Source organism: Streptomyces cyslabdanicus, from assembly GCF_052663305.1.
Map to the genome: position 1 here is coordinate 1 of NZ_JBQRUW010000007.1, position 55,397 is coordinate 55,397.

Below are 55,397 nucleotides of genomic sequence, written 5' to 3' on the forward strand. Positions count from 1 at the left end.
ACGGTGACGCCGCTGCGGGGGGAAGCACCTGAGCGATCTGTTACGACGGGGGAATCGCGTCAGGCACTGCGGGGGGTGGCAGTGATGGTTCTGAGGACCGAGGGTTCCGCGACCACCTGCCGGTGGTCCCTCTGGTCCAGGTTCACGAAGATCATTCCGTAGCGGACGGCACACCGTACGGGCTGCGGCGCCCCCCGAGGCCGCCGCAGACACCGGTACGCCCGTACGTCACCGTCCTCGTCCCGCGTGACGACGACCGGCTCACCGAAGACGGTCACCATCAGCGAGTCACCGCTGTGGGGGAGGGCGGTGACCAGGTCGATGAAGTGCCAACCGGAGCGGTAGGCGGTGGCCATCTCGCGGCGGAAGGAACGGTCGTCGGGTGGAGTGGTCACATCAGCTCCCAGAGCCTTGTGACGGTCCAGCGAGCCCCTTGGACACGACCACTGCCGGCCAAGCGCTGTCCGCTTGAGCATTACCCTTCACACCCGTCAGGCCACTCAGCGCACCGAGTGCCACAACGGTGGAGAAGGCTGCCACAAGCACCGAGCGAAGCATTTTCTTACTCATAGTCGGCTTCGTCCTCACTTGAAGGTCCCCTCTTCCCCCGTCGGATACGACGATGGCTCATTCAGGCACGTCATGGCCACACAATCGATGCATCATGTTCCTGCATGTTCAGGACCCTGGGGGGTGGAGATTTGACAACGAATCGGGCAGAGGTGGCGCATTCCCACCCGATGACCGAGATGTGCGAGGAAGGCGGCCGTCTCTATGCGCATGCTCTGCGCGTGGGACGCCTCACCCGTGCCGATGCCGAATCCGCCCCTTGCCTGATGGAATTCAGTCTCCTGCGCCCCGATCCGGACGACGCCGACTGGCTGCGCCCCGTGTCGCCGGCCGTCGCCCTGGCCCAGCGACTCAACCCCATAGAGCAGGAGATCGCGGACCGCCGACGGTTGTCGGTCCGTCTCTCGGACGCGTTCGAGCCGTTCATGGCCCTCAGTACCCAGACATCGGTGAGCACCGACGCCATCACGGTCCTGGAGGGCGGAGAGCGGATCAACGCGGCGCTCAACCTGGCCGCGACCCAGTGCCAGTCCGAGATGCTCACAATCCAGCCGAGCGGCAACCGCCCGGAACACAGTCTCCTGCAGGGGCTGGACCGCGACCGACTGCTGATCGAACGCGGTGTACGGATCCGCACCCTCTATCAGCACACCGCGCGCTACAGCCCTGAAAAACTGGCCTATGTCGCACAGTTGCCCGTAAGTAAGGCCGAGTACCGCACCATCGACGAGCTGGTCGAGCGTTTGATCATCTGCGACGAGACCGTGGCGTTCATCCCGTCCCGGGACGACCAGCAGGTCGCGCTGGAGCTACGTCATCCCGGCCTCGTGCGCTACCTCACCAAGCTCTTCGAGTTCTTGTGGGACCGCTCGGTCCCTCTGCGCACCGGCGCCCCCTACGAAACCGCCTCTGACGGCATCACGGAGATCCAGCACTCCATCGCCAAGCTTCTCGTCGAAGGCCACGTCGACGAGGCCATCGCGCGTCGCCTGGGCATGAACGTGCGCACCTGCCGTGCCCACATAGCCAAGCTGGCCACGGCCCTGGGCAGTGGCAGCCGAGCCCAACTCGGGTATCTCATAGCCCAGTCGGGAATTCTGGACCAGGACCACTGACGGCAAGGGGACGAACGGCGTGACGTCGGCACCGCATCCGGACCACCAGCCGGAGGACCTGTGCTCACCGGGCACGGCGCTGTACGAACGAGCCCTGCGCCAGGGGCAGGTGGCCGCCCAGGAGGCCGCCGTCGCACCCTGCTTGGTCGACTTCGGACTGCTGTACCCCTCGGTCGCCGACGCGAGCCGGCTCGAACCCGTGCCACCCGCCGCCGCCCTGCACCGGCTCCTCCGGGGCTCCGCCGAGCGCATCGCCGAGGAGCGACGGCGCGAGGAGCGGCTGACCGAGACGTTCGAGACGCTGATGCGCGTCGAGGGACCGCGTACCGTGGGGCCGCGCTCGTCGGCTCTCAGACTCCTCAGCGGTACTCGCCGGATCAACCAGGCCATCACCGAGACCATGGCCGAGGCGAGCCAGGAGATCCTGTGCGTGCAACCGCACTCGGGCCTCCTCGGACGACGCGTCGAAGAGGCCCGGGCCGTGGCGCTGGTGCGCGACCAGGAGCTGCTGGACCGAGGTGGCCGCATCCGCACCCTGTATCAGCACACTCTGCGTCATGTGCCCTCGGTGGCCGGCTATCACGAGAAGCTGACCGGCGACGTCGAGGTCCGCACCCTCGACGAGGTCACCGACCGCCTCATCATCGTCGACCTCCGGGTTGCCTTCATCCCCGCCAATGGCGACGGCACCCTCGCGCTCGAAGTGCGCCACCCGGCGCTCGTGGGGTACTTCGCCACCACCTTCGACCGGCTGTGGCGGCTTGCCACCCCCATGTATCCACTGGCCGTCCCACAGCCGTCCGCAGGCCGCGTCACCCCCCGCCAGCGCGCCATCGCCGGACTCCTCGTCGAAGGCCACACCGACGCCGTCATCGCCGAACGCCTCGGCATGAACGTGCGCACCGCCCGCGAGCACATCGCCAAGCTCGCCGCCACCCTCGGCAGCGGCAGCCGGGCCCAGTTGGGCTACCTCATCGGGCAGTCGGGAATTCTTGACCCGGAACCGTGAACGGCCCCACGCCCACGGTGCTCGGCGGTCCGTCCAGCCCTGCCTGGGCGATCCGCACACCCAGCTGCGTGCGGCTGGCCGCGCCCAGCGTCTCCGACAGCCGGGCGATGTGCGCCCTGCAGGTGCGGACGCTGATGCCCAGCCGCTCGGCGATCACCGCGTCCTGGTGGCCCTCGGCCAGCAGCGCCGCGATGGACCGCTCACGGTGGGAGATGCCCTCGATGCCCGTGTCGGGCAGCGGCGCGGTCAGCGGGATCGCCAGCCGCCACAGCCGCTCGAAGACCGTCCCCAGGTACTCCACCAGCGCGGGATGACGCAGCTCCAGCGCCATCGTGCAGTCGGCGTTGGCGGGTACGAAGGCGACCGTGCGGTCGAAGAGGATCAGCCGGTCGATCACCTCGTCCAGTGTGCGCGCCTCGACCGCGTCGCCCATCAGCTCCAGGTAGTTGAGCAGCCCCTGGCCGTGCCGGGCCACATGCGTGTACAGGTCCCGCATCCGCACCCCGCGCCCGCGCAGCGCCAGCGCCCGGTGCAGCCCCTCGGACAACTCGTGCTCGCGGCGGATGCCGCCCGGCTGGACGGTCAGCACCTCGGCGGTGCACGCCTCGGTCGCCTCGTCCATCGCCGCCTGGATGCGGGACAGTCCGTCCAGCACCCGGATCGCCGTGCCCTCCACGGCCGCCGAGGGCACCCGCACCTGCCGGCCGAGCCCGGCGTACCGCTCGACGGCGGACACCACCGAGCCCACCCGCCGGTGGCTCTCACTCACCTCGGCGTACATCCCGCGCAGCAGCCGGGTCATGACCTCCTGCGGCGCGGTCGGCACCAGGAAGTCCATGTCGTCGGGGTCCGGGTGCAGCAGGGCGAGTTCAAGCAGGCAGGGCACCGGCTCGGCGAGCCGGCGCGGCACCCGGCCCTGCCGTACGGCCCGGGAATACACGTGCTCCCCGGCCTCGCACAGTCGGTCGGCACCGTGTGGATGCTCCTCCGTCCCGTGCCCGGTCATGCCCCATCACACCCCCGGTTTCCGCGTCTTCCGCAGCGCAACTATGCGCGGAGCGGACCGGCTGTGCAACACGGCTCCTTCCGGCGCGACCCCCGAGAACCAGCGGTTTCGACCGGTGTGCACCAGCCTCCACCGGACGGATCGCAGCGCGGCGAAGTCGGCTGCGAAGTCCGCTGTCGAACCCGACCGCGCCCCGCCTGTAAGGACGTTACTTCAGGCCGATCGAGTCACAGGCCGCCTTGTACGTCGCGGTGCAGATGTCGGACACCTTGTAGATGCCGTCGTCGATGACCGTGTCCTGGATGTTCTTCTTCGTCAGGGCGACCACGGAGACCAACTGCGCGGGAATGTTCTTGTGGGTGGGGCTGCTGATCCGGTCCCGGGTGAGGGAGTCGAACTGGATGTCCTTGCCCTGGACCTTGGCGACCGCCATCTGGGCGGCGGTCTCGGCCTCCGTCGGGTAGGACTTGTACACGCTCATGTACTGCTCGCCGGTGACGATCCGCTGCACGGCGTCGAGTTCGGCGTCCTGGCCGGTGATGGCCGGCAGGTGGGTGAAGCCCGCAGCCTTGAAGGCCTTGATGACGCCGCCCGCCATGCCGTCGTTGGCGGAGTAGACGGCAGCGATGTCGTCCTTGCCGAGCGCGGCGAGCGCCTCGGCCATGTTCGCCTGGGCGTTCTCCGGCTTCCAGTCCTTGGTGTCGTAGGACTTGGCGATCGTGACCTTCCCGCTGAGCTGGGAGAGCGCGCCCTCCTTGAACTGCTTGGCGTTCGGGTCGGTGGGCGATCCGTTGATCATGACGATCTGGTCGGAGGTGGTCACGTCGGAACCCAGCGCGTCGATCAGGGAGCGGCCCTGTACCTCGCCCACCAGCTCGTTGTCGAAGGAGATGTACGCGTCGATCGGGCCCTCGGAGAGCCGGTCGTAGGCGATGACCGGGATGCCCGCGTCCTTGGCCTTCTGCACCACGTCGGCGATGGCGTGCGAGTCGACGGCGTCGAGCAGGATGACGTCGACCTTGTCGTCGATCATCCGCTGCATCTGGCCGGCCTGCCGGCCCGCGTCCGCGTCCGCGTTGGAGTACTCGACCTTGCCCTTGTTCCGGGTCAGCTCGGCGACCTTCTCCTTGATGATGGGGTAGTCGAACTTCTCGTACCGGGTGTTGGCCGTCTCCGGCAGCAGCAGGCCCACCGTCAGGTCGTCGCCCTTGGTGGGGCTCGCGTCGGCGCCGCTCCCCGACCCGCCGAGCGCCCCGCAGGCGGCGAGCGAGAAGGTCAGCGTGGACGCGGCCACGGCTATGGCGATACGACGCATCGAGGTGCTCACTTCTGGTGCCTTCCGGACGAGGGCGCAGCATTGCAACCCAGGTGACTGAAAAGCCAACGCGGAGGCGACCACCGGCGTCAAGCGGAACCACTTAACGAGATGGCAACACCACGCTCCGCTGCGGCTGTGAAGACCCTGCGAACCCTTGCGGAATCACCCTCAAACGCCCTTTGCGGACCCTTCACCAGAGGGAAGTTCAGCGGTCGTACGAAGAGGCAGGCGACCTGACGGACCCACACCTGCCGACCCGAACAGGAGTCGGCGCCGACAAAGGCGCCAGCCATGGAGAGGCTCGAGGGCGTGGAGACGATCCGGATGAGCCGACTCGGGTACCACACAGACCGGCACTTGCCATGATGGAAAGTCGAGCTAGACTTTCCATCATGGCAAGTATCTCGGACGATCCTGCCGCCGCACGCGCGGCCCTCGACAGCGCGGCCTCCGCACGCGCCACCCTCGCCGACCGCGCCACCGCGCCCTGGTGGTACCACGCCGGGCTGGGCCTCGGCGTGGGCATCGTCTTCGCCTCGATCGACATGGGCGGCAGCATGGTGCCCTCGGGCGTCATCGTCGGGGGGATCGTCCTCCCGACGATGCTCACCCTGAGCGTCGCCCGCTCCCGCGGCGTCTCCGTCAACCGCTCGGTGTCCGCTCCGGGCACGCGCGGGCTCAACGGCCTGTACCTGCTGGCGCTCATCGCCCTCGGCGGCCTCGGCCTGAGCCTGAAGCTGGCCGCGGGGCTGCCGGGCGCCATGTCGGTGGCCGGTCTGCTGGCCCTGGCCCTCACCGTGTACGTCACCCGGCGCAACGACGACGCGCTGCGCCGCGATCTGCTGCGGCGGATGTGACCATGTCCGGACTCGACGAGGTGATCCATCCGGCACACCGGCTGCGGATCTGCGCCATGCTCGCGGCGGTCGACTCCCTGGAGTTCTCGGTGGTCCGCGATGCCCTCGGAGTGAGCGACTCCGTCCTGAGCAAGCAGGTCAAGGTGTTGCAGGCGGCCGGCTACGCGACCGTGCGCAAGGTCCCGATGAACTCCCGCACCCACACCTGGCTCGCCCTGACCGACGCGGGCCAGGAGGCACTGGCCGGGCACCTTGCGGAACTCCGGCGCATCGCGTCCCTCGCGGACGGGGCCAAGCCGTAGGGCCGTCCGGCAGGCCCCGGGGCCCCTTGCCCTGCTCCTCGGGGTCCTGCTCCCCGCACAACTTCCCCGACTCGCCATCGGCCTGCAGAAAGCCCCCGCCCGGCCTCCCAGGAGGCCCCGCGACGACGATTCCCCTGTCAACGCCCGCTTCCGCCATGCCCACTGCTCACTGTCGTGGTCCAGCCCCGCCGCGCAGCGCGCCTTCAAGTCGCGAGAGGCAAGGGAGCCGAGCAGAGCGCCGATCCGGCGCAGGACCTCTCGTCCCGCCCGGTCGGACCCTTGAGACCGGAGCGGATCGCCACCCCGGACGGGCCGGGAAGACGCGAAGGGGCCCGGAGGCTTGCGGCCTCCGGGCCCCTCGAGTGCGGGACGGTGCTACTCCGGTTGCTGGCGCTTGGGCCGCCACACCACCAGCGCGCTGGTCTGCTGGACCTCCTGGTAGGGGACCAGATCCCGGCGGTAGGAGGCGTGCACCGCGGCCTCGCGCTGCCGCATCGCCGCCGCCGCGCCGTCCAGCGCCGCCTGGAGTTCCGCGACCCGGGACTGGAGCGCCGTGACCTGGTTCTCCAGTTCGATGATGCGCTTGATGCCGGCCAGGTTGATGCCCTCGTCCTGCGACAACTGCTGCACCTGGCGGAGCAGTTCGATGTCGCGGGCCGAGTAGCGGCGCCCACGGCCGGCGGTGCGGTCGGGGGACACCAGACCCAGCCGGTCGTACTGACGGAGGGTCTGCGGGTGCAGTCCGGACAGCTGGGCGGCCACCGAGATGACGTACACCGGTGTGTCTTCCGTCAGTTCGTACGGGTTGCGGCGGCGGCCGTCCATCTCCCTCATGCTCCCTTCGCGGCCTCGAACAGCTCGGCCCGCGGATCCTCGCCCGCGGTGGCCTCGCGATACGCCTGAAGCGCGTCACGAGCCTTCCCCGACAGGTCCTTGGGGACACTCACCTCCACGGTGACCAGCAGGTCGCCGCGGCTGCCGTCCTTGCGGACCGCGCCCTTGCCGCGCGCCCGCATCGTACGGCCGTTCGGCGTGCCCGGGGGCAGCTTCAGCGTCACCGAGGGACCGCCCAGGGTGGGCACGCGGATCTCGCCGCCGAGGGCCGCCTCGGTGAACGTGACCGGCACGGTGACGGTGAGGTTGTCGCCCCGGCGGCCGAAGACCGGGTGCTCCCCGACGTGCACCACCACGTACAGGTCGCCCGCGGGTCCGCCGCGCTCGCCCGGGGCCCCCTTGCCACGCAGCCGGATGCGCTGGCCGTCGCTGACCCCGGCCGGGATGCGGACCTGCATCGTCCGGGACGACTTGGCCCGTCCGGAGCCCGTGCACACCTCGCAGGGGTTCTCCGCGATGAGCCCGCGGCCCTTGCAGTCCGGGCACGGGTCCGTCAGCGAGAACCCGCCGCCCGAGCCGCGTGCCACCTGGCCGGTGCCGACGCAGGTCGGGCACACCCGCGGTGTGCCGTTCTTGTCGCCGGTGCCGGAACAGGCCTTGCACGGCTGCTGGCTCGACATGCGCAGCGGCACCGTCGCGCCCTCGATGGCCTCCGTGAAGCTCAGCGTGACCTCGGACTCGATGTCCTGGCCGCGCCGGGGCTGGGCACGCGTGGTGCCCGTGCCGCCCCGGTTGAACAGGCCCCCGAAGACGTCACCGATGCCGCCGCCGAAGCCGCCGCTCCCCCCGCCGCCCTGGGCGCCCCCTCCGAAGAGGTCGCCCAGGTCGAAGTTGAAGTTGCCGCCGCCGGCGCCCGGTCCGGGGCGGAAGCCGCCGTTGCCGAACAGGGCGCGGGCCTCGTCGTACTCCTTGCGCTTCTTGGCGTCGCCGAGCACGTCGTTCGCCTCGGAGATCTCCTTGAAGCGCTCCTCGGCCTTGGCATTGCCCTTGTTGGCGTCCGGGTGGAACTCGCGGGCGAGCTTCCGGTACGCCTTCTTGATCTCGGCCTCGGTGGCGTCCTTGGGGACGCCGAGGACCTTGTAGAAGTCCTTCTCGATGAAGTCCTTGGTGCTCATCCCCGACGTCCCTCCTCTCGTGCGTCGTCCGTTATTACGTCAGCCCTCCTCCGGGCCACCGTTCTCCTTGTCCTCGCCCTGCTCGGCTGCCGGGGCCGTGCCGGACTCCTCGGCCGGCTTGACCGTCTGCGCGCCGGGCTGGGGCTCGGCCACCGCCACCCGCGCGGGGCGGATGGTGCGCTCGCCGATCCGATACCCGGGCTGAAGAATCGCCACGCACGTCGTCTCGGTGACGTCCGGTGCGTAGGAGTGCATCAGGGCCTCGTGGATCGTCGGGTCGAAGGACTCGCCCTCCTTCCCGAACTGCTGGAGTCCGAGCTTGGACACCACGGTCTCCAGCGACTCGGCGACGGACTTGAAACCGCCCACCAGTTCGCTGTGGTCCCGCGCGCGGCCGATGTCGTCGAGCACGGGCAGGAGCTCGGACAGGATGTTCGCCACGGCGACCTCCCGTACCGCGATCCGGTCCCGCTCGACCCGGCGCCGGTAGTTCTGGTACTCGGCCTGGAGCCGTTGCAGGTCCGCCGTGCGCTCGCCGAGCGCCGTGCGCACCTGGTCCAGCTGGGCCGTCAGCGCGGCCGACTGGTCCGGCTCACCGGCCGGGGCCCCGCCCTTGTCCTGGGCGGCGGCCTCCGCGGCGTCGTCGGGGGTGGTGCCGGAGGCGGCGTCGGACTGCGGCGGAGGCTGCGGCTGGTGCTCCTCGAAGCCGGGGGTCTCCTCCGTCACGCCGCACCGTCCTTGCGCTCGTCGTCGACGATCTCGGCGTCCACGACGTCGTCGTCGGCCTTGGCCTGGCCCGCACCGGCGTCACCGGCACCGCCCGCGGCCTGCGCGGCCTGGGCGTCGGCGTACATGGCCTGGCCGAGCTTCTGGGAGACGGCGGCGACCTTCTCCGTGGCGGTGCGGATCTCGGTGGTGTCCTCGCCCTTGAGCGTCTCCTTCAGCTCGGCGACGGCGGACTCCACCTCGGTCTTGATCTCGCCGGGGACCTTGTCCTCGTTGTCCTTGAGGAACTTCTCGGTCTGGTAGACGAGCTGCTCGCCCTGGTTGCGGGTCTCGGCGGCCTCGCGACGCTTGTGGTCCTCCTCCGCGTAGCGCTCGGCCTCCTCGCGCATGCGGTCGACCTCGTCCTTCGGGAGCGAGGAGCCGCCGGTGACGGTCATCTTCTGCTCCTTGCCGGTGCCGAGGTCCTTCGCCGTGACGTGCATGATGCCGTTGGCGTCGATGTCGAAGGACACCTCGATCTGCGGGACGCCGCGCGGCGCCGGCGGCAGACCGGTCAGCTCGAACATGCCGAGCTTCTTGTTGTACGCGGCGATCTCGCGCTCGCCCTGGTAGACCTGGATCTGCACCGACGGCTGGTTGTCCTCGGCCGTGGTGAAGATCTCGGAGCGCTTGGTCGGGATCGTGGTGTTGCGCTCGATCAGCTTGGTCATGATGCCGCCCTTGGTCTCGATGCCGAGGGACAGCGGGGTGACGTCGAGCAGCAGGACGTCCTTGACCTCGCCCTTGAGGACACCGGCCTGGAGCGAGGCGCCGATGGCGACGACCTCGTCCGGGTTCACGCCCTTGTTGGCCTCCTTGCCGCCGGTCAGCTCCTTGACGAGCTCGGCGACCGCGGGCATACGGGTGGAACCACCGACGAGCACGACGTGGTCGATGTCGCTGACGGAGACGCCGGCGTCCTTGATGACGTTGTGGAACGGCGTCTTGCAGCGCTCCAGCAGGTCGGCCGTCAGCTGCTGGAACTGGGCGCGGGTGAGCTTCTCGTCCAGGTGCAGCGGGCCCTCGGCGGACGCGGTGATGTAGGGCAGGTTGATCGAGGTCTCGGTGGACGAGGACAGCTCGATCTTGGCCTTCTCCGCCGCCTCACGCAGACGCTGGAGGGCCATCTTGTCCTTGGACAGGTCCACGCCGTGACCGGAGTGGAACTGCTTGACCAGGTAGTCGACGACACGCTGGTCCCAGTCGTCGCCACCGAGGTGGTTGTCGCCGTTGGTGGCCTTCACCTCGACCACGCCGTCGCCGATCTCCAGCAGCGAGACGTCGAACGTACCGCCACCGAGGTCGAAGACGAGGATCATCTGCTCGTCCTTGTCGAGGCCGTACGCCAGGGCGGCGGCCGTCGGCTCGTTGACGATGCGCAGCACGTTCAGACCGGCGATCTCGCCGGCTTCCTTGGTGGCCTGGCGCTCGGCGTCGTTGAAGTACGCCGGGACGGTGATGACCGCGTCCGTGACCTTCTCGCCGAGGTAGGCCTCCGCGTCCCGCTTCAGCTTCTGCAGCACGAAGGCGCTGATCTGCTGCGGGTTGAAGTCCTTGCCGTCGAGGTTGATCCTCCAGTCGGTGCCCATGTGGCGCTTGACCGACCGGATGGTCCTGTCGACGTTGGTGACGGCCTGACGCTTGGCCACCTCACCGACCAGCACCTCGCCGTTCTTGGCGAAGGCGACGACGGACGGCGTGGTCCTGGCGCCCTCGGCGTTGGTGATGACGGTGGGCTCGCCGCCTTCGAGAACGCTGACGACGGAGTTAGTCGTGCCCAGGTCGATGCCGACCGCACGTGCCATGGTGAATCCTCCAGCTGACTTGAGTGGAACGGACTCAAGTGTGCCCGAGGCTCTCCGTCGGGTCAACAGACCTGAGCCACTCCGACTCAAGTCTTATCCATCTCTTATACGCAAGGGCGCTCTGACCTGCGGTGACGTGGATTGCCTGGGCGGAGGAGGCGGATATTCGAGGTGACGGCGAGGGGCCTGGAGGCCGGATTCGCCGGTTCCGCCGCCGGATTCCGCGTCGTACGGGACCCTGCCGCGCGGGGCTCCGGGGGCCGTGCCGGACTGCCTCGGGGCGCGGAGGACCCGGAAGGGCTCGGTGCGCGACCGGGCACCGGACGCGTCGCCGCGCGCGCGTGGCGGTGCCCCGGTGCCGAACGCCTCAGCACGCGCACGCGTGGCGCCACCGGCGGCGGAAGGACCCCGGGCGGTGCGCTCCTCGGGCCGCCCGCGGGTGCCGGGCACTCGGGTCTGCCCCCGGGTGCCGGGAAGCCGGGCCTGCGTGCGGACACCGTTGGGTTCGGTCGGGCGCCGCGGAGCGTACGCCGGCACCCGCAACAGCCCGAGGACGATCACCAGGGCCGCCCCGGCCACCCACAGCACGGCCGTCGGCCGGGCCAGGCCCGTGTGCACCAGCACCCCGACCAGGACCGCGGCGAAGGTGCCGGCGCCGAGCAGGACGGTCGCGCCCGGCTGCGTCGGCCCGAGCCGACGCAGCCGGTGCGCGAGGTGGTCGGGACCGCGGCGCAGCAGGGGGCGTCCGGCCAGCCTGCGCGACACCAGGACCAGCACGGCGTCGGCGCTCGCGGTGGCGGTGAGCGCGAACAGCACCGCCACGGTGGAGACCGTGTCGTACCCGGTGCGGGTGAGGAGGGCCGCGCAGGCCAGCACGAAGCCGGTGAACAGCGCGCCTCCGGACCCGAACGCGATCCGCGCCGGGTGCCAGTTGTGCATCAGGAAACCGGTGAGGGCGGCGGCCAGCACGCTCAGCAGCACGGCGAGGTCGTCCATCACCTCGGCCGCCGCACACACGCCCACCCCGAACGCGGTGAGCACGCCCACCGTGCCCGCGAGGCCGTCCGCGTGGTCGAGCCCCCGGAAGGCGGCGGCCACACAGGTGATCCAGGCGACGGCGGCCACCCCGGCCACCGGCCCGGTCTCGTCGTACGGCACCACGCAGGCCGCCGCGAGAGCCGTACCGACGAGCAGGAACGGTGTCTTCAGCCGCCACACGTCCGCGGCGGTCCCGAGCACGGCGACCGCGGCGCCCGCGACGAGCAGTCTGCCCACTCCGTCGCCCAGCGGGGCGGTACCCGTCCAGCCGCCGGCCGCGGCGACCAGGCAGGTGCTGAGCACCACGGCCAGGCCGCCGAGCAGGGGCAAGGGGCGTGCCCGCCTCCTGCGGTCGACGAGGCCCAGCCGAAGCGCGAGCACCCGGAGCAGCGCCGAGAGCAGGGCGGCGAGGAGGAGAGCGGTGATGGCGGTGGCGATCCCGTAGAGCACGGTTCTTAAATTAGGGGTATATGGGGCGATCAGGTGCGAATAACACGATCGGCGCGCGACTGGATCCCCGGGCGGCCCTCCGGCACCCCCCGGACGGCCCTCAAGCGGACCCGCAGCGACCCAGATCACCCCGCACCCGACTGCATTGCGGCCGAGGATGGAGGTAGTCTCAGACGGACTACATAAGTTACCGCTCAGTAATCTCGAGGCCGCCTCAGGAGCCCCCATGCAACTCGCCGCGATCATCGTGTCGCTGGTCCTGACCGTGGTCGGCGTCGCGCTGCTCGCCCGTGCCATCGGTCAGTTCGTCCGGTACTTCAAGCTGGGCCAGCCCGTACCCGCCGGCACCCGTACCGACAACCCCTACCGGCGCAGCGTGACCCTGGTCCGGGAGTTCCTCGGCCACACCCGGATGAACCGATGGGGCATCGTGGGCGTCGCCCACTGGTTCGTGGCCATCGGCTTCCTGACGCTGCCGCCCACCCTCGCGCAGGCGTTCGGCCAGTTGTTCCGGGCCGACTGGACGCTGCCGGTCATCGGGGACTTCCTGCCGTTCGAGATGTACATCGAGTTCATCGGCGTGATGACCGTCCTCGGCATCGCCGTGCTCATCGCGATCCGGCTGCTGAGCCTGCCGTCCCGGCCCGGCCGCAAGTCCCGCTTCGCCGGCTCCAAGGCCGGCCAGGCGTACTTCGTCGAGTACGTCATCCTCATCATCGGCCTCGCGATCTACGTCCTGCGCGGACTGGAGGGCGCGCTGCACCACGTGGAGCACTACGAGGCCGGGTACTTCGCCTCGTACCCACTGGTGCTCGCCTTCAAGGGCCTGTCGGCCGGCACCCTGCAGAACCTGGTCTACCTGACCGCGATGATCAAGATCGGCACGTCCTTCGTGTGGATGATCGTGGTCTCCCTGAACACCAACATGGGTGTGGCCTGGCACCGTTTCCTGGCCTTCCCGAACATCTGGTTCAAGCGCGAGGCGGACGGTGGCACGGCCCTGGGTGCCCTGCAGCCGATGACCTCCGGCGGGAAGGCGATCGACTTCACCGATCCCGGTGAGGACGACGTGTTCGGTGTTTCGCAGGTCGAGCAGTTTTCCTGGAAGGGCCTGCTGGACTTCTCCACCTGCACCGAGTGCGGCCGCTGCCAGTCCCAGTGCCCGGCCTGGAACACCGGCAAGCCGCTCTCCCCGAAGCTGCTGATCATGTCGCTGCGCGACCACGCGCACGCCAAGGCCCCCTATCTGCTGGCCGGCGGCGGCAAGACGACGGAGGGCGAGGAGAAGGCCTCCGCCGAGCAGCTCGCCGGCGTCCCGGCGGCGGCGCTGGCGGAGGCCGAGCGTCCACTGATCGGCACGCTGGAGGCCGCGTCCGACGGCGGCTTCGCCGCGGGCGTCGTCATCGACCCGGACGTGCTGTGGTCCTGCACCACCTGCGGGGCCTGCGTCGAGCAGTGCCCGGTCGACATCGAGCACGTCGACCACATCGTCGACATGCGCCGCTACCAGGTCATGATCGAGTCCTCGTTCCCGTCCGAGGCGGGCACGATGCTCAAGAACCTGGAGAAGAAGGGCAACCCCTGGGGCCTGGCCAAGAAGCAGCGCCTTCAGTGGACCAAGGAGGTCGACTTCGAGGTCCCGGTCGTCGGCAAGGACATCGAGGACCTCTCCGAGGTCGACTACCTCTACTGGGTCGGCTGCGCCGGCGCCCTGGAGGACCGCGCCAAGAAGACCACCAAGGCCTTCGCGGAACTGCTGCACATCGCGGGCGTCAAGTTCGCGATCATGGGCGGCGACGAGAAGTGCACCGGCGACTCCGCCCGCCGCCTGGGCAACGAGCCCCTGTTCCAGGAGCTCGGCATGGAGAACGTCGCCGCGCTGAACATGGCCTTCGGTGAGGAGTCGGACGACGAGGGCAACGTCACCCCCGAGTCCCGCAAGCCGAAGTCGGCGAAGAAGATCGTCGCCACCTGCCCGCACTGCCTCAACACCCTCGGCAACGAATACCCGCAACTCGGCGGCGACTACGAGGTCATCCACCACACCCAGCTGCTCCAGCACCTGGTCGACGAGGGCAAGCTCGTCCCCGTCACCCCGGTCGAGGGCATCATCACCTACCACGACCCCTGCTACCTGGGCCGCCACAACAAGATCTACACGCCGCCACGGGAGATCATCGGCAAGGTCCCGGGCCTCAGGAACGAGGAGATGCACCGCCACAAGGAACGCGGCTTCTGCTGCGGCGCCGGCGGCGCCCGCATGTGGATGGAGGAAAGGATCGGCAAGCGCATCAACGACGAACGCGTCGACGAGGCTCTTTCGCTGAACCCGGACATCGTCTCCACGGCCTGCCCGTTCTGCCTGGTCATGCTCACCGACTCCGTCAACGGCAAGAAGAACGACGGCAAGGCCAAGGAATCCGTCCAGGTCGTCGACGTCGCCCAACTGCTGCTCGACTCCGTCAGGACGCCGGTCGACCCGGCGGGCGAGGCGACCGACGAGAGCGAACCGGAGCCCGAGCCGGTGAAGTAGGCGGCCCGGCCGTCCCACGTCCGACGCCCCCGTGTCCGTACGGCACGGGGGCGTCGCCGTGTTCCCGGGAGCGGGCCGCGGGAGTGCTACGCGCTCCTGGGCGCGGCCTGCTGCACGACCTCGAAGGACCACAGGGTGGAGCCGGTGGCCGCGGGCTTCGGCCGCTCCCCGCCCTCACCCCCGCCCTCACCCGCGCCGGCACCCTGGTGCGCGGCCTTCATCGGCCCCTCCAGCCAGGCCTGGAACGACTCCTCGTCACGCCAGCGCGTGTAGACGAGGTAGGTGTCGGTGCCCTCGACAGGGCGCAGGAGCTCGAACCACTCGAACCCGTCGGAGTTCTCGACCGCGTGCGCCCGGGAGGCGAACCGCTTCTCCAACGTCTCGCGTTGCTCGGCGGGCACGGTCAGTACGTTGATCTTGACTACGCTCATGGTCCCATCCTGCCCGGTGGCCCCCGAGCCGCCACTCAGCGCCCCGGAGCCCCCGTGGGCTCCCCTGAGAAGCACCCGGAAAACCCTGGGAACACCCTTGGGAACGCCCCTTAAGGGATGTCACAGCTCGGACCCAAAGCCCAGCGGGGACACCCGGCCCGGCCCGTGACTTCACGGGCTCGGGTACGTTCAATGACGTGGCTGGATTCAGGAGCGGACGCGGCGGCCGGAACGATCGTGCCCCGCAAGCGCGGACCCAACAACCTCCGTACGGGCAGCAGGCGCCCCAGGCCCCCTCGTACGGCTATCCCCCTGCGCAGCAGCAGCCGTACCCGCGGCAGCGGCAGCGGCCGCCGTACGGAGGCGGGGGCGGGGCCGTCCAGTGGCCCCGGGCCGACGACGGGGGCTACGGCGGCGGGGGCTACGGCAACCAGGGTGAGCCGGAGTACTTCGGCGGCGGCCACCCGCAGGGCGGCCCCGACCCGTACGCGGCCGACAACCCCGGCCACACCCAGGCGTTCGCGGTCGGCGAGGACCCCTACGACCAGGGCGGGACCTACCGCGCCGGCTCGGCGCCGGCCGGCCCGATCGGCCCTCGCCTGCACTGGTCCGACCTGCTGCGGGGCATAGTCCTGTCCCCCCAGCAGACCTTCCTCCGGATGCGCGACTACACGATGTGGGGCCCCGCCCTCATCGTGACGTTCCTCTACGGACTGCTCGCGGTCTTCGGCTTCGACGGCGCCCGCCAGGACGCCATCAACGCCACCCTCTCCAACGCGGTCCCGATCGTCCTGATCACCGCCGTGGCCCTGGTGATCAGCTCCTTCGTCCTCGGTGTGGTCACCCACACCCTGGCCCGCCAACTCGGCGGCGACGGGGCCTGGCAGCCCACGGTCGGCCTGTCCATGCTGATCATGTCGATCACGGACGCGCCGCGTCTGCTCGTGGCCATGTTCCTCGGCGGCGACGCGGGCTTCGTCCAGTTGCTCGGCTGGGCCACCTGGGTCGCGTGCGGCGTCCTGCTGACCCTCATGGTCCGCAGCTCCCACGACCTGCCCTGGCCCAAGGCCCTGGGTGCCTCGGCGATCCAGCTGATCGCCCTGCTGTCGATCGTGAAGCTCGGCACGTTCTAGGGCCTGTTGCGGCCTTCCCGCAGCCCACCAGCACACGAGGGGCCCGGCGCACCGCCGGGCCCCTCGCTGGTCCTCAGTTCCGTCGTGCGCCCGCTCCAGCGCGGTCGGCGCCCGAGTCCGGGCCCGTCAGAGCGTGCCGCCGATCTCGCACGCCCGGCAGGGCGGCTGCCCGCAGGTGCACTGCATGACGGCCTCGACGACCCCGCGGTCGTGGTAGAGGCACTCGTCCTTGCAGGTGTGGCGCGGGACGAACCCCGCCGGGATCTCGCCGGGCCACGGCTCGTAACCGTCCCGGCAGCGGACGAACCGCTCGGGGTCGGTGGAGTGCAGGTCGTGCATGCTCGACCGCGCCCTGTCCTCCAGCTCCCGCACCCGCTCCACCAGGTTCTTCAGCTCGGCGGCGATGCCGGCGTACTGGTCGGTGCCGGTCCTCACGTGTGCGGCCCGCAGCGCCATCGCCGCGTTGCCCAGGAACCTGCCGGCGTCCTGAAGGTCGGTCACGTGATGCAACTGAATGCCGTTCACGCCTCGCACCCACACGGCGTCCATGTTGCTCACCGATCCGCCCTCCTTGGATTTCTTGCGGGACAGTATGCGCGGCGCCGATGCCTTCGCATAAGAAAAATCAATCTATTTACCGAAACTAAAGGTCTCGGCCGCGACCGTCCAGCGATATTCAGGGTGAGTCGGCTCACAGCAACCCTGAGACTGCGGGCACGGCCGTACCGGAAGACCCATTGCCCCACACGCAATGGATCTTCTCAATGGATCTCCTCAGTGGATCTCCTCTTGGCTCCGGTCCTGCGCAACGCTTGATCAACGCGGACACTCGTTCACGGGGCCGCGAACGAGCCTCGGCGCACACCACGGGCCACCCGAGCAGGAAAAGGACCGAGCACCCCGCCCCCGATTTGACACACCCATTGACGGGACGTCTCCTTGAAGGGAGGAAACAGCTGCGGCACACGCTTTTCCAGGTGCGCCGCGCACTCGGGTTCGCGAGCGTCCAGCAGTTTCCGGAGCGACAATGGCTACTTATGAATACCTGTGCAGCCACTGCGGCCCTTTCGACGTGAAACTGACGATCGGAACGGCGCCCACGACGTACGGCTGCCCCGTGTGCACCAACACTGCGAGGCGCGTGTACTCCGCGCCTGGCCTGTCGTCGGCCTCAAGCGCGTCCGTCGCCCTCCACGAACGGGAGGAGCAGGCCCGTGAGGCCCCGACCGTGGTTTCCGAAGTGCCGCCGCGCACAAGTCCGGAGCGGCGACCGCATCCCGCGCTCTCACGGCTGCCACGACCCTGACCGCCTCCGCCCCACGCGGAGTCAGGAGGTGCGTCCCCGTGGACAATGTGGGACTGCTCTTCGTCGGTGCGGTGCTCTTCATGAACGGGTTGCTGCTTCTCGGCAAGGTCGATGACCGGGCGGGAGCAGTGTTCAACCTGTTCGTCGGGGCACTGCAAGTACTGACGCCGACCTACCTCATCTTCACCGCCGGCGGCGACTCCAAGAAAATCCTCGCGGCATCCGGAATCTACCTGTTCGCCTTCACCTACCTCTATGTGGGCATAACCCTGCTCGCCGACCTCGACAGCACTGGGGTCGGCTATTACTCATTGTTTGTGGCAATCGCCGCCCTTGGATATTCGTACGCCAATTTCCGGCTCTTGAAGGACTACCCGTTCGGGGTCATCTGGCTCTACTGGGCCCTGCTGTGGTTCCTGTTCTTCCTGCTGCTCGGCCTCAAGAGGGAGCACCTCAGAACCTATACGGGATGGATCTCCGCGATCGAAGGCTGGGTCACCGGTGCCATTCCCGCGGGTCTGCTGCTCTCCGGCTACTGGAAGCACCCCACCGAGACCGCCATCGCCCTGGGGGTCTTCGGCGTGCTGATGTTCGTCGGGTTGTGGCCGCGCACCCGGAGACCGCCTCAGCCGACCCAAGCCGCTCCGCCGACCAGTGGGGCGGGCGCTCCAACCTCACCGGATCAGAAATGAGGAGCTGTCATGCCCGAAACTCTCTTCAGTGTGGACCAGAGCAAGTCGATGCGTGAGCAGGACGTTCCCGGGCACAACAGGTGGCACCCGGACGTCCCCAACGCCACCATGGTGAAGCCGGGAGCGGAGTTCCGGATCGAGTGCCGTGACTGGACCGACTGCCAGATCGGCGACAACGACTCCGCCAACGACGTACGCGACATCGACCTGACCATCCCCCACATGCTCAGCGGCCCGATAGGCGTGGAGGGCGCCGAACCGGGCGACCTGCTCGTCGTCGACATCCTCGACCTCGGTCCCGTGCCGCAGCAGCGCGGGGACGCGGCGGGCCAGGGCTGGGGCTACACCGGCATCTTCGCCAAGGCCAACGGCGGAGGCTTCCTGACCGACTACTTCCCCGACTCCTACAAGGCCATCTGGAACTTCCACGGCCAGCAGGCGGTCTCCCGCCACCTGCCCGGCATCCGCTACACCGGGATCACCCACCCCGGTCTGTTCGGAACGGCTCCCTCCGAGGAGATGCTCGCCCGCTGGAACGCCCGCGAGAAGGCGCTGATCGACACCGACCCGAACCGGGTACCGCCGCTCGCCATCCCCCCGGACGCCCAGAACGCGCTCGCCGGCACGGCCACCGGGGACCTCGCCAGTCGCATCGCCGCGGAAGGCGCCCGCACGGTGCCGGCCCGCGAGAACGGCGGCAACCAGGACATCAAGAACATGACCCGCGGCTCGCGGGCCTTCTTCCCCGTGTACGTCAAGGACGCCAAGCTCTCCGCGGGCGACCTGCACTTCAGCCAGGGCGACGGAGAGATCACCTTCTGCGGCGCCATCGAGATGGGCGGCTTCATCGACTTCCATGTCGACCTGATCAAGGGCGGCATGGAGAAGTACGGCATCACCACCAACCCGGTGTTCATGCCCGGTAACGTCGAGCCGCGCTACACGGAGTTCATGAGTTTCATCGGGGTCTCCGTCGACCACGACACGGACACGAACTTCTACATGGACGCGACGCTGGCCTACCGGCGGGCCTGCCTCAACGCGGTCGAGTACTTCAAGAGGTTCGGCTACAGCGGAGAGCAGGCCTACCTGCTGCTCGGCTCCGCCCCCATAGAGGGTCGCATCAGCGGCATCGTCGACATCCCGAACGCCTGCTGCTCGCTGTACGTACCCACCGCCATGTTCGACTTCGACGTCCGGCCCTCGGCGGCCGGCCCGATGAAGGCCGACCGCGGCACGTGCGCGATGACCACCGCCTGACCGGACCGCGACGGCCCCGTGGCGCGTGCTGCGGGGCCGTACGGGGTCAGGCCGCGGTCCTACGGGCCGTGCGCTGCGACGATCCGCCGCTTACGGCGGTTGCGGCGCCTACGACGTGTCGCGGCGCCTACAGAGCGTCCTTCGAGGGCGTGATCGGCGTACCGGCCTTGCGGCACGGGGGCAGCACGGGCCAGGCGCCGTCGCCTGGATGAGGGTAGTTCCGCAGGACCCATATTCGCAGGTCAGCGCAGTAACTGAGGCAAACACACGAGAACGCGATGCCGGCGGATGCTCAGCCTCGCGTTCTCGGTTGGTGATGGGCCGCTCAGGTTGCAGTCAGCGCCACACGGGCTCGATCAAGCTCGGGTCCAACCGGCGCGCTCCCCTCCCGGCGGGACGTCACTGTCACCAGACCCAGGATCACCAACACGACTCCCAGAACCCCGCACAGCAGTCTGAACCGTCCAAGGGGCCAGAACTCCCCCCATCGCCGTCGGCCCGGCCCGGGCGAAAACATCACGTCCGCCCAGTCCCATGCCCACATGTCCACGCCACGGTAGCCGCAGGCCACCACGATGAAAGCGCTGCCCGCGATCAACGCGAGCACCCCACGAAGAACCACGCTGTTCCCTTCCCCTGCCCCACGACCAGCGTCGTCATCGCGGCATTGTCGCAGGGGGCGACGAAGGTACCCGGCTGCAGGATGCGGGCCAGCGCGTACGGGCGAAGCATTCAGCTGACGTCCAGGGCGAGCTGACCGAAGGCATATCGGTCGACACTGACAACCCGGGGATTCACTTGGGACACTCCGCGGGACATCTGGCGCGGCACCGAACGGGGACGGATCTATAGCGCCTCCGTCGAGGGCGTGATCGGCTCACCCGACTTACGTACTGGAGGCAAAACACTCCACGGGAAGTTGATCCAATCGTCGGTGCGCTTCCAGACGTACTCGCACTTCACGAGCGAGTGGGACTTCTCGTAGATGACGGCGCTGCGCACCTCGGCGACGGTGTCCAGGCAGAAGTCGCGGACCAGCTTGAGCGTCTTGCCGGTGTCGGCGACGTCGTCGGTGATCAGCACCTTCTTGTCGGAGAAGTCGATGACGTTGGGCACGGGCGCGAGCATGACGGGCATCTCGAGCGTGGTGCCGACGCCGGTGTAGAACTCGACGTTGACCAAGTGGATGTTCTTGCAGTCGAGGGCGTAGGCGAGCCCGCCGGCGACGAAGACACCGCCGCGCGCGATGCTGAGCACGATGTCCGGCTCGTACCCGTCGTCGGCGATGGTCTGCGCGAGCTCGCGCACGGCGACGCCGAAGTCCTCGTAGCTGAGGTTCTCCCGTGTCTCACTCATGTCGTGGGTGCCCTCACACCTGCGTGCGGTGGAAGTTGACGTAGGAGCGGGAGGCGGTGGGTCCGCGCTGCCCCTGGTACCGGGAGCCGTAGCGCTCGCTGCCGTACGGGGCCTCGGCGGGCGAGCTGAGCCGGAACATGCACAGCTGCCCGATCTTCATCCCGGGCCACAGCTTGATCGGCAGGGTGGCGAGGTTCGACAGCTCCAGGGTCACGTGCCCGGAGAACCCGGGGTCGATGAACCCGGCGGTGGAGTGGGTGACCAGCCCCAGCCGCCCGAGCGAGCTCTTGCCCTCCAGCCGGGAGGCGAGGTCGTCGGGAAGTGTGATGACCTCGTACGTCGACGCGAGGACGAACTCCCCCGGGTGCAGGATGAACGGCTCGTCGCCCTCCGGCTCGACGAGCCGGGTGAGGTCGGGCTGCTCGACCGAGGGGTCGATGTGGGGGTAGCGGTGGTTCTCGAACACCCGGAAGTAGCGGTCCAGCCGCACATCGATGCTCGACGGTTGCACCATGGATTCGTCGAAGGGATCGATCCGCACCCGCCCGGCGTCGATCTCGGCCCGGATGTCCTTGTCTGAGAGAAGCACGTAGCGAGGATACGCAAGGCGCGCGGAGCCCCCACCATCAGGACGGCTCCACGCGCCGGTACCGCACTGCTCCCGCTACCGCTTCTGAAGTGCCACGGGCACCGCACTGCGGAGCCTGGCACACCGTGGACACCTCATGAGCCGGCCGGGGCCGAGCCGCTCGGCCTGCTGCATCGGGAACGAAGCGGTGCTGAACACGTGCCCCTCGGCACAACGGACGACGGTGCGCTCCATCAAGTCCCTTAAGTCCCTTCCCCAGAACCGCGTCTGGCCTCTCGCCACCTGACGACAAAAGCCACATTACGGGATCAAAGAGACGTGCCACCAGACGGCACTCCGGCCCCACAGGACCCCTCACCCACATCCCCACCGTACGCCCCAACTCCGGTGCCCCGCAGGGCCACCACCCCCTTCGAACGCACACAGCCCCACGGCTCGAGCACCGGGCGCCGGGGATGGGGTACAGTGAGCGCCGGACCCGAACTTCGGTCGGCGTCTTACGCGGGTGTAGTTTAATGGTAGAACATCAGCTTCCCAAGCTGAGAGCGCGAGTTCGATTCTCGTCACCCGCTCTGTGAAGAAGGCCCAGGTCACCGACCTGGGCCTCAGTCGTTTCCGGGCCGCGCCATGCCAGGCCGCTCAGCAGGCGCCCTGCAATCTCCCTCGCTCCGGCTCCGGTGTCATAGGTGTGGCGCAGGCTGATCCAGGCAGACACCGGCCCCTCGTCCGCAGGGGCCGGCAGGAACCTTCCGAAGGAGGCGCGGCATGCCGAAGGTCTCAAAGGGGCGGCGTGTGGGTCAGGCTGCCGTGAACGCGTTGCGCACCCTGCTTGAAAACCACGACCACATCGTTCAAGAGATATCCGGGCAGAACGACTTCGGAGAGGATTTCTATGTCACCTTCGTCGACGACGGACATCTCACGAGCGACACGATCAAGGTCCAGGTCAAGGGTGGGACTAGCTGGCGCCAAGGCAACGGCTACGCGGTGCCTGTCGACCAGCACGGTGATACCTGGGCGGACGGGAACATTCCTGTCTACTGCGTGGTGTACGACCCCGACACCAGACAACTGCACTGGGCGAACGCCACCCAACAGCTCCGCCGGTCCGGTCCGCTGAACTCCCCGCGTTTCATCGGCGTCAGCCCCAACGCTGTGCTGAACGACAGCACTGTGCCGTTCTTCGTCGCCCAGGCCCGCCGCTACGCCGGACGCTATCGGGGCCGTCAGGCGGTCCTGACCCACCTGAGCGAGATGTCCGGAGTGGAGTTCGATTCGACGGACCACGTCCTGCACTTCGTCAACGGCTTCGACGAAGACCTCATCTTCTGGAAGCGCCCGGGGGACGCGCTGGCGACGCTACTGATGAGCGCGCACGGCTGGGAACCGTACCTCGTCAGTCTGGAGTCCCTGCTGCGCTCCGAGATGACGCCGCCGGGGGATGGAGACGGAGATGGCAGTGATCCCGCTAGTCAATGGGGCGACCCCGACCTGTCGACCGCCGGGGAACTGGAGCTGAACCGTGCCGAGATCATGTGGGTGGTCTCGTGCTTCGTCTCCAGTCAGGAAGCTGACGAACCCACTGAGTGCGAGGGGTGCCCGAGTTGCACGGGCGAAGAACCGGTGGAACACGGCAACATCGAGGCGGATGTGCTCCATGACTACGTCATCGCTCGAATCGTCGACCGGGTCGAAGCGGAGCCCGACCTGCTGAGTCGGTCGATCCAGGCCATGCGCGAGGAAGCCGAACTCGATCCGGAGATCCTCAGCGAGCTCGGTCCGCTCGAAGCCGATTCAAGCGTCGTGCGCCAAGTGAACAAGCTGAGCCGGGCCACGGTGACGAAGTCGACCGACATCGAACCGGAGACATTCAGACTGGCCGTTCTCTACTTCATCCACCGCATCTACATCGGTGGCCCCTCGCTTCCTCTCGACGAGCAAGTCCGCATCGTCTGGCGCGTGCCGGAGCCCGAGTCCATGCCCTTCCAGAGGGTTCGCAACAGTGGGGGCGCCGCTACTCGGACGTGACACGCCCCTGCCCGATGCCGACCACGCTATCGTTCAGCCCGATCCGAGGCAGGTCGCGAGGGTGTCCCCCCAGCAGCCGGCCGGCCGCCTAGGCAGGAGACCGCTGAGCCAGAGCCGCGTCCGCACGGCGAGCACCGCTTCTACAAGGCGTCGCGGCTCAGACCTTCTCGGCACTCAGGCGCGGATGCTCCGCGGTGAGCAGCCCGATGTCTTCCACGTCCGAAGTCAGAATCGTCACCCGGCCGGGATGCTGCAAGGCGGTCGCGCACAGCATGGCGTCGATGGCGTACTTGTGGCCGTGCAGCCCCGCCGCTCGCAGCAAGGCGGCAGCGGATTGCGCGACGGCTTGGGTCACGGGCTCGACGCTCAGGCGGGACAGAGTCCACTTCAGTGCGGCGTCGTTGATCTTCGGATGGATCACCTCGACCAACACGGCCGCCGAGGTGATCACGGGCAAGTCCGCGTCGCGAGCCGCCGTCAGCCACTCGTGGATCTCCCGATCCCGCTGTACGGCCTTTGCCAGGCCCTCGCTGTCCAGAACCAGGACACCGCTCACGCGGCCGCCCCGGCGTTCATGGCGCCTCCAGTCAGCCGGGCACGCTTGGCCGCCACGGCCTCGGGGTCGGCCGGACCGTGCACCTTGTCGAAGTCCGCGATCAGCTCGTCCAGATTGTCGCGCTCGATCTGCCGCTGGGCCGCCTTCTCCAGGTAAGCCGAGACACCTCGCTTGCCGACCCGCTCACGGATGGCCTGCAGAGTTCCGGCGGTCAAGGTGACGGAGATACCACTGGTGGGGCCGTCGCCGGGCGGGAAGTCAACGTAGTTGTCAGTCACACTCCGAGTATGCCATTCGAAATGGCACAGTGGAGAGTGAGTGCACCGCGCGGCTCTGATCGAATGACAGAGGCGACGCTAGGCGCTCGTGGATGCAGTGCGGCCGCGAGCACCCCGTTCAACAGCTGATCCCCGCGCCGGGCGGACCGCGTGCCCTCCGCATGCCCGTAAGGACGGAAACCTACGGTCAATGACGGTGCGATCCGACACGCACGATCACCTCGGGGATCAGGTATTCATGCTGGTCAGAGCCATGCAGCCTGTGCGAGCGCCGTCGCTTCCCAAGCTGAGAGCGCGAGTTCGATTCTCGTCACCCGCTCCATGAAGAAGGCCCAGGTCGGAGACCGGGGCCTTTTTGCTGTCCTTGGCGATCACTTGCCACGTGCCAGATTCGCGCCAGAAGGCTTGTCGCCCGCCTTCTCAGCCGCAATGCCCGAGCCTTCCGGACGGTGGCGTCAAGGCCGGCGGCTAACGCGTGAGGCGCCGTAGACCCAGGTCTTCTCCGGCCCGCGAGCATGATCGACCTCGGACTTGATGCGGTGACCGTCCGACAGCCGGTTGCGGTCTACATCGCTTCGGCGAGGCCGGTGCGGTGGGCAAAGACGACGAGTTGAGCCCGGTCGCGGGCGCCGACCTTCACCATGGCGCGGTTGACGTGCGTCTTGACGGTGGCGGGGCTGAGCACGAGCTGTGCGGCGATCTCGTCGTTGGACAGTCCGGTCGCCACGAGGGTGGTGATCTCGCGTTCCCGGTCGGTGAGTGTGGCGAGCCCCCGGCGGGCGGCCTCGTCCAGGGGCCGTGGGGTGGCGGGAGCGGCGAGGAAGCGGCCGATGAGACTTCTGGTCGCGGCGGGGGACAGCAGCGCGTCGCCCCGGCTGACGGTGCGGAGGGCGTGCAGCAGCTCCTCGGCGTCGGCGCTCTTGCCGAGAAAGCCGCTGGCTCCGGCGCGCAGTGCCTCGAAGACGTACTCGTCGATCTCGAAAGTGGTGAGGATGAGGACCTTCACTCCGGCGAGGTCCTCGTCGCCGGTGATCAGGCGGGTCGCGGCGAGACCGTCGAGGACCGGCATGCGGATGTCCATCAGGACCAGGTCTGCCCGGGCGGCCTTGGCCAGCCGCACCGCCTCGCGCCCGTCGCCCGCCTCGCCGACCACCTCCAGATCCGGCGCCGGCTGGATCAGGGCCTTGAAACCGGTGCGCACCAGAGGCTGGTCGTCGGCGATGACTACGCGGATGGTCACGAGGTCGGCTCCGGAAGAAGGGCGAGGGGTTGGTAGGGCAGGACCGCGGCCACCTGGAACGCTCTCTCCGGGCGCGCATCGGCGGCGAAGTGTCCGCCGAGCGCGAGGACTCTCTCGCGCATTCCGACAATGCCATGGCCGCCCACCGGAACGGCGGCTGCGCCAGGGTCGGACCCGCCGGCTGTGCTTGCGCCTCCCAGGTCGTCGACGGTGATGTGGAGTTCGTGCAGGCCGTAGCTCAGTGCGAGCCGGGCCTTCCGTCGCCGGGAGTGTTTGCAGACGTTGGTCAGCGACTCCTGGATCACGCGGTACGCGGTGAGATCGGCCGCGGGTGCCAGGGGTACGACGGGGCCGTCAATGCGGCAGTCGATGTCCAGGCCGGATGCGCGCAGCGAGGTGAGCAGCTCCTCGATCGCGTCCAGTCCGGGCGCGGGAATCGCGACGGGGGCGACGGCCTCTCCCGGTTGCCGGAGCAGGCCGACGGTGTCGCGCAGTTCTCCGAGGGCCTTGCGGCTGGCGGATTTCACGTGGGCGAGTGCCTCGCGTGCCGCCGCGGTGTCGCGGTCGAGCGCCTGTCCGGCGACGTTGGACTGCACGCTGATGAGCGCGAGCTGGTGGCCCACGGCGTCGTGCAGGTCACGGGCGATGCGCAGCCGCTCCTTGGCGATGCGGCGCCGCGCGTCCTGTTCGCGTTCGCGTTCGGCGCGCTCGGCGCGCTGCTCGACCTCGGTGAGGTAGGCGCGGCGGTTGCGGGTGGAGTCGCCGGCTGCGATCGCCAGGCCGCCCAGCGCGATGAACGCCAAGGTCTGCGGGCCGAGCAGCGCAGGATGGAGCAGGGGCGCGTGGGCCATGGCGAGCGCGGCCAGAACGCCGCCGCCGATGGACAGGCTGCGCCGGCGTTCGACCAGGTCGGCAACCGTGTACAGGGCGATCAGCGGGGCGAGCAGGATCAGCACCCCCCTGGTGCCGCCGGTGGCAGCGAGGAACGCCTCCGCGGCCACAGCGCTGACCAGCAGCACCGCCAGCGGGCGCCGGCGCCGCCCGGCCAGCGCCCCACAGGCGAGCACGGCGGAGACGATCGCCACGGTGCCGTTGCCCACGGCGGCGACATCGTGCCCGGCGAAGGTGGTCAGCACGGTGGCGGCGAACACGGCCAGGGCGATCGCCACGTCCGCCAGGTGCGCATGCCGACGCACGGCGCGACGCAGGTGGCTGAGGGCGTTCATGCCTTCACGATAGGCGGGCGTCCCGGGCATGCCGTCCGCCGTGCGTGACAGCCCGGGGTACCACGCACGCGGTAGACGGCCAGGTAACTGCCCACGGACGCGGTAGCCGGGATTGCCGTGGCCGGGCGACGACGGGCGGCGACGGGCTGGGGAGGGTGGTCTCGGCGCCCCGGCCGGGCGCCGAGAAGCAACGCGTGAACACACGAAAGGCGAGCACCCCCATGTATCCGACCTTCGCGCCGATCCCGCGCCGGAGCACACCATGAGCGGCGGCATCCTGGTGAAAGGCCTGACCAAGCGGTACGGCACGATGACCGCCGTCGATTCACTGACCTTCGAGGTGGAGCCCGGGGTGGTGACCGGGTTCCTCGGGCCGAACGGGGCCGGCAAGACCACCACGCTGCGCATGCTCCTGGGTCTCGTGACGCCCACGGCGGGCAGGGCTCTGATCGACGGCCGCCGCTACACCGAGCTCAGCGAGCCACGGCGGGTCGTCGGGGCGGTCCTGGAGGCCACCGGCTTCCATCCTGGCCGGCGTGGGCGCGACCACCTGCGGATTCTGGCCGGGGCGAGAGGCATCCCGCGCTCGCGCGTCGAGGAGGTGCTGGACCGGGTCGGGCTGGCCGACGCCGCCGACCGGCGGGTGGGCGGCTACTCGCTCGGCATGCGCCAGCGGCTGGGCCTGGCCTCCGCCCTGCTCGGCGACCCGCAGGTGCTCATCCTCGACGAACCCGCCAACGGCCTCGACCCGGCCGGAATGGCCGAGTTGCGGGACCTGCTGCGCGACCTGGCCGGCGAGGGCCGCACGGTCCTGATGTCCAGCCACGTGCTGAGCGAGGTGGCGCAGACCGTGGACCGCGTGGTCATCGTCGCCGGCGGCACGCTGCGCCATACAGGCCTGCTGTCCGAGCTGACCGACGCGAAGGGGGAGACGCTCGAAGCCGCGTTCCTCCGGCTGACGTCCAAGCCCCTCACCGACTCCGCGACCGGCGCCACGACGGCGTCCACGCGTGGCTGAGCACGAGAAGCGAGTGACATGTACGGCCTGATCCACACCGAAGTACTCAAACTGCGCACCGTCCGCGGCCCGTGGCTGCTGCTGGCCGCTGCCCCGCTGCTGGTGGCCGCGGGCGTCAGCGGTCTGGTGGTCTCCGGGAAGAAGGCGCTCGATACGACCACCCAGAGCGGGGCGCTCTCACATGTGGGCCTGACCTCGATGTTCACGCTGGTGTTCGGGATCCTCGCGGTCGCCGGAGAGTACCGGCACAAGACCATCACCGACACTTGTCTGAGCACTCCCGCACGCGGACGCGTCATCGGCGCCAAACTCCTGGTCTACGCGGTGTTCGGCGCCCTGGCCGGAGTGGTCAGCAGCCTGACGGGCCTCGGTGTCGCGGCCGCCTGGTGGTCGGACAAGGCCGTGCCCTTCGTGTGGTCCGACTCACAGATGTGGACCACGATCGGCGGCGGCATCGCCTGGAACGCGGCGTTCGCCGCCATCGGCGTAGGAGTCGGCGCGCTCATCCGCAGCCTGGTCGGCGCAGTCGCGGTCGCGCTGGCCTGGGTCGCCCTGGTCGAAGGCATCGTCGGTCAACTGATCGGCAACCTCGCCCGTTGGCTGCCCTTCAACGCCGGCCAGGCGCTCGGCGCCGGAGCCAAGGCCATGGCCGGCGAGAACCTGCTACCACGCGTGGGCGGCGGCGCGGTCCTGGCGATCTACACGCTCATCTTCGCGGTACTCGCCGTCACCACCGGCATGCGACGCGACGTGTCCTGACCTGCCGCGTACCGCGCCCGCCGTGCTCACGCCTACGAACGCGAGTCAGCCGCAGCCGACCGAAGCGGGCGGCCGCGAGCGGCGACCCGGCGGGGTCCGGCGGGCCCCCTCAACACGGCCATGGCCCTGCCGGCGGATGCATCGGCTCCCGTTGGGTACGTGCGTTCACCCTTCCGTTTCGGACGCCGGCCGGGCCGGCACACCGCGCCCGCGGGCCTGTACGGCCACCGCGCCCGCTGCCACGAGGACGGCCAGGGCTGCGAAGCCGTGGGTGAGGGTTGCGATCGAGGCGACGGCCGCGACGAGCAACGGTCCGCCCGCGTCGCCGAGTTCGCGGCCGAGTTCAGCGGCGCCCATGGTCTGCCCCAGACGTTCCGCGGGGGTGCTCGCAGCCAGTGCGGCGAAGCCCAGTGGCGTGATCAGGCCCGTACCGGCTCCGATCAGGACCGCGCCCAGCAGCACACCGGCCAGGCCGGGCAGCACGGCGCAGGCCAGACCGGCGGCGGTGACCAGCAGCCCCGCGACCAGGCCGGTACGCGTCGTCAGCCGACCGTCGTCCAGAGCACGCCCGGCCTTCGGCTGCACGACGGCCGCAACGGCCGCCAGCACCGAGACCGCGGCACCGGTCGCGACCGTGCCCAGCCCGGCTGCCCTGCCGGAAACCGGCAGGAAGCCCACACCGACCGAGAGGGCGGCAGTCGCCGCGGCCAGCGCCGCCGTCGGGGCGAGGAAGGCCGGGTCGGCCAGGCGGCGGGCCAGGTCAAGCACGGTCTGACGTCCACTCCCCGCCTCGCGCGACGGGACGGCGCGAACTCGTACAGGTCGAGGATCTCCGGCAGATCGGCAAGCCCGGGTCCTCCCGCCCGCACCCACGTGGCGATGTCGGCGAGGCTCAGGAGCGGCCGCTGAGGCTTGCGGCCACGGCGGTCAGTCGGTCCATCGCGTGAGCCACGCCGAGCCCATCCATGTAGTCGCGGACATGCACGATCCGGCTGTTGCGGACCCGGATCACGAGGAGGCCCGGGAAGCTGAAGGGCCGGCCGGTCGTGGTCATGGTCCCGGAGACGACCTGCTCGACGACGATCACCTCCGGGTCGGTGTTCTCATGCACGACGACTTCGCGGATCTCCTGCGGTTGCGCCGGGCTTGCGTCCCAGGCCGCTCGATAGCCCGCGCGGACCTCTTCGCGTCCCTGGTAGCGCTCAGGCATGCCAGGAAAGAGGAAAGGAAACTCGTGCACGGCGTCGACCGCGTACAGATCGGCCAGATCGTCCGCGGACTTGTCGAGCATCGCTCGCTGGTAGCGGGCCAAGACCTCACGAGGGCCGAGGTTGGTCGAGGTTGTGTCCGGCATGGCGGTGGACTCCGTTCAGTCAACGTGTGGACGAGTTCATTCGAGCGCTGGGCCAGAACGTCGGGCCTCTGGGTCTGTGGACCGGACGAGGGCCTCCAAGATCCGGTTGTGACGCCCGACTTGGAGACCCTCGGGTCAGTTGGCGCGGCCCGCTTTGAGGGCTGTTGCTGTTTCGGTGACGCGGCGGCCCTGGTGGGCGGCGGCCTGGAGGGTGGTCTCGCTGGGCGCGCCTTCGCCGACCACGTGTGAAGTGCCGTACGGATTGCCCGACTTGAACTGGACGGGGTCGGTGTAGCCGGGCGGGACGATGATGCCGCCCCAGTGGTAGAACGTGTTCGACAGGGCGAGGATCGTGGATTCCTGGCCGCCGTGCGCGGTGTTCGAGGCGGTGAACGCCGAGTAGACCTTGCCGGCAAGCTTGCCCGGAAACCACAGCGGACCCGTCGTGTCGATGAACGCCCTCAGCTGACTGGCCGGGTTTCCGAACCGGGTCGGCGTCCCGAACAGCACCGCGTCCGCCCACTCCAGATCATCCAGACCCACCTCCGCCACATCCGCGGTCTCCCGCAGATGCTGCGCCCACGCCGGCTTCCCCTCCACCGCCTCCACCGGCGCCGTCTCCGCCACCTTCAACACACGAACCTGCGCACCCGCCTTCTCCGCCCCCTCGGCAACAGCCCGAGCCAGCGAATACACCGTCCCCGTCTGGCTGTAATACACAATCGCAACATTCACAGATGCCATGAGAAGTGCCCTTCTTGCGGTGATGCCCGGTGCTGTCGAGCGGGCGTGGGTGTTCATCCATGAGGACGACGCAGCCCGGCAAGATGTGAGGCGAACGTCCCACAGAGGCCGGACCCAGGAGACTGACGAGACCGTGACCCACCCGACCGACGCGACCGACCCGTTCGCTTCTTCCGGCGCCTCCTTATGGGAGAACGATCCCGAACTGGCCACGATCATGAGCAAGCGGCGCCAGCTGCTCAGCCTCGGCTACCGCCTGCTCGGCTCCCTGTCGGAGGCCGAGGACGTGGTCCAGGAGGTGTACACCCGGTGGTACGCGCTGTCCCCGCAGGAGCGCAGCGGCATCGACTCCCCCGGCGGTTGGCTGACGACCGTCGTCAGCCGTATCTGCCTGGACCTGCTCGGCTCGGCACGGGCCCGGCGCGAGCGCTACGTGGGGGCCTGGCTCCCGGAACCGCTGCCGGGAAACGCACGCTGGTTCAGCGGGCGCGGTACCGAGGCCGACGTCCCTGATCTCGCGGACCGGGTCGCCCTCGACGAATCGGTCACCATGGCGTTCCTCGTCGTGCTCGACGCGATGACCCCGGCCGAGCGGGTCGCGTTCGTCCTGCACGACGTCTTCTGCTACCCCTTCGCGGACATCGCCGAGATCGTCGGCCGCTCGCAGGAAGCCTGCCGCCAGTTGGCTTCCTCCGCCCGTCGGCGCGTACGTGCCGCGCGGCCACCAGAGCCCCGGACAACACGTCGCGCCGACGTCGTCAGGGCCTTCAAGCAGGCCTGGCAGGCCCAGGACATCGACGCCCTGCTCGGTGTACTGGCGCCCGAGGCCACGGCCACAGGCGACGGCGGCGGGCGCGTCAGGGCCGAGCTCCGCCCGGTCGAAGGAGCCGAGGCGATCGCTCGCTTCTACGTCCACCGGGCGCGGGCGGCAGCCGGGTTGACGATTCTGGAGCGCACGGTGAACGGCTGTCCGGGTCTGGCGGTCCAGGTCGACGGCGTCATTGTGACCGTGCTGTCGTTCGACATCCGGGATGGTCGGATCACCAGGATCTGGGCCGTGCTCAACCCCGACAAGCTCCGTTCCTGGACGACGAGCCGCCCCGCGGCCGACTGACCCGACGCACGCAGCCGATGTGAACCGGACCGGCTCCGCCTCTCCCGCGGAGCCGCCCGACACCAGCGGGCAGCTCCGGCGGTGCGAGCGCGGCCGCGACTGCCACCTCGTCGCCGCGGTCTCGTACGCCGCGGGCCGCGACCAGTTCGACGACCGGTATGTGGGTGCGCGCACCACAACCGCGCCATTACGCAGCTCAGCGCGGGCGGTAGCTGAGGAGATCGCCCGGCTGGCACTCCAGTACCTCGCAGATGCGGCTCAAGGTGGTGAACCGCACGGCCCTTGCCCTGCCGTTCTTGAGGATCGACAGATTCACGTGGGTGACTCCGACCCGGTTGGCAAGTTCCGTCAAGGTCATCCCCCGCTCCTCGAGCAGCCGGTCGAGATGGACCTCGATCGCGTGCTCCTGCTTCTCCTCAGGCATCAGACCGTCCCATCGAGGTCCTCGCGCATGGTGATGCCGACGCGCATGATCCGGGCGAAGGAGAGAACGCCGAGGCCGGTGAGGATCGCCAGGAAGGGAACGTCCCACGACAGCAGTCCGGCGGGGACGGCACTGATGTCGCTGTCGAGTCTCAGGGTGGCGATGAGAGCCTTCTCGGCCATAGAAGTAGCAATCGAGGTGAGCACACTGCCTGCCAGTATCCACCAACCCAGCCGGCGCAGCCGCTCCGCGGTCTGTGTGGTGTAGAGGCCGTCGCGCGCTGCGCTTCGGATCACCCGGAGGGCGAGCAGGAGTGCTCCGACGACGAAGATGAAGGGAGCCAGCTGGGTTGCGGTGTTGAGCAGGCTCTGCACCGTACTGGGGGCTTCCGTGCAGTACTCCGGGTGGGCGTCCACGGTGAACCTGGCCCCCGGTGCGGGTGCGAAGTCCGGGCTCGGCTGCGCATCGTCGCCGATCCTCGTGTTGGTATCCGTGGCACAAATGGACTTCTCGCCGATGCCGAGAACGTGCACGTTGTCGGCGAACAGCGAAGCGAGCAGTCCCATGCCCGTCAGCGCCGCGAGCAGCGTCAGGACGCCCGTGACCGCCGTCGATATCGGCTCCAGAGGATTGCGGACCTTCGACATGACGACACCCACCCCTATCGATTATCGATGTTATCGAAAGACGATACAGAGGCCTGCGTGGACTCGACAACCTCCGCGGTCACACGCCACCAGCTCTCCGGTGGCTCCTCCTTGCGGTGCGGGTGGCGCCCGAACGGTCGACAGAGTGTGTCCGGTGTGCCGGATGCCGTAGCACCGGAAGCCGTCCGGGAGGCCGGTCACCACGCGTGCCCGATCGCACGGGACCCGCGGGGAACGGCGGTGTCGAGCGGGCACGGCGCAACGCAACGGCCCCTGACCGATTCGCCTGGTCAGGGGCCGTTCACCTGCGACCTGGCCCCTTCACCGCGTGGCGAACCGGTCGAGCGCGTTCAGCATCCAGGTGCGCTTGATGTCGCTGCCCAGATGGCCTGAGTGGTCGTCAACCAGGAGTTCGGCTCCGGGCCAGGCACGAGCAAGTTCCCACGCGGTGTCCACCGGGCGCCGGCCGTGGATGAGCACGCCCGGGATGCCGGCGAGGCGACCTGCGTCGCGGATCACGGCGTTCTCCTCCAGCCAGCCGGCGTGCGCGTAATAGTGCGCCGTGAGCCGGACGAACGCCAGCAGATCGTCGTCCGGCCGACCGTCGTAGACGGCCGGTACGGCCTTCGCCTCGAGGGAGAGCACCACATCCTCCCAGGTGCGCCAGGCGTTCGCCGCCGGGTACCGCACCCGCGGGTCGGGGTCCCCCAGCAGGCGTGCATACGCCCCGACGATGTCGCCGTCGCGGTCGGTTCCGGCGCTCGCCCTGAACTGTTCCCACTCCTCGGGAAAGAAGCGCCGCACGTCTCGGTAGAGCCAGTCGATCTCCGAGCGCCGCGTGGTGCTGATGGCGCTCAGCATGATCTCCGATACGCGATGGGGGTGGCGCTCGGCGTAGACGAGAGCGAGTGTGGTGCCCCAGGAGCCGCCCGTCAGCAACCAGCGGTCAACGCCAAGGTGTTCGCGTAGCAGTTCCATGTCGGCGACCAGGTGTTCGGTGGTGTTGTGCCGCAGGTCCGTGCCGGGATCACTCGCGTGCGGCGTGCTGCGCCCGCATCCGCGCTGGTCGAACAGGACGGCCCGGTATCGCTCCGGATCAAACATCCGGCGCATGTTCGGCACGCATCCCTGGCCCGGACCGCCGTGCACCATCACGGCCGGCTTGCCGTCCGGGTTGCCGCAGGTCTCCCAGTACACGAGGTGGCCGTCGCCGACATCGAGCATTCCCTGGTCGTACGGCTCGATCGGAGGGTAGAGCTCGGCCATGTCCTGCCCTTTCGTCCCGTCAGAGGCCACCGACGTCGTGCCGCCGGGCATCCTCTCAATCTGGGGCCGAAAGTGTCGCCTCGATTTCAGGGAATGGGGAATGGGGCAACGCGTGGGAGCCGAGGGTGCCCGACGGGTCGGCACAGTCCCTGCGATTCTCCCGGCCACGCGCCGCGGGAGCGCCCCGCGGCGCGTGGCTGCGGGGCGCCTTGTGGGGGTTAGTCGATCTTCTCCCCGTTGTGCGTACCGCCCTTGCAGAGGTTGTCTGCCAGATCGGGCGTTCCGCCGCCCTGCTTGCACTCGGAAGGGGTGACGTAGGAGGGGGCACCCTGTGCGGCGGCGGTGGCGGTGGCGGCGCCTGCGAGGCCGAGTCCGGCGAGGCCTGCCGTGGCGATGGCAGCGACGAGGATTCGTCGAATGCGCATGTGGTTCCCCTTTCACGGTTGCCTCGGTTGGGGCACTAGTCAGCCTGACTTTCACTCATGTGGGTGGCACGTCATGCTGCGCCATTCGAGTGACAGTGCCGTACTTGCAGGAGTTGGGGCCTCATCTGGACGGATGACCCAGCGCACGGCTCGGGGCACGGGGAAACCGATGCGTGATGGGCGCGGCTCCGTTTCCGGAGGGGCAGGCCCTAGTCTGATCCCCGTGAGGCAGGCAGGCGCTGGGAAGGATGATCGGCGATGACGCCCCTGAACAGCGGGGACCCGGAGTTCATAGGCGGGTACACCCTTCTCGGTCGGCTCGGGGCGGGCGGCATGGGAGTCGTCTTTCTGGGAGTCTCCGCCTCGGGACGGCAGGTCGCGGTCAAGCTCGTGCACGGACCGTATGCCCAGGAGGAGGAGTTCCGGACGCGCTTCCGGCAGGAGATCGTGGCAGCGCGCAGAGTGAGCGGCGCCTTCACCGCGCCTGTCGTGGATGCCGACCCGGACGCCGACCGGCCGTGGATGGCGACGCTCTACGTGCCGGGGCTCAACCTTGCCGAAGTCGTCAAGAACGACGGCCCGCTGAACCAGCGGGAACTGCGCGCGCTGGGGCTGGGGCTCACCGAGGCGCTGCGCGACATCCACCGGGTGGGCCTGGTGCACCGGGACCTCAAACCGGGCAACGTCCTGATGACCGATGACGGGCCGCGCGTCATCGACTTCGGCATATCGCGCGCTTCCGACAACCAGAACCTCACCGCGACCGGACGGATGATCGGCACTCCGCCCTTCATGTCGCCGGAACAGCTGTCCTCTCCCCGAGACGTCACCCCGGCCTCGGACGTGTTCTCGCTGGGGTCACTGCTGGTGTTCGCGGCCGTCGGCACGGGACCGTTCGACGCCGACAGCCCGTACATCACCGGCTATCAGGTGGTGCACGGGACCCCGGACCTGGGCGGGGTGCCCGAAGCGCTGCTGGGCATCGTCGAGCGCTGCCTGGACAAGGACCCGGCCGCACGGCCGGACCTGACGGACATCCACCGCATGCTCCAGGCGCTGCCGGAATCCGATGCCACCGGGTTCCCTGAGACCGGGCAGTCCGCGCAACCCTGGCGTCGCCCCACTTCGCGAAGCGCGGCCACCATCTCCGCGGGTGCCGCGACCGGCACCAGCACCAGCACCAGCACCAGCACCGGCGAGCGCCGACGCGCACGGATGCTGCTCACCGGCCTCGGCGCGGCGCTGGCCGTCACGGGGCTGTGCGTCGGGGTGGGTGTCTTCGTGTCCGCCCCGGACACCACCGCCGCCACCGACGCCACCGCCACGGCCCGTGCCGCCTCACTGCCCGACGGCTGGCGGCCGTGGCGGACGAAGCTGCGGTACGACGTGAAGGGTGTTCCTCTCGACTACGGCAGCCCCGGATGTGTGGCGGAGGGAAGCGCCCTGTTCTGCGGCGGTACGGGATTCACGGCCGCCAGAATCGACGCGGCCTCCGGCCGCACCCTGTGGCGGACCGGCACCCGGCCTCAGGGGGTGGAGCCGATCGGCGTTCGCGACGGGCTGGTCTACATGTACGAGGAACCGGGCGACGAGACCAGGCGGGTGGTGGCTCTCGACGCCGGTACCGGGCACCGGCGGTGGCAACGCGACATCAACCGGGCCGAGAAGGCGGTCCTGTACGACGGCGGACTGCTGACCCTGTCTCCCGACTCCTCGTGGTTCGTGGCCTACGGACCGTCCGGCAAGGAACTGTGGCGGGCGCCTTCGCTCGACGAGTACTGCACTCCGTCGGCGCTGGGAGGCGTCCCCTACGCCCTGTGTTCGGAGGGCACCGAGCCCGGCCAGGCCCCGGTCGATCTGATGAAGCTCGGACCCGGCAGCCTGACCGAGAGCGCCACACTGCCCAAGAAGGCGGAGGCGCTCGGCGCCGTCGGCGGGCAGCCGCTGTTCCTCGCTCCCCAGACCGCGAAGGACGTGTACGAAGCCGGGTACGAACGACCGTACACCGCGCTGCTGCGGGTGGCCCCGGAAACCGGGCAGGTCAGACGGATACCACTGGCACACCCGCTGACCGGCGCGGCCACCCTTGCGAACGGCGTCGTCTACTTCGTCCGGTCCGACGGGTCGGTCACCGCGGTGTCGGCGGACAGCGGCAAACAACTCTGGCAGCAGGTCACGGACGTGGAGAGCCTGTCCGTGCCCGCGGTGTCGGGGACGTACAAGCGGGTCTATTTCTCCAACCGCTTCGGCCGTCTGCTGGCACTGGACAGTCGCACCGGAGCGGAGGTCTGGCGCACCTCCGCGCTGGACGACCCCGGGGACAAAGCGCAGAGCTACCCGCCGCGCGTGCTGCTCGTCAAGGACGCGATCGTGGCCATGGCCGGCGACACGGCCTTCTCCCGGAGCCCGGACGGGCCCGCCTGAGCAGTCGCGACGCCCCTTCTGCAGCTTGCTCGCACGCGCGTGCCACCCTTCGCGGCGCGCCGCCCCGCCGGACCAAGTCCAGCGGGGCGGAATCAACCGACGGGATCCGAGTTGGCGGGGGCCCGCGGTCTGCTGCCGGCCTGGCGGCCCGGCCTCACTTCAGGTGTCGGTCGAAGAACCGGGCCCCGTCCTCCAACTCGAACCACGGGGTGCCGGTGTGCCCGCCGAGATTGGCGTGCAGCGTCTTCTCCTTGGTGCCGAAGGCGTCGAACAGGTCCAGGGCCCGCTGTCGGGGGTTCCCTTCGTCGTCCCACTGCAGCAGGAACAGCAGTGGAACGGTGACCTGCCGGGCCTCCTCGCGCTGGGCGCGGGGCACGTAACCGCCGGCGAAGAAACCGGCGGCCGCGATGCGCGGCTCGAGGACCGCCAGCCGAATGCCGACGGCGGTCCACCCCGAGTACCCGACCGGGCCGCCGCCGATCTCGGGCAGCGCAAGGAGGGCGTCCAGGGTGGTCCGCCATTCCGGGACCGCGTTTTCGACCAGCGGGCCGATGAAGGACTCGAAGATCTCGTCGACCGGCTCGCCGGCCCGCATCGCCCGGCGGAGGTCGACGCGGGCCTGCTCGTCGGCGGCGGAACGGGGCCGGTCACCGCACCCGGGGGCGTCGATGGCGGCCACCGCGTAGCCGTACGCCGCGTAGTGCCGGGCCCGGGCCACCAGCCGGGGCTCCCGCTTGGGCAGGCCGTTGTTGTGGGCCATCAGGATCAGCGGGGCCGGTTCGGCGGATTCAGGCGTCCACAGGGTGCCGGGGATCTCGCCGAGGGTGAACTCGCGTTCGAGGACGCCGTCGTCGAGGCGCTGTTCAGAAGTGAAGTGCATGGTCGTGCCTTTCGGGAGGGCTCTTGAACGGCGCTCCCGGACGACCTATCGCCCGACCGTGACCCCGGAGGAGAGCACCCATGTCGATACTGTGTTCACGGGTACCACCTCCTCGTTCTCTCGCACGGCCTCCGGAAACGTAGCAGTGGCCGCCGTGGTCCGCCAAACGGATTTTCGCGCGGGCTCCGTGGGCCCCCTCAGGCGCTCGGCCGTGCCGAGCGGCCGATGTGCCCGGCCACCGCACCCGCACCGGCGAGGAGCACGACACCGGCGACCACGAGCGCGAGCCGGGTACCGAACCGACCGACACCCCACGCCCGAGATCGCCGCGGCGGGCTGAGCAGCGGCCGAATGTGCCGGCGTTCCTGGACGCCGCGGGTGCGGCCCTCGAAAGCTCTACTTCTTCTTCAGCGACCCGGACTCGCGCAGCACCTACCACGCGCACCGCTACGACTGCTGGAGCGCGGACGGGAGAGCGGAGGGGGAGCCCGGTGCCCGGGGGCGCCATCCCCTGTGTGGCGCCCCCGGGCGGGTGGTGGCTACGGCACCTGCTTCTCGTAGTACTTGTCCTTGTCGGAGTCGTAGACGAGCTTGCTGTCGGCGTCGTAGCCCCTGATCCGCGGGGCCGCGGTGACCTGCCGGTCCAGGACGCCGGAGGCGACGAACCAGCCGTGGTCCAGGACGGCCTGGCTGGTGGCGCCGCCGTAGGAGACGGTCACCCGGGCCACCGACGGCTCGACGGTGCCGATGACGCCCCATCGGAACGGCAGCTTCCAGTTGCCGTGGTCGAGGATGCTCTGCTGGTAGAGCTTGCCGCCGTTGTCGTCCGCCCGCACCGGGACGGCGTCCGACGAATCGTCGTAGCCCATGCTGGTGTTGAGGCCGGAGGCCTCACCGTTCTTCAGGTTGCAGATCAGCCGGGTCGGCTTCGGCTGCTCCTTCACCGCGACGACGAAAATGCCGTCGCCGGGCGCGTTGGAGTCGCCGGTGCTGTTCATCGCCAGGATGATCCGGTACTCCTCCGCCACGCCCAGGTCCGGACGGAAGTCGGACGAGGGGCTTGTGAGCGGCTGGTCGTAGGCGAGGCACTTCTTCAGCCCGTCGGCGGCCTGCCCGAAGGTGATTCCGTCGAGGAGCTGGCCCTCCGTGGCCGGCCGCGCGGGTTCCGGCGACGGAGACGGTGCCGGCGACGTCCGCGGCGTGGCGCTGACCGACGGTTTCGATGCCACCGTGTTCCCGCCCGCGTCGCCGCCGGCCAGCGCGTACGCCCCCACGGGCACCGCCGCCAGGGTCACCAGCGCGGCCCCGGCCGCCACCCGGCGCCGCCGTTCGACCGTGCCCCGGCGGCGGATCACCGGATACGGGGCCGGCGCGGGCCGGATCGTGTTCGCGTCCTCGGCGAGCAGTTCGCGCAGCTGCTCCTCGAAGTCCTCGCCGGCTACTGCCTCCTGCTGGTTCTGCTCCTCGTTCACTTGCTGCCTCTCTGCCCGGACGGCACTCGGCTGCGGACAGGTTCGTCCACGACCTGTGTGAGCCCCGGATGTGTACGCAACTTCGCCAGCGCCTTGGACGCCTGGCTCTTGACCGTGCCGGGTGAGCACCCGAGGATCTCGGCGACCTCGGCCTCGGGCAGGTCCTCCCAGTAGCGCATGACGATCACCGCCCGCTGCTTCGGCGGCAGCCCGGCCAGCGCCGCGAGCAGGGCGCTGCGCTCGTCGGCCCGTGTGACGGCCTCGTCGCGCCCGGCCGCGTCCGGCGGCGTCGCGGTCAGCGCCTCCCTGACCCGCCGTTTGCGGAACCGGTCACTGTTGCAGTTGACCAGGATCCGCCGGACGTACGCCTCCGGACTGGCGCTGCGCGAGACGCGCCGCCATGAGCGGTACGCCTTGGCCAGCGCCGTCTGTGTCAGGTCCTCGGCATGGTGCACATCGCCGGTGAGCAGATACGCGGTCCGCACGAGATGGGACCACCGCGCTCTGACGAACTCCTGGAACTCGGCCTCCTGTTTGGCCTGCATCAAGCACCCTCCCTCGCCCTCCAGACCACCGTTTCGGCGGATTCGGTTGCCCGGGATCCGGTGGCGCGTCGGTCAGGTGGCCGTGACCGCGCCGGCCGCCGCCGTCGGGGATGCGTCCGAGCCCCCTGGAAACACGTAGCCCGGGTCAGGTGTCGGGCGGGCCGGGGGCGGGGCGGGGGGCCTCCGGGCTGTCCGGCGGGCCGGGGGCGGGCAGCGGGGCCTCCAGGCGCAGGACCAGGGCGCGCAGGGCGCGGAGTTCGGCGTCCAGTGCCTGTGCGCCCGCTCGGGTGAGGGCGATCCAGGTGCGGGGGCGCCGGCCGGCGTAGCCCTTCTCCAGGATGATCAGCTCGGACTCCTCCAGCACCCTCAGGTGCCGGGAGAGATTTCCGTCGGTGACGGCGAGTTGCTTCTTCAGGAAGCCGAACTCGACACGGTTGGCCTCCTTGGCGATGGCGAGGATGCCGAGCCGCACACGCTGGTGCACGGTGTCGTCCAGCGACTGGGTCGGATGGAGTCCCTCCTGTTCGGCCCACGCAGTGGTCGAGTCCCCGACACTCATGAGGCAACCGTACCGGCGTCGGCGGAGCCGGCCGTGACGCGAGGGCGAGCCACCGCCCAGTCGACCAGGCCGGCGAGCAGCAGGACGGCGGCGAGCAGGAGCGCCTTCGCCTGCGGTCCGTCGCTCCAGCCGGGGTGGGCGGGAAGCCGCCAGGGCAGCCATCCGGTGCCCCAGGAGGCGCCGAGGTAGGCCGTGAGCAGCAGGGCGTGAGCGATGCCGGCGGCCGCGGCGATCCAGCTGCGTTCGGCCATCCCGAGGGCGAGCAGTCCGATGCCGACCAGGTACCAGGGGGAGGCGTAGCTGTTCTCCAGCAGGTCGACCTGCCAGGGCTGGTACCTGGCGAAGAGCAGGGCCGTCAGGGCGCCCGTGATCACCACGGTGGCGACGGCGGTCGTGCCGACCCACACGCCCCGGCGGGGGACGATGCCGCGGGCCTCGCCGCGCAGGCGGTACCAGCGGGCGAAGACGAACCAGGCCAGGGGGATGAGCACGAACCACACGCCCCAGGCGGTGAAGCGCAGGACGGCGCCGTCGAACTCGCCCCTCAGACAGGGGGTTCCCGGTTCATGGACGACGCACAGGCCGGTCAACTCGGCGTAGGCGAAGGCCGGATAGGAGCCGACGTACCGGCCGTGGGCTCCGAAGTTGAAGGCGTACCGGGCCATCGGAGCCGCTGCCAGCGCGAGAAGGCCGAAGCCGACGAGGGAGACCCACGAGCCGTTCATCTGCGCGCGGGCACGGGCCCGCAGGCCTTCCGTCGCGGCCAGCAGGCCGGCCGCGCGCGCCCTCGGTTCGGCTCCCGCGCCGCTCAGCGACGGTGTTCCCATTCCCACGATGTCCCCCTTGTGGTCGCGCCTCGAACAGCACCGGGCCGCCGGTCGGTCACCCGGCCCCATCCACTCTGCAATGCAAAGTACATGGCGCGCAAGAGTAAGTGGCCGCGGCGATCTACACGTCACCCTGCACGGTCGGCGGCGCGTTTCCCGGACGTGGGCGGCGGGTCAGGATCCACGGTGCATCAGAGCGTTCCGGTCCAGGGTGGCCAGGACGGTGTTGACCGCGACCACGACGGCGAAGACGGCGGCCCACCGGTGCCGGCCGACGGCGTACAGGGCGGCCACCGCGGCGCCGAACACCAGCGCCTTCACGGCCAGGACGCCCAGCACGGGCAGTGCCACCCGGGCCTTCGGGGCGGCGAACAGGCCCCACACGACGGCCGCCGCCGCGGGAGCGGCGACGGTGAGGAGGAGACGCGCGGCCGTGTGGTCCGCGCTCCGCCAGCCCCACCAGGCGAGGACAGCCAGGGCCAGTACCTCCAGGAGGAACGCCAGTCCCTCATTGATCACGCGCAGGGGGCCGGGAAGTATCACCGGGAGTCGTCCTCCGTCGCCTCTGTTGTCGTCGCCGTCTTCGCCGTCTTCGCCGTCTTCGTCACGTGCGCGGCCGCCAGTTGCAGCAGTTCGTCGACCGACCACTGGTCATAGACATGCTCACCGTACTTGGCGGCGAGGACCCTGCCGTCGGGTGCGACGAGAAAGTCGGCGGGCAGGCCGGTCCGTCCGCCGTGCGGGCTGGCGGACGGAAGGTGCTCCCGCCCGCGGGCGACCTCCCGCAGGCCGCTCAGGACCGCCCGGAGGATCGGCCACCAGGCCCGCGGGTCGAGCAGGGCGCGGGGCGAGCGTTCCACGCCGAACTCCGCGTACAGCCGCCTGGCCGGGTCGGCCACGACGGCGAACGGGAGATCGGCGGTGTGGGGCAGCAGTTCGCCGGCGGGCGAGTGGAAGACCACGACCTCGCGGACACCGGCGGCCTCGATCTCCCCGTGCCACCGCACCACCGAGCGCAGGTGCAGGTTGCAGACCGGGCAGCCGGCGAACCGCCGGAACTGGAGGTGGATCAGCCGGTCGGGATCGGGGACGGCGACCCGGTCGCCGGAGACGGCGGTGAGCTGCCGGTCGTGGACGGTGGAACCGGGCCTCACCTGACTGCGGGACATGCGCACGACGGGCTCCCCTCCGTAAGCGTACGACGTACGCTTACCAGCGTAGGCGTATGCCGTACGCTGTCAACCGCCATGCCACGCCCACGTTCCCTCACGCAGGACCAGCCGGCCGCCGCCGCCCTGGCCGTCATCGACCGGGACGGGCCCACCGGACTGTCGATGCGCGCCGTCGCCAAGGAACTCGGCATGAGCACCATGGGGCTCTACCGGTACGTGGACGACCGCGAGGAACTGGAACGGCTCGTCGTCGAGCTCGTACTCGCCGGCGTGGACGTCGAGCCGCCGGACCCCGGCATGCCGTGGCGCGAGCGGATCGTGGTCATGGTGCGGCGCCTGCGCGACGCCGTGGCGGCCCATCCGGCGATCGTCCCGCTCACCATCACCCACCGGCACCACTCGCTCGGAGTGCTGCGCTGGTCGGAGGCCGTGCTCGCCGTCCTCACCGAGGCGGGCGTCGAGGGCGAACGGCGGGTCGTCGCCCTGCGGGGCCTGCTCAGTTACGTCATCGGCGCCATCCAGCTCGAACACCTCGGGGCCCTGTCCGGTCCGGGCACCGTGGCCATCACCGAGCTGCCGCCCGCCGAGTTCCCGCACATGACGGAGACCGCCCGGCACGCCCGGAACGTCGGCGCCGACCAGGAGTTCCTGGGAGGACTCACCCTGCTCCTGGACGGCATCGACAGCATCGACGGCCTCGACGCCTGAAGGCGGCGCGACGACAGCCCGACGACAGCCCGAAGGCAGATCGACGGCGCGTGAGCCGCGCGCCCGTCCCTGAGCGCGCCCTGCCCCGTCCCGTCCACCGGTCCGCGCGCGGCCGGGTGTGACGGGAAAGAGCCTCCATACGCTGAGGCAGTCGGAATGAGCAGCGAGGGCGTCGGATCCGTAGAGCGAACGAGTAGCAACCGCATGGGATGGACACGGGTATGGGCGACCGACACAGCGACGCCGGGGGCGTAGACCGCCGGCGCGCCGGCACGGGCGGCCGCGGGCCCGGTGCCGATGACGACATCCGCGCCACCGCGCTGGAACCCGTGCTCCGCCGCACCCTGCGCGCCGAGGCCCTCGACGCCTCGGCCGAGGAGCGGGCCGTGGCCGCTTTCCGGGCCGCCCGGGAGGAAGGCGTCCACCGTCAGGCACGAGCGCGGCGGCGGGACGACTGGCGGCCGCGGCGCGTCCTGGGGCGCCGCTCGGTGCGGGCTGCCGTCGCCGTCCTGTTCGCCGCCCTGACGTTCAGCGGCGTGGCGATCGCGGCGATCGGCTCACCGAGAACCGGCGGGGAGGCGGGGGACCACGGTCGGGTGCGGCCGCATCCGTCGCCCACCGCTCCCCGGGCCCCGTCGCCCGACCCGTCGCCCTCGGCGACCACGGCACCCGCCGACGCCGCACCGCCCCAGCCCGCCTCCCCGACGCCCGCCCCCTCCGCCACCCGGGACCGCCCGCCCACGGCCAAGGACATCCAGGCCCACTGCCGCGCGTACGCGTCGGTGAAGGGCAGGGGCAAGGCGCTGGAGTCGACGGCCTGGAAGCGGTTCATCGAGGCCGCCGGAGGCGAGGACAACGTCGACGCCTACTGCGCCGACCAGCTGTCGCGGACCGAGGCGGGCAACACGAGCAACGCGGGCAACCCAGGCAACGCGGGCAACACGAGCAAGGGCAGCGGCTCCGGCAACGCGAGTGACTCGGGCGCGGCCAGTGACCCCGGCAACACGAGTGGCCCCGGCGGCGGAGGCGGCCCCGGCGAGAAGAACGGTCAGTCGAACGGCGACCCGGCCGGGAAGAAGAACGGGCAGCCCGGGGCGTGAACGCGTGGAGTGCGGGTGGTGGCGCATCTCGTGACCGCATCGAGTCCCTTACTGCACAGTTGTGTTGACCTCGTGTCAGTGCACCGGCACCCGTGACAGTCCGCGCTCGCGGCGCGCTGTATCTAGTGACCCCGGGCGGGGTCAGGCCGCCTGCTCTCCGGGGGGAGGTACGCGGGCGGCATCATGCAGGGGCGGACTCGTTCGCACCCCCCGTGGCGGGTCCGCCCCTGCGCAAGCGCCCGGTCGGCCGGCGACCGTATGAGCCGCCGCCGGCGCGCTCCCCGCGGATCGCCTGGTCGTGGCGCTGCCGCGCGGGCCGGGGTGGAGGGCGGCGGACCCTCAGGGCCCCCTTGGCCACGACCGCCCGCCTTCGAGAGGCCGTGGGCGGCCCGGGAGCAAGACGACGGCGCCTGAAGCAACCCGTTCCCCTCCTGCTACCGTCTACCAATCTGTAGACGTTCATCCCTCGGACGGCCCGGCTTCACGAGGGTTCCACATCTGTGTCCGCGTGTGTTCACACGCGTTCCCCGGAGCGCTCACGCACGTGGACCCATGGCCCGGAGATCCACCTGATGACGACTTCCTCCCCGCCCGCCACGGGGCTCGACGGCGCGGCCATCGACGGCGGCCTCTACACCGACGTCACCAACTTCGCTCGGGACACGCACTGGCTGAACGAGCCCGCCGCGCTCTTCTCCGACCTCGGCATGGGCCTGTTCGCGCTCTTCCTGCTGATGGCCTGGTGGCGCGCCCGGCGCCAGGACAACACGGTCATGGCCGCCGTACTGGCCACGCCGTTCGCCGTGGTCCTGTCGTACGTCGTCAACAGCGGGATCAAGAACGTCTTCGAGGAGCCGCGCCCCTGCCGGGCCCTCCCGCACGACTTCCTCATCGAGGCGTGTCCCCCGGTCGACGACTACGCCTTCCCCAGCAACCACACCACGGTCGCCTTCGCGTTCGCGGTGGCCCTGCTCGTCATCAACCGGTGGCTGGGCTCCGTCGCCCTGCTCGCAGCCGTGGCGATGGGGGCCTCGCGCGTCTACGTCGGCGCCCACTACCCGCATGACGTCGGCGTCGGCGCGCTGGTGGGGACCGTCGTCACCCTGGTCGTCGTACTGACCGCACGCCGTTTCGCCCCGCCGCTGGTGGAACGGCTGAGCGCCGGGCCCCTGGGCCCACTGCTCGTCGCACGGACCGCGAAGCGGGCCCGCCCGACGGCACGCTCGGGCCGGGCTGCGGCGCGGGCCCGGCTCTAGCGCCGCGACCGGCTCAGGGGCGGACCGCCCGGCCGGCCTGGGCCCAGTTCTCGTGCAGCTTGTCGAGGTAGGACTGGGCCTGGCTGCCGGGGGTGGCCCCGCGGGCGAAGGCGAGCATGTTGCCCGGCCCGGTGTTGTAGCCGAGGGCCAGCAGGTCGTCCCTGCTGTACGGGGCCGTCCAGTGGGCGGGCAGCACGGCCGCGAGGTCGTGCAGGTACCAGGCCGCGGCCTCGATGGCGAGGTCGCGGTCGTCGGGCAGCTCGTTCCAGGAGCGGTTCGCGAAGTCACGGTCCTTCTTGGTGGCGTCGAAGGTCGCCCGGTGCATGTTGGCGATACCGAAGGCGGCGTCCGGCTTGTACTTCTGCCAGGCCCGTTCGAGGTCGGGCTCGTGGGGTTTGTACGACTCGTTGTAGAGGATCGCCATCAGCAGCTGGGCGCCGACGCCCGCCTGACCGGCCCGCCGGCGCACCTGGGCGGCGTGGTCGGCCGGGTCGTACGGTCCCGCGGTCGCCGTCGCGGAGGGGTGTGCCGGGCCGGTGGGCGGGGCCGAGGCGGAGACCGACGGTGCGGGCCGGGGAGTGGAACCGGCGGGCAGCCCGCCGACCGCGCGCACGGCGACGTAGCAGACGGCGGCCAGCGCCACCACCGCCAGCCAGCGCCGCCGCGACCGGGTACCGGTCATGTCCCACCCTCTCCGCCGTGCTCCCGGGCCCCGCGGGAGCCGCTCACTCCTCGTAGTAGTTGTTGATCACCACGTCCGGCTCGTCGTCGTCGAACGCCTCGTTGAGGAGGGCCCCGCCGACCAGGCCGGCCGCGCCTGCGCCGATGAGCGCGCCGGTGCCGAAGCGGCGGCCGCCCTGCTGCTGGTCGCCCTGGGGAGCCGGGTAGCCCTGCTGCGGGTACCCCTGCTGGGGATAACCCTGTTGCGGATAGCCCTGCTGGGCCTGGGGGTACCCCGGGCTCGGCGGCTGGGGCGGGGTGTAGAACGGCGGCGCGGTGGTCTGGACCCGCTGCGCGCACGCGGCGCACGCCTGGACCGGCCGGGGCACGCCCCACTGCGGGTACCAGCTGACGCTCGTCGTGCCGGGGCCGTGGCCGGGGTCGAAGAAGCAGGTCATGTCGGGACTCCTCGTGGGGTGCGGTGGTACGGCGACGGTCGGCGGCTGGGGGGACACCAGGGTCGGTGTCGGTGTCACCGTGACGGCGGGCGCGGGCGGCACAGGCGGCACAGGGGCCGGTGGGGTCGGGCCGTACGCTCCCGCGCCCAGGGACGGGTCGGACGGGACCGGGCCCGGGTCCGGGTCCGGGGCGGCGGTCTCCTTCAGGACGTCCACGCCGTAGTCGGTGGCGATGCCGGCGAGGCCCGAGGCGTACCCCTGGCCGACCGCCCGGAACTTCCACTCCGCGCCGTGCCGGTACAGCTCGCCGAACACCAGCGCCGTCTCACCGGCCAGTCCGTCGGCCGCCAGGTCGTACCGGGCCAGCTCGGCGCCGCTGTCCTGGTCGAGCACGCGGATGTGGGCGCGCCGCACCTGGCCGAAGGTCTGCCCGCGGGCGGCTCCCTCGTAGAGCGAGACCGGGAAGACGACCTTGGCGACCTCGGCGGGCACGCGCGTCAAGTCGACGTCGATCCGCTGGTCGTCGCCGACGACGGGGCCGCCGCCACCGCTGTGACGGACCGAACCGTCGGGGCTGCTCAGGTTGTTGAAAAAAACGAAGTGCCGGTCGGACAGCACTTTTCCGGACGCGTCGCACAACAGCGCGCTGGCGTCCAGCTCGTATCCGGTACCCGCCTGCCAGCCCAGCCCGACCGTGACCGCCGTCAGGCCGGGAGCCTGCTTGCTCAGCGAGACATTGCCGCCCTTGGCCAAGGGCACACTCATCGAACTCCTCCGCAGCTTTTCCGGTCCCCCGTGTCCATGGGGGTCAACGCGCCTGACCTCCTCGGCAGTTCCGAGGTTGCGCAACAATGAAAGTATGTGGCTGGATGCGGACCTGCCAGGCAACCAAGGGTGCCCTACCTCGCGTCCTGGCCATAGCAGGCGTCCGGAACCATGCGATCCGGCAACCCACACTCCTGGAGGTCAGACGACATGGGCATCATCGGCTGGATCATCCTCGGACTGCTAGCCGGGGCCATCGCCAAGATCCTGCTGCCGGGGCGGGACCCCGGCGGCATCATCGGCACCACTCTCATCGGCATCGCGGGCGCGTTCGTGGGCGGCTGGCTCTCCGCCCGGTTCTTCGACCGGCCCGTGGAGAACAACTTCTTCGACCTCTACACCTGGGGTGCGGCCATCGGCGGCTCGCTCGTGCTGCTCATCGGCTACCGCCTCCTGTTCGGCAACTCGCGCCGCTGATCCGGCGCACCGGCCGAGAGCCGTTCACTCCTCCTCGGCCGGCGACGGGCACCGGTAGGCGTGGGCCCGGCGGCGGTCGCGGCGGACCAGGACGGTCGTGCTGGCCGCCACGATCAGCGTGGCGGTGCTGAGCGGCACCAGGAAGGGCGTCATCACCGCCATCGCCGCGGTGACCGCCGTCATCGTCTCCATCGTCGTCACTCCTCCTTTGCGTGCTCGGCCGCGTGCCGGGCCCGGGAGGTGGTACGGCCGAGGAGGGCGGCCTCGATGGCACCCATCCGGTCGGCCAGCAGGGCCAGGGCCGCGGTCGCGCGTGTGAGGGGGTCCCCGGCCGGGTCGCCGAGGGCCTGGGCACGAGCGTGGGCCGCCTTCAGCTCGGCCCAGCGAGTGGCGCGTTGCGCGGTCAGGGTGCCGCGCAGTTCGGCCAGTTTCAGCAGGTTGGCCTCGGCTCCCGTGGTGAGGGTCTGCGCCTCGGCGGTGAAGTGGTCGTCGAGGACGGCGGACAGTTCGGCGTCGTTCATGACGGGCCGCAGCCGCTGGGCGATCTTGTTCATGGTGCGGTAGGAGCCCTGGAGCCGGAACGGCGGCTCGGTGCGCGTCGCGTCGGACTGGGCGGCGGAGGCGATGTAGGCGGCGTTGACCGCGAGGACCGTCTCGCGCGCGCTGAGCAGATGGCGCAGCACGGACACGATCTGCTCCACCTCGGCCGGCGCGTAGGGGTGCACGAGCCGGTCGGCGCGGGCCGCGGGGTCGTGGCCCGCGAGCCGGAGGAAGAGGTCGAGGTCGCCGCGGTCGCGGCCGGCCAGCGGCGCCAGCGCCGGGTTCGCGGTGAGCGCGTTCTCCAGGAAGCTGAGCGCGAAGACGTCCTCCTTGCCGGTCAGGACGTCGCCGAGGTTCCAGACGTCGGCGCGGTTGGCGAGCATGTCGGGGACGCGGAAGCGCTCGCCCGACTCGGTGTACGGGTTGCCGGTCATGCACACCGCGAACCGCTTGCCGCGCAGGTCGTAGGTGCGCGCCTCGCCGTTCCAGACGCCCTCGACGCGGCGGGTGGCGTCGCACAGCGGGATGAACTTCTGCAGCAGTTCCGGGGACGTGTGCTGGATGTCGTCCAGGAGCAGCAGGGTGTTGTTGCCCGCCGCCAGCGCGAAGTTGATCTTCTCGATCTCCTGGCGGGCGGTGGCGTTCGGGGCCTCGGCGGGGTCCAGCGAGGTGACGTCGTGGCCGAGCGCCGGGCCGCTGATCTTGACCAGCATCAGGCCGAGGCGGTCGGCGACGTACTCCATCAGCGTGGTCTTGCCGTAGCCGGGCGGCGAGACGAGCAGCAGCAGGCCGCCGGTGTCGGTGCGCTTGGTCTCACCCGCGGTGCCGAGCTGGCGGGCGAGGCTGTCGCCGACGAGGGGCAGGTAGACCTCGTCGATGAGCCGGTTGCGGACGAACGCCGCCATGGAGCGCGGACGGTGATCGTCCAGGCGCAGCCGGGCACGCTCGGCGTCGACCAGGGCGGTGCGGCGGCGCTGGTAGGCGCGGAAGGCGGGTGCCTCCCGCGTCTCGAACCGCTCGGTGCGGGCCAGGAACTCGTCGATCCGCAGGGTCAGGGAGCGGCCCTCGATGCGGGGGTGGGCGCCGAGCAAACCCTCGACCGTGGTCACCGGGGAGACCTCGGACTCGTAGCGGGGCAGGTCCGGGCACAGCTCGGCGGCCACCGCCTCGGCCAGGTCCCCGGCGGTGATCTCGGTGCCGGTGGAGGTGACGTACGCCGACAGCCACGCCCCGGCCAGCTGGCGGCGCGCGGCGAGGTCGTCGAGCGCGGCCAGGTCCTCGTCGTAGGCGGAACTGCCCACGGTGCGCCGGAACTTGTCGAGCAGGGTGCGGGTGGCGGCACTGATGACGAACCCGCCGGGACCGCTGGTCAGCTCCTCGAACAGATACACCGCGGCGGCGTGCGCGAGGTCGCCCGCGCCCAGAGGGGCGGGACCGGCGATGGGTGGCGGCCAGGTTTCCAGGGACGTCGCGAGTTCCGTGATGAGTTCGGCGATGGCGGGGGACGGGCCGAAGGTGGCGCGGGCGCGGGCCAGGGAGGCCGCTCGGCGGGACCAGGCCGTGCGGGCCTCGGCGGTGGTGCCGTGCGCCCAGAACAGCTGGGCGGCGGCCCGCGCTGCGGGTTCCTGGCGCAGCGGGCCGGCCTGCTCGTACAGGGGGAGCAGGGCGGTGAGGATCGCCGTCGCGTCGTGGTCGTGGACGCCGCGCTCATAGCCCTCGTCGTACGCCTCCTCCGCGGCCCGACGCACCAGGGCCGGCAGGTCGGCCTCCCCCAGGACGGCCGCGCCGTGCTCGCGCAGCAGCCGGGCGGCGAGGTGTTCGGCGCGGTAGACCTCGGGCGACTCGGACGGCAGCCGCCGGTCCCAGTACGGGCGGGTGTCCGCGAAGTCCGGGTCGGTGACCGGGGCGCGGTAGTCGGTGCCGGACAGGGCGAAGGCGAGGCCGTCGCCGTGCGGGACCAGGGTGACGTCGAGCGGCCGGGTGGTGACGGCGAAGCGGTGGGTGCCCAGGCGGAGGGTACGGCCGCCGTCGGCGTACAGGTCGGTACGGTCGCGCAGCGCGCGGGCCGCCTCCTGGCGGGCGGACTTCAGCCGGCCGTCCAACTCCTCGGCCCGTACCGGGTCGCCGAGTTCGCGCAGCTCCTCGGCGGTGCGGCGGGCCTTGGCGACCAGCGGGTCGGAGGCGAAGAAGGTGCTGACGGCGTCGGTGTCGGCGAGGGTGGCCGCGCGCCGGGCGATCGTCTCCAGCACCCGGCCCGCCGAGGCGGCGAGTTGTTCGGCGCGGCGGGCGCGGGCGTCCAGGAGGCCCTGCCTGCGGCCGGAGAAGGCCTCGTAGATCTCGGTGCGCTTGTCGGCCAGCTCGCCGAGGAAGTCGTCGAACTCCGCGAAGCGGGACTCCAGGTTCTCCAGCCGCACCAGCATGGACGCGAGTTGCTCGTCGCAGGCGTCCGGATCGTCCGCGGCCGCGAGCGCGCCGGTGACGGCCTGGCCGAGCAGCGCGAACTCGGCCGCGAACTCGGCGCGGCCCTCCTGGTCGCGCAGTTCACGGCGGCGGGCGTCGAGCAGGGCGCGGGCACGGTTGACGCCGCCCAGCACCTCGGCGATGCGTTCCAGGACGGAGGTGCGCACGGTGGCGTCGCCGATGTCGAGGCCGGCGACGACCTCGGTGACCGTGCGCAGCGTGCCGGCGAGGTCGTCGAGCCGGTCGGCGACCGGTGCCGCCTCGGCGACGCTGCCGATCGACTCGGCCTCGACGGCGAGGCGTTCGACCTCCTCGTGGTGGTCGGCGAAGGCGTCCTCGCGGGCCAGGAAGGCGACCGCCCGCTGCCCGAACGTGGCGAGGTCAGCCTCCGCCTCGGCGGCGAGTTCGTCGATGCGGGCGGTGTCGGCGTACCGCATCTCCTTCAGGGTCAGCAGGTGGCCCTGGGCCTGCCTCAGTTCGCTCAGGCCGCCGACCCAGGCGGCGGCGCCGCGCGGTGCCTCGCCGCGCAGCCGGCGCACCACCGCTGCGAGCCGGCCCGCGACCGCCTCGAGCGCGTCGGCGGCCTGCCGGGTCAGGGTCTGGACGGTGCGGAACTCCTCCAGCACCTGCTCGGCGGTGGCCCGCACGGCGTCCAGCGGGGTGCGCAGGTCCCCCAGTTCCTCCTCGCCCAGCCAGTGGTGGGTGTCGAGGGCGCGGACGCAGGCGGCGGCCAGTGCCTCGTACACCTCGACGGTCGGCGTGGTCTCGGCGACGGCGCGGCCGATGGACAGGCAGTCGGAGATGCCGCGTACGAGGTCGGCGTTGCCGATCCGCCCGAGGGGCCCGGTGCCCGTGGCGCCGGCGTGGGTGTCGGAGACGTAGGGGGAGCTCCACAGCTGGAGGGGGTGTACGCGGCCCGGCTCGTCGGGCCCGGCCGAGGGGTCCGTGCGCAGCGCCGTCAGCGTGCCGTCGTCGAACAGCGCCCAGCCGTGGCAGGACAGCGGGGTGGCGACCTCCTCGCGGATGGTGTTGTACGACAGCAGCAGGCTGCGTCCCCCGTCCGGCGCGTGGAAGGCGTACAGCACGTCCTCGCCGTAGGGAGAACGCACCTCGCGCTCGAACTCAAGCCCTGAGCTGTCGAGTTCGTAGGTCTTGCGGGCGCCGGTGGCCAGGCAGTAGCCCCCGGGGAACACGATGCCCTGGTCGTCGGGCAGGCGGCGGCAGGCCTGCCCGATGCCGTCGAGGCGGACCACGGTCCTGGTGAGGGTGTGGAAGACGAGGTGGCGGTGGGCCTGTTCCTTGTAGGGGCGGATCCGCAGCAGGATCAGCGGGCCCACGCTCGCGTAGGCGATGTCGGCGTCGGCGAGGGCCTGGAGCGGCTCGTCGACCGGCTCGCTGTGGATGCCCTCGCCGGTCTCGGTGTCGTCCTCCGTCTTGACGGTGAGGTGGCCGCCGACGGTGGACACGAAGATCTCGCCGCGCACGGAGACGTGCGGGTGGCGGCCCGGCACTTGGTCCTCGCGGCCGGTCGCCGTCCACTCGAAGTCGTGGGAGGGCGGCGGCACATGGTCGCGTTCGCCGCGCCCGTCCAGGAACTCGGCCCGGCCGTCGGACGTGATCGTCCAGCGCAGCACCCGGATGTCGCCGGCCTTCTCGCCGGTCCGGAAGACGGCGAGGAGCCGGCCCTCCACGCGGCGCAGGCTCAGCAGCCGGGCCTGCCGGTAGTAGCGGTGCAGGGCCCCGAACTCCCGCACGAAGGCGGGGTCGTCGAGGAGTCCGGGCACCGCGTCCTCGGGCAGCCGGTTCACGTCCCGGTCGTACAGCGCGAGGACGTCGCCGACCTCGCGCTCGGTCCGGTTGCCGTGGTAGCCGAACAGCAGGCGGTCGCCGACGGCCACGACGTCGCACGGCACGCTGGGGTGCTCGGTGCGCAGCCGGCCGGTGCCGGTGAGGTCCAGGCGCGTGGCGCCGAACTCCTCGGCCCGTCGGGCGTTGAGTCGCTCGGCACCGCGGGCGAGCTCGGCGGCCTGCGCGGTCAGCCGGTCGCGCAGCACCTCGTACGTTCCGGTGTCCACGGAGTCGTACGAACCCGTCTCCAGGGCGGTGGCCATGGGTGGTGCGTCCCTTCACGAAGAGGTGCGGGCCCGGGGCCCGGCCGGTCCGGCGGATCGGGCCGGGCCCCGCCGGCGGGGCTTCTCGGCCCGCCGCTGTCGGCGTGGTCCGCGGGACCGGCCCCAACCGTCTTCCTCCGATGGTGGCTTGGGGCCTGTCCCGCGGGTCGTCAGGCCCGGGCGGTGCCGTTGAGGGCGGTGAGCGGGGTGTCGGCGATGCCCAGCTCACCGGCGCGGTCGAGGAGTTGCTGGAGCTGACCGGCGTTCGTGCCGCCCGACTGCATCATCTTCATCAGCAGCGCGGAGACCGTCAGGTTCTTGACGTCGGCCGAGCCCAACTGGCCGAGGATCCGGCCGAGGTCGTCGGTGAAGCTCGACGAGCCGTCCAGCCAGGGCGCGGCCAGGGCCTGCGCGGTACGGGAGTTCTCCACGAACCCGTCGACGCCCTTGCCGAACGAGATCGCGCTCATCAGGCGGTCGAAGAAGACCGACTCGCCGCCGACGATGTCGATGTCGGCGTGCTCCAGGCCGGTCGCGAGGACCGTGGCCTGCGCCTCGGCGACCTGCCGCTGCGTCTCCAGGCCGGCCAGCCGGATCTCCTTCTCCGCCTGGAGCCGCAGCCGGTACTCCTCGTGCTCGCGGGAGGCCTCGTCCAGGGCGGCCATCGCGGCCGCCTTCTCGGTCAGGCCCGCCGCCTCGGCCTTCAGCTTCTCGCCGATCGCGGCGGCCTCGGCCAGCGCCTTGGCCTGAGCGCCCTCGGCCTCCGCACGCAGCAGCGCCTCGGTGCCCTGGGCCTCGGCCAGCGCCTTGGCCTGAGCGCCCTCGGCCTCCGCACGCAGCCGGGCCTGCAGCGCCTCGGCCTCGGCACGGCCGGCCTTCTCGATGACCTCGGCCTCCTGCTCGCGGACCTGGACGGCGGCCAGCCCCTCCGCGGCGGCCTCGGCCTTGACGGCCTCCGCCATGCGCAGCTTGGCGCGGGCGTCGAGGTCGGCGGTCTTCAACCGGGCCTCGGCCAGCGTCAGTTCCTCGGCCGCGCGGTGGGTGGCGGCCTGCTCGGCTGCCTCGGCGGCCTTGATGTCCTTGACCAGCTTCTCCTGCGCCTCCGCCTCGGCGGCGATGATCACGGCCTGGCGCTCGCGCTCCGCCTCCTCCACGGCGCGCAGCTTCTTGATGGACTCCTCCTGCTCGGCGACCGTACGGTCCACCGCGACCCGCTCGCGGACGACCTCGGCGATCTCCCGCTTCTCCGCCTCGACCTCCTTGTCGGCGGAGATCCGGGTGAGCTGGGTCTCCCGCTCCCGGGCGATGACCTCCAGGAGGCGGTCCTTCTCGATGCGCTCGTTCTCGATGGCGATGACCCGCTCGCGGTTCTTCGCGGCGACCGCGACCTCACGGGCCTGGTTCTCGCGCTGGACGCCCAGCTCCTCCTCGGTGCGCAGGAAGGCGCTCTGCGCGCGCAGCCGCTCCTCCTCCACCACGCGGGCGGTCTCGGCCTCCTCGCGGGCGCGGGAGGTCTCGATCTCCCGCTTCTGCTTGATCTCGGCGTCGGCCTGACGGCGCTCCAGCTCCAGGATGGCCTCGCGCGCGTCGACGTTCTGCCGGGTGATCTCCTTCTGCTCGGTGCGCTGCGCCTCGTTGGTACGCACGTGCTCCACGGCCGTCAGCTCGGTGATCTTCCGGATGCCCTGGGCGTCGAGGACGTTGCCCGGGTCGAGCTGGGTCAGCGGCGTCTGCTCCAGGTAGTCGATCGCCGCGTCCTCGAGGTGGTAGCCGTTCAGGTCGACACCGATGACCTCGATGATCTGGAACCGCAGTTCCTCACGCTTGGTGTAGAGGTCGGTGAAGTCCATCTGCTTGCCGACGGTCTTCAGCGCCTCGGAGAACTTGGCGTGGAACAGCTCCTGCAACGTGTCCCGGTCGCTGGCGCGAGTGGTGCCGACGGCCTGGGCGACCCTGACGACGTCCTCGACGGTCTTGTTGACCCGCACGAAGAACGTGATGCGGATGTCGGCGCGGATGTTGTCCCGGCAGATGAGGCCCTCGCGGCCGGTGCGGGTGATCTCGATGGCCTTCACCGAGATGTCCATGACCTCGGCCTTGTGCAGCACCGGCAGGACGACCTGGCCGGTGAAGGTCACGTCGACCTTGCGCATCTTGGAGACGATCAGGGCCTTGCCCTGCTCCACCTTCCGGAACAGCCGGGAGAAGAAGAACAGCATGAGGACCACGACGAGCAGGCAGGCCGCGACGAGTGCGCCGATGAGTTCCATGGCATACGTCCTTGACGGTAAGGAACGGTGAGTAAGGGAGAGACCGGGTGGCCGGGTCCGGCCCCCGCCGTGTCCCGGCGGCTCAGGCGC

Annotated in this window: 52 protein-coding genes, 1 tRNA gene and 1 pseudogene; 19 read left to right on the forward strand and 35 right to left on the reverse strand. The window is 70.4% G+C overall.

The features are described from left to right. Positions 1-59: 59 nt before the first annotated feature. Positions 60-395 (reverse strand): hypothetical protein, encoded by a 336-nt coding sequence (locus ACTYVM_RS04310; RefSeq protein ID WP_445524617.1) that lies wholly within the window; start codon positions 393-395, stop codon positions 60-62. A gap of 345 nt (positions 396-740) precedes the next feature. Between ACTYVM_RS04310 and ACTYVM_RS04315 the strand changes: the two genes are divergently transcribed. Both ACTYVM_RS04315 and ACTYVM_RS04320 read left to right on the forward strand, forming a co-directional pair. Beyond that, positions 741-1,685 carry a helix-turn-helix transcriptional regulator gene (locus tag ACTYVM_RS04315; RefSeq protein ID WP_445524882.1) on the forward strand — a complete coding sequence of 315 codons (945 nt, stop codon included), beginning with the start codon at positions 741-743 and terminating at the stop codon, positions 1,683-1,685. A 19-nt stretch (positions 1,686-1,704) separates the two neighbouring features. Beyond that, on the forward strand, positions 1,705-2,694 hold the full coding sequence (locus ACTYVM_RS04320; RefSeq protein WP_445524618.1) for a helix-turn-helix transcriptional regulator: 990 nt from the start codon (positions 1,705-1,707) through the stop codon (positions 2,692-2,694). On the opposite strand, the gene ACTYVM_RS04325 is transcribed toward ACTYVM_RS04320, so the two are convergent. Together ACTYVM_RS04325 and ACTYVM_RS04330 are read right to left on the reverse strand one after the other, a co-directional pair. Next, the gene (locus tag ACTYVM_RS04325; RefSeq protein WP_445524619.1) at positions 2,657-3,700 is read right to left on the reverse strand and encodes a helix-turn-helix transcriptional regulator; all 1,044 of its coding nucleotides are present in this window, start codon (positions 3,698-3,700) and stop codon (positions 2,657-2,659) included. The two genes, ACTYVM_RS04320 and ACTYVM_RS04325, sit on opposite strands and share 38 nt — an antisense overlap. A 208-nt stretch (positions 3,701-3,908) precedes the next feature. After that, complete coding sequence (locus ACTYVM_RS04330) at positions 3,909-5,015, reverse strand: sugar ABC transporter substrate-binding protein (RefSeq protein ID WP_445524620.1); 1,107 nt, start codon at positions 5,013-5,015, stop codon at positions 3,909-3,911. 395 nt (positions 5,016-5,410) lie between these two features. Here ACTYVM_RS04330 and ACTYVM_RS04335 point away from each other — a divergent pair, with 395 nt between their 5' ends. Continuing rightward, positions 5,411-5,875, forward strand: a complete 465-nt coding sequence (locus tag ACTYVM_RS04335; RefSeq protein WP_445524621.1) for a hypothetical protein — start codon at positions 5,411-5,413, stop codon at positions 5,873-5,875. Positions 5,876-5,877: 2 nt separating this feature from the next. Next, the gene (locus ACTYVM_RS04340; protein ID WP_400030185.1) at positions 5,878-6,177 is read left to right on the forward strand and encodes a transcriptional regulator; all 300 of its coding nucleotides are present in this window, start codon (positions 5,878-5,880) and stop codon (positions 6,175-6,177) included. 375 nt (positions 6,178-6,552) lie between these two features. On the opposite strand, the gene ACTYVM_RS04345 is transcribed toward ACTYVM_RS04340, so the two are convergent. The 5 genes from ACTYVM_RS04345 to ACTYVM_RS04365 all read right to left on the reverse strand — a co-directional run bounded on the left by ACTYVM_RS04345 (position 6,553) and on the right by ACTYVM_RS04365 (position 12,244). Further along, complete coding sequence (locus ACTYVM_RS04345; RefSeq protein ID WP_400030807.1) at positions 6,553-7,002, reverse strand: heat shock protein transcriptional repressor HspR; 450 nt, start codon at positions 7,000-7,002, stop codon at positions 6,553-6,555. Positions 7,003-7,007: 5 nt separating this feature from the next. Further along, positions 7,008-8,186, reverse strand: a complete 1,179-nt coding sequence (gene dnaJ / locus ACTYVM_RS04350; protein ID WP_445524622.1) for a molecular chaperone DnaJ — start codon at positions 8,184-8,186, stop codon at positions 7,008-7,010. Between the two features lie 39 nt (positions 8,187-8,225). Next, complete coding sequence (gene grpE, locus ACTYVM_RS04355; RefSeq protein ID WP_445524623.1) at positions 8,226-8,912, reverse strand: nucleotide exchange factor GrpE; 687 nt, start codon at positions 8,910-8,912, stop codon at positions 8,226-8,228. Next, on the reverse strand, positions 8,909-10,756 hold the full coding sequence (gene dnaK / locus ACTYVM_RS04360) for a molecular chaperone DnaK (RefSeq protein ID WP_445524624.1): 1,848 nt from the start codon (positions 10,754-10,756) through the stop codon (positions 8,909-8,911). Before dnaK ends, grpE begins: the two co-directional genes overlap by 4 nt. 93 nt (positions 10,757-10,849) lie before the next feature. Continuing rightward, positions 10,850-12,244, reverse strand: coding sequence for an MraY family glycosyltransferase (locus ACTYVM_RS04365; RefSeq protein ID WP_445524625.1), 1,395 nt, complete (start codon positions 12,242-12,244; stop codon positions 10,850-10,852). Positions 12,245-12,470: 226 nt separating this feature from the next. Here ACTYVM_RS04365 and ACTYVM_RS04370 point away from each other — a divergent pair, with 226 nt between their 5' ends. After that, positions 12,471-14,777, forward strand: coding sequence for a (Fe-S)-binding protein (locus tag ACTYVM_RS04370; RefSeq protein ID WP_445524626.1), 2,307 nt, complete (start codon positions 12,471-12,473; stop codon positions 14,775-14,777). Positions 14,778-14,863: 86 nt separating this feature from the next. Here ACTYVM_RS04370 and ACTYVM_RS04375 read toward each other — a convergent pair whose 3' ends face one another. Next, the gene (locus ACTYVM_RS04375; RefSeq protein WP_445524627.1) at positions 14,864-15,208 is read right to left on the reverse strand and encodes an antibiotic biosynthesis monooxygenase family protein; all 345 of its coding nucleotides are present in this window, start codon (positions 15,206-15,208) and stop codon (positions 14,864-14,866) included. A 197-nt stretch (positions 15,209-15,405) separates the two neighbouring features. On the opposite strand from ACTYVM_RS04375, the gene ACTYVM_RS04380 reads away from it, so the two are divergent. Further along, on the forward strand, positions 15,406-16,341 hold the full coding sequence (locus ACTYVM_RS04380) for a Yip1 family protein (RefSeq protein ID WP_445524628.1): 936 nt from the start codon (positions 15,406-15,408) through the stop codon (positions 16,339-16,341). A gap of 126 nt (positions 16,342-16,467) precedes the next feature. On the opposite strand, the gene ACTYVM_RS04385 is transcribed toward ACTYVM_RS04380, so the two are convergent. Continuing rightward, positions 16,468-16,890 (reverse strand): hypothetical protein, encoded by a 423-nt coding sequence (locus tag ACTYVM_RS04385; protein WP_445524883.1) that lies wholly within the window; start codon positions 16,888-16,890, stop codon positions 16,468-16,470. A 478-nt stretch (positions 16,891-17,368) separates the two neighbouring features. Between ACTYVM_RS04385 and ACTYVM_RS04390 the strand changes: the two genes are divergently transcribed. From ACTYVM_RS04390 to fmdA, 3 genes are read left to right on the forward strand one after another with little or no spacing between them, the layout of a single operon-like run. Beyond that, complete coding sequence (locus tag ACTYVM_RS04390) at positions 17,369-17,647, forward strand: FmdB family zinc ribbon protein (RefSeq protein WP_445524629.1); 279 nt, start codon at positions 17,369-17,371, stop codon at positions 17,645-17,647. A gap of 38 nt (positions 17,648-17,685) precedes the next feature. Beyond that, positions 17,686-18,339 carry an AmiS/UreI family transporter gene (locus ACTYVM_RS04395; protein ID WP_445524630.1) on the forward strand — a complete coding sequence of 218 codons (654 nt, stop codon included), beginning with the start codon at positions 17,686-17,688 and terminating at the stop codon, positions 18,337-18,339. Positions 18,340-18,348: 9 nt separating this feature from the next. Continuing rightward, complete coding sequence (fmdA, locus tag ACTYVM_RS04400) at positions 18,349-19,599, forward strand: formamidase (RefSeq protein ID WP_445524631.1); 1,251 nt, start codon at positions 18,349-18,351, stop codon at positions 19,597-19,599. A gap of 846 nt (positions 19,600-20,445) precedes the next feature. Here the strand turns inward: fmdA and ACTYVM_RS04405 are convergent. Continuing rightward, the gene (locus ACTYVM_RS04405) at positions 20,446-20,955 is read right to left on the reverse strand and encodes a phosphoribosyltransferase (protein ID WP_445524632.1); all 510 of its coding nucleotides are present in this window, start codon (positions 20,953-20,955) and stop codon (positions 20,446-20,448) included. Positions 20,956-20,968: 13 nt separating this feature from the next. After that, positions 20,969-21,544 carry a dCTP deaminase gene (gene dcd / locus ACTYVM_RS04410; protein ID WP_384174675.1) on the reverse strand — a complete coding sequence of 192 codons (576 nt, stop codon included), beginning with the start codon at positions 21,542-21,544 and terminating at the stop codon, positions 20,969-20,971. Between the two features lie 501 nt (positions 21,545-22,045). Here dcd and ACTYVM_RS04415 point away from each other — a divergent pair. Both ACTYVM_RS04415 and ACTYVM_RS04420 read left to right on the forward strand, forming a co-directional pair. Continuing rightward, positions 22,046-22,116: transfer RNA gene (locus ACTYVM_RS04415), tRNA-Gly, on the forward strand. 193 nt (positions 22,117-22,309) lie between these two features. Further along, positions 22,310-23,572, forward strand: a complete 1,263-nt coding sequence (locus ACTYVM_RS04420; RefSeq protein WP_445524633.1) for a DUF4365 domain-containing protein — start codon at positions 22,310-22,312, stop codon at positions 23,570-23,572. A gap of 157 nt (positions 23,573-23,729) precedes the next feature. Here ACTYVM_RS04420 and ACTYVM_RS04425 read toward each other — a convergent pair whose 3' ends face one another. The 4 genes from ACTYVM_RS04425 to ACTYVM_RS04440 all read right to left on the reverse strand — a co-directional run bounded on the left by ACTYVM_RS04425 (position 23,730) and on the right by ACTYVM_RS04440 (position 26,872). Further along, entirely contained in the window at positions 23,730-24,128 is a 399-nt protein-coding gene (locus ACTYVM_RS04425; protein ID WP_361672429.1) for a PIN domain-containing protein, read from the reverse strand. Further along, positions 24,125-24,406, reverse strand: coding sequence for a hypothetical protein (locus tag ACTYVM_RS04430; RefSeq protein ID WP_445524634.1), 282 nt, complete (start codon positions 24,404-24,406; stop codon positions 24,125-24,127). The genes ACTYVM_RS04425 and ACTYVM_RS04430 overlap by 4 nt, the downstream gene beginning before the upstream one ends. Before the next feature lie 565 nt (positions 24,407-24,971). Next, positions 24,972-25,646, reverse strand: coding sequence for a response regulator transcription factor (locus tag ACTYVM_RS04435; RefSeq protein ID WP_445524635.1), 675 nt, complete (start codon positions 25,644-25,646; stop codon positions 24,972-24,974). Then, positions 25,643-26,872, reverse strand: coding sequence for a sensor histidine kinase (locus ACTYVM_RS04440; protein ID WP_445524636.1), 1,230 nt, complete (start codon positions 26,870-26,872; stop codon positions 25,643-25,645). The genes ACTYVM_RS04435 and ACTYVM_RS04440 overlap by 4 nt, the downstream gene beginning before the upstream one ends. A 262-nt stretch (positions 26,873-27,134) precedes the next feature. Between ACTYVM_RS04440 and ACTYVM_RS04445 the strand changes: the two genes are divergently transcribed. Beyond that, positions 27,135-27,890, forward strand: coding sequence for an ABC transporter ATP-binding protein (locus ACTYVM_RS04445; protein ID WP_445524637.1), 756 nt, complete (start codon positions 27,135-27,137; stop codon positions 27,888-27,890). Between the two features lie 18 nt (positions 27,891-27,908). Next, positions 27,909-28,649 (forward strand): ABC transporter permease, encoded by a 741-nt coding sequence (locus ACTYVM_RS04450; RefSeq protein WP_445524638.1) that lies wholly within the window; start codon positions 27,909-27,911, stop codon positions 28,647-28,649. A 165-nt stretch (positions 28,650-28,814) separates the two neighbouring features. Here ACTYVM_RS04450 and ACTYVM_RS04455 read toward each other — a convergent pair whose 3' ends face one another. The 3 genes from ACTYVM_RS04455 to wrbA all read right to left on the reverse strand — a co-directional run bounded on the left by ACTYVM_RS04455 (position 28,815) and on the right by wrbA (position 30,747). Further along, positions 28,815-29,417, reverse strand: coding sequence for an MFS transporter (locus ACTYVM_RS04455; protein WP_445524639.1), 603 nt, complete (start codon positions 29,415-29,417; stop codon positions 28,815-28,817). A 124-nt stretch (positions 29,418-29,541) separates the two neighbouring features. Continuing rightward, on the reverse strand, positions 29,542-30,003 hold the full coding sequence (locus tag ACTYVM_RS04460) for a nuclear transport factor 2 family protein (protein ID WP_445524640.1): 462 nt from the start codon (positions 30,001-30,003) through the stop codon (positions 29,542-29,544). A 135-nt stretch (positions 30,004-30,138) separates the two neighbouring features. Continuing rightward, entirely contained in the window at positions 30,139-30,747 is a 609-nt protein-coding gene (wrbA, locus tag ACTYVM_RS04465; RefSeq protein WP_445524641.1) for an NAD(P)H:quinone oxidoreductase, read from the reverse strand. A gap of 217 nt (positions 30,748-30,964) precedes the next feature. Here wrbA and sigJ point away from each other — a divergent pair, with 217 nt between their 5' ends. Then, complete coding sequence (gene sigJ / locus ACTYVM_RS04470) at positions 30,965-31,861, forward strand: RNA polymerase sigma factor SigJ (protein WP_445524884.1); 897 nt, start codon at positions 30,965-30,967, stop codon at positions 31,859-31,861. A 196-nt stretch (positions 31,862-32,057) separates the two neighbouring features. Here sigJ and ACTYVM_RS04475 read toward each other — a convergent pair whose 3' ends face one another. The 4 genes from ACTYVM_RS04475 to ACTYVM_RS04490 form a co-directional block, all read right to left on the reverse strand. Then, complete coding sequence (locus ACTYVM_RS04475) at positions 32,058-32,285, reverse strand: helix-turn-helix domain-containing protein (protein ID WP_445524642.1); 228 nt, start codon at positions 32,283-32,285, stop codon at positions 32,058-32,060. Continuing rightward, on the reverse strand, positions 32,285-32,932 hold the full coding sequence (locus ACTYVM_RS04480; protein ID WP_445524643.1) for a DUF2975 domain-containing protein: 648 nt from the start codon (positions 32,930-32,932) through the stop codon (positions 32,285-32,287). Before ACTYVM_RS04480 ends, ACTYVM_RS04475 begins: the two co-directional genes overlap by 1 nt. 321 nt (positions 32,933-33,253) lie before the next feature. Continuing rightward, a complete protein-coding gene (gene pip, locus ACTYVM_RS04485; protein WP_445524644.1) occupies positions 33,254-34,198 on the reverse strand; it encodes a prolyl aminopeptidase in 945 nt (314 codons plus the stop codon). 218 nt (positions 34,199-34,416) lie between these two features. Beyond that, positions 34,417-34,623: a hypothetical protein gene (locus ACTYVM_RS04490; protein ID WP_445524645.1), complete on the reverse strand. Its 207-nt coding sequence runs from the start codon at positions 34,621-34,623 to the stop codon at positions 34,417-34,419. 258 nt (positions 34,624-34,881) lie between these two features. Between ACTYVM_RS04490 and ACTYVM_RS04495 the strand changes: the two genes are divergently transcribed. After that, entirely contained in the window at positions 34,882-37,047 is a 2,166-nt protein-coding gene (locus ACTYVM_RS04495) for a serine/threonine-protein kinase (protein ID WP_445524646.1), read from the forward strand. A 154-nt stretch (positions 37,048-37,201) separates the two neighbouring features. On the opposite strand, the gene ACTYVM_RS04500 is transcribed toward ACTYVM_RS04495, so the two are convergent. The 7 genes from ACTYVM_RS04500 to ACTYVM_RS04530 all read right to left on the reverse strand — a co-directional run bounded on the left by ACTYVM_RS04500 (position 37,202) and on the right by ACTYVM_RS04530 (position 42,499). Continuing rightward, positions 37,202-37,927 (reverse strand): dienelactone hydrolase family protein, encoded by a 726-nt coding sequence (locus ACTYVM_RS04500; RefSeq protein WP_445524647.1) that lies wholly within the window; start codon positions 37,925-37,927, stop codon positions 37,202-37,204. Positions 37,928-38,466: 539 nt separating this feature from the next. Beyond that, complete coding sequence (locus ACTYVM_RS04505) at positions 38,467-39,399, reverse strand: hypothetical protein (protein WP_445524648.1); 933 nt, start codon at positions 39,397-39,399, stop codon at positions 38,467-38,469. Beyond that, positions 39,396-39,944, reverse strand: a complete 549-nt coding sequence (locus ACTYVM_RS04510) for a SigE family RNA polymerase sigma factor (RefSeq protein WP_445524649.1) — start codon at positions 39,942-39,944, stop codon at positions 39,396-39,398. Before ACTYVM_RS04510 ends, ACTYVM_RS04505 begins: the two co-directional genes overlap by 4 nt. Positions 39,945-40,089: 145 nt before the next feature. Continuing rightward, entirely contained in the window at positions 40,090-40,503 is a 414-nt protein-coding gene (locus tag ACTYVM_RS04515) for a transcriptional regulator (protein WP_445524650.1), read from the reverse strand. Then, a complete protein-coding gene (locus ACTYVM_RS04520) occupies positions 40,500-41,330 on the reverse strand; it encodes a hypothetical protein (RefSeq protein WP_445524885.1) in 831 nt (276 codons plus the stop codon). Before ACTYVM_RS04520 ends, ACTYVM_RS04515 begins: the two co-directional genes overlap by 4 nt. 174 nt (positions 41,331-41,504) lie before the next feature. After that, complete coding sequence (locus ACTYVM_RS04525; protein WP_445524651.1) at positions 41,505-41,873, reverse strand: YrdB family protein; 369 nt, start codon at positions 41,871-41,873, stop codon at positions 41,505-41,507. Further along, a complete protein-coding gene (locus ACTYVM_RS04530; protein ID WP_445524652.1) occupies positions 41,870-42,499 on the reverse strand; it encodes a peroxiredoxin-like family protein in 630 nt (209 codons plus the stop codon). The genes ACTYVM_RS04525 and ACTYVM_RS04530 overlap by 4 nt, the downstream gene beginning before the upstream one ends. A 78-nt stretch (positions 42,500-42,577) precedes the next feature. Between ACTYVM_RS04530 and ACTYVM_RS04535 the strand changes: the two genes are divergently transcribed. The 3 genes from ACTYVM_RS04535 (at position 42,578) to ACTYVM_RS04545 (ending at position 45,566) form a co-directional block, all read left to right on the forward strand. Next, positions 42,578-43,210, forward strand: a complete 633-nt coding sequence (locus ACTYVM_RS04535; RefSeq protein ID WP_445524653.1) for a TetR/AcrR family transcriptional regulator — start codon at positions 42,578-42,580, stop codon at positions 43,208-43,210. A gap of 221 nt (positions 43,211-43,431) precedes the next feature. Next, positions 43,432-44,310, forward strand: a complete 879-nt coding sequence (locus ACTYVM_RS04540) for a hypothetical protein (protein WP_445524654.1) — start codon at positions 43,432-43,434, stop codon at positions 44,308-44,310. Positions 44,311-44,882: 572 nt separating this feature from the next. Then, positions 44,883-45,566 (forward strand): phosphatase PAP2 family protein, encoded by a 684-nt coding sequence (locus ACTYVM_RS04545; protein WP_445524655.1) that lies wholly within the window; start codon positions 44,883-44,885, stop codon positions 45,564-45,566. A gap of 13 nt (positions 45,567-45,579) precedes the next feature. Here ACTYVM_RS04545 and ACTYVM_RS04550 read toward each other — a convergent pair whose 3' ends face one another. Beyond that, complete coding sequence (locus tag ACTYVM_RS04550; protein ID WP_445524656.1) at positions 45,580-46,248, reverse strand: transglycosylase SLT domain-containing protein; 669 nt, start codon at positions 46,246-46,248, stop codon at positions 45,580-45,582. A 643-nt stretch (positions 46,249-46,891) separates the two neighbouring features. Further along, positions 46,892-47,449 (reverse strand): annotated as a pseudogene (locus ACTYVM_RS04555) (TerD family protein); the annotation flags it as partial. Between the two features lie 210 nt (positions 47,450-47,659). Here ACTYVM_RS04555 and ACTYVM_RS04560 point away from each other — a divergent pair. Next, positions 47,660-47,926, forward strand: a complete 267-nt coding sequence (locus ACTYVM_RS04560) for a GlsB/YeaQ/YmgE family stress response membrane protein (RefSeq protein WP_400030255.1) — start codon at positions 47,660-47,662, stop codon at positions 47,924-47,926. Positions 47,927-47,950: 24 nt separating this feature from the next. Here the strand turns inward: ACTYVM_RS04560 and ACTYVM_RS04565 are convergent, their stop codons facing one another. From ACTYVM_RS04565 to ACTYVM_RS04575, 3 genes are all read right to left on the reverse strand, one after another. After that, a complete protein-coding gene (locus ACTYVM_RS04565; RefSeq protein WP_445524657.1) occupies positions 47,951-48,118 on the reverse strand; it encodes a hypothetical protein in 168 nt (55 codons plus the stop codon). 5 nt (positions 48,119-48,123) lie between these two features. Next, entirely contained in the window at positions 48,124-53,037 is a 4,914-nt protein-coding gene (locus ACTYVM_RS04570; RefSeq protein WP_445524658.1) for a DNA repair ATPase, read from the reverse strand. Between the two features lie 170 nt (positions 53,038-53,207). Next, entirely contained in the window at positions 53,208-55,307 is a 2,100-nt protein-coding gene (locus ACTYVM_RS04575; protein WP_445524659.1) for an SPFH domain-containing protein, read from the reverse strand. Between the last annotated feature and the right edge of the window lie 90 nt (positions 55,308-55,397).

What these genes read in the sequence shown, in the direction of transcription:
- ACTYVM_RS04345 (WP_400030807.1), bottom strand. Translation starts at nt 7,002, where the DNA reads ATGGACGGCCGCCGCCGCAACCCGTACGAACTGACGGAAGACACACCG.
- ACTYVM_RS04520 (WP_445524885.1), bottom strand. Translation starts at nt 41,330, where the DNA reads ATGGGAACACCGTCGCTGAGCGGCGCGGGAGCCGAACCGAGGGCGCGC.
- ACTYVM_RS04540 (WP_445524654.1), top strand. Translation starts at nt 43,432, where the DNA reads ATGGGCGACCGACACAGCGACGCCGGGGGCGTAGACCGCCGGCGCGCC.
- ACTYVM_RS04375 (WP_445524627.1), bottom strand. Translation starts at nt 15,208, where the DNA reads ATGAGCGTAGTCAAGATCAACGTACTGACCGTGCCCGCCGAGCAACGC.
- ACTYVM_RS04560 (WP_400030255.1), top strand. Translation starts at nt 47,660, where the DNA reads ATGGGCATCATCGGCTGGATCATCCTCGGACTGCTAGCCGGGGCCATC.
- dnaK (WP_445524624.1), bottom strand. Translation starts at nt 10,756, where the DNA reads ATGGCACGTGCGGTCGGCATCGACCTGGGCACGACTAACTCCGTCGTC.
- ACTYVM_RS04405 (WP_445524632.1), bottom strand. Translation starts at nt 20,955, where the DNA reads ATGAGTGAGACACGGGAGAACCTCAGCTACGAGGACTTCGGCGTCGCC.
- ACTYVM_RS04325 (WP_445524619.1), bottom strand. Translation starts at nt 3,700, where the DNA reads ATGACCGGGCACGGGACGGAGGAGCATCCACACGGTGCCGACCGACTG.
- ACTYVM_RS04330 (WP_445524620.1), bottom strand. Translation starts at nt 5,015, where the DNA reads ATGCGTCGTATCGCCATAGCCGTGGCCGCGTCCACGCTGACCTTCTCG.
- ACTYVM_RS04480 (WP_445524643.1), bottom strand. Translation starts at nt 32,932, where the DNA reads ATGTCGAAGGTCCGCAATCCTCTGGAGCCGATATCGACGGCGGTCACG.
- ACTYVM_RS04490 (WP_445524645.1), bottom strand. Translation starts at nt 34,623, where the DNA reads ATGCGCATTCGACGAATCCTCGTCGCTGCCATCGCCACGGCAGGCCTC.
- ACTYVM_RS04535 (WP_445524653.1), top strand. Translation starts at nt 42,578, where the DNA reads ATGCCACGCCCACGTTCCCTCACGCAGGACCAGCCGGCCGCCGCCGCC.
- ACTYVM_RS04385 (WP_445524883.1), bottom strand. Translation starts at nt 16,890, where the DNA reads ATGGACGCCGTGTGGGTGCGAGGCGTGAACGGCATTCAGTTGCATCAC.
- ACTYVM_RS04475 (WP_445524642.1), bottom strand. Translation starts at nt 32,285, where the DNA reads ATGCCTGAGGAGAAGCAGGAGCACGCGATCGAGGTCCATCTCGACCGG.
- ACTYVM_RS04575 (WP_445524659.1), bottom strand. Translation starts at nt 55,307, where the DNA reads ATGGAACTCATCGGCGCACTCGTCGCGGCCTGCCTGCTCGTCGTGGTC.
- ACTYVM_RS04515 (WP_445524650.1), bottom strand. Translation starts at nt 40,503, where the DNA reads ATGAGTGTCGGGGACTCGACCACTGCGTGGGCCGAACAGGAGGGACTC.
- ACTYVM_RS04570 (WP_445524658.1), bottom strand. Translation starts at nt 53,037, where the DNA reads ATGGCCACCGCCCTGGAGACGGGTTCGTACGACTCCGTGGACACCGGA.
- ACTYVM_RS04565 (WP_445524657.1), bottom strand. Translation starts at nt 48,118, where the DNA reads ATGGAGACGATGACGGCGGTCACCGCGGCGATGGCGGTGATGACGCCC.
- ACTYVM_RS04510 (WP_445524649.1), bottom strand. Translation starts at nt 39,944, where the DNA reads ATGCAGGCCAAACAGGAGGCCGAGTTCCAGGAGTTCGTCAGAGCGCGG.
- dnaJ (WP_445524622.1), bottom strand. Translation starts at nt 8,186, where the DNA reads ATGAGCACCAAGGACTTCATCGAGAAGGACTTCTACAAGGTCCTCGGC.
- ACTYVM_RS04450 (WP_445524638.1), top strand. Translation starts at nt 27,909, where the DNA reads ATGTACGGCCTGATCCACACCGAAGTACTCAAACTGCGCACCGTCCGC.
- ACTYVM_RS04340 (WP_400030185.1), top strand. Translation starts at nt 5,878, where the DNA reads ATGTCCGGACTCGACGAGGTGATCCATCCGGCACACCGGCTGCGGATC.
- ACTYVM_RS04545 (WP_445524655.1), top strand. Translation starts at nt 44,883, where the DNA reads ATGACGACTTCCTCCCCGCCCGCCACGGGGCTCGACGGCGCGGCCATC.
- fmdA (WP_445524631.1), top strand. Translation starts at nt 18,349, where the DNA reads ATGCCCGAAACTCTCTTCAGTGTGGACCAGAGCAAGTCGATGCGTGAG.
- ACTYVM_RS04495 (WP_445524646.1), top strand. Translation starts at nt 34,882, where the DNA reads ATGACGCCCCTGAACAGCGGGGACCCGGAGTTCATAGGCGGGTACACC.
- ACTYVM_RS04445 (WP_445524637.1), top strand. Translation starts at nt 27,135, where the DNA reads ATGAGCGGCGGCATCCTGGTGAAAGGCCTGACCAAGCGGTACGGCACG.
- ACTYVM_RS04440 (WP_445524636.1), bottom strand. Translation starts at nt 26,872, where the DNA reads ATGAACGCCCTCAGCCACCTGCGTCGCGCCGTGCGTCGGCATGCGCAC.
- ACTYVM_RS04390 (WP_445524629.1), top strand. Translation starts at nt 17,369, where the DNA reads ATGGCTACTTATGAATACCTGTGCAGCCACTGCGGCCCTTTCGACGTG.
- ACTYVM_RS04530 (WP_445524652.1), bottom strand. Translation starts at nt 42,499, where the DNA reads ATGTCCCGCAGTCAGGTGAGGCCCGGTTCCACCGTCCACGACCGGCAG.
- ACTYVM_RS04335 (WP_445524621.1), top strand. Translation starts at nt 5,411, where the DNA reads ATGGCAAGTATCTCGGACGATCCTGCCGCCGCACGCGCGGCCCTCGAC.
- ACTYVM_RS04315 (WP_445524882.1), top strand. Translation starts at nt 741, where the DNA reads ATGACCGAGATGTGCGAGGAAGGCGGCCGTCTCTATGCGCATGCTCTG.
- ACTYVM_RS04370 (WP_445524626.1), top strand. Translation starts at nt 12,471, where the DNA reads ATGCAACTCGCCGCGATCATCGTGTCGCTGGTCCTGACCGTGGTCGGC.
- wrbA (WP_445524641.1), bottom strand. Translation starts at nt 30,747, where the DNA reads ATGGCATCTGTGAATGTTGCGATTGTGTATTACAGCCAGACGGGGACG.
- ACTYVM_RS04550 (WP_445524656.1), bottom strand. Translation starts at nt 46,248, where the DNA reads ATGACCGGTACCCGGTCGCGGCGGCGCTGGCTGGCGGTGGTGGCGCTG.
- ACTYVM_RS04420 (WP_445524633.1), top strand. Translation starts at nt 22,310, where the DNA reads ATGCCGAAGGTCTCAAAGGGGCGGCGTGTGGGTCAGGCTGCCGTGAAC.
- ACTYVM_RS04460 (WP_445524640.1), bottom strand. Translation starts at nt 30,003, where the DNA reads ATGCCGGACACAACCTCGACCAACCTCGGCCCTCGTGAGGTCTTGGCC.
- pip (WP_445524644.1), bottom strand. Translation starts at nt 34,198, where the DNA reads ATGGCCGAGCTCTACCCTCCGATCGAGCCGTACGACCAGGGAATGCTC.
- sigJ (WP_445524884.1), top strand. Translation starts at nt 30,965, where the DNA reads ATGAGCAAGCGGCGCCAGCTGCTCAGCCTCGGCTACCGCCTGCTCGGC.
- ACTYVM_RS04500 (WP_445524647.1), bottom strand. Translation starts at nt 37,927, where the DNA reads ATGCACTTCACTTCTGAACAGCGCCTCGACGACGGCGTCCTCGAACGC.